The 55,845-nt window shown below is 59.2% G+C and carries 52 protein-coding genes and 1 tRNA gene (2 of these 53 cut by a window edge); 32 read left to right on the forward strand and 21 right to left on the reverse strand.

From position 1 onward, the window contains the following. Positions 1 to 207 carry the end of a TetR/AcrR family transcriptional regulator gene (locus FGZ14_RS10095; RefSeq protein WP_139923870.1) on the forward strand. The gene continues 327 nt to the left of window position 1, outside the view, so the window shows 207 of its 534 coding nt (coding positions 328-534); its start codon lies beyond the left edge, outside the window; the stop codon is at positions 205 to 207. 30 nt (positions 208 to 237) lie between these two features. Then, positions 238 to 900, forward strand: a complete 663-nt coding sequence (locus FGZ14_RS21740; RefSeq protein WP_180754323.1) for a hypothetical protein — start codon at positions 238 to 240, stop codon at positions 898 to 900. 58 nt (positions 901 to 958) lie between these two features. On the opposite strand, the gene lpdA is transcribed toward FGZ14_RS21740, so the two are convergent. Continuing rightward, on the reverse strand, positions 959 to 2,353 hold the full coding sequence (gene lpdA, locus FGZ14_RS10100) for a dihydrolipoyl dehydrogenase (protein ID WP_139923873.1): 1,395 nt from the start codon (positions 2,351 to 2,353) through the stop codon (positions 959 to 961). A 236-nt stretch (positions 2,354 to 2,589) separates the two neighbouring features. Here lpdA and FGZ14_RS10105 point away from each other — a divergent pair, with 236 nt between their 5' ends. Continuing rightward, complete coding sequence (locus FGZ14_RS10105) at positions 2,590 to 3,324, forward strand: tetratricopeptide repeat protein (RefSeq protein WP_139923874.1); 735 nt, start codon at positions 2,590 to 2,592, stop codon at positions 3,322 to 3,324. Positions 3,325 to 3,506: 182 nt separating this feature from the next. Here the strand turns inward: FGZ14_RS10105 and FGZ14_RS10110 are convergent, their stop codons facing one another. Beyond that, on the reverse strand, positions 3,507 to 4,748 hold the full coding sequence (locus FGZ14_RS10110; RefSeq protein WP_139923876.1) for an NAD(P)/FAD-dependent oxidoreductase: 1,242 nt from the start codon (positions 4,746 to 4,748) through the stop codon (positions 3,507 to 3,509). 223 nt (positions 4,749 to 4,971) lie between these two features. Between FGZ14_RS10110 and FGZ14_RS10115 the strand changes: the two genes are divergently transcribed. From FGZ14_RS10115 to FGZ14_RS10130, 4 genes are all read left to right on the forward strand, one after another. After that, a complete protein-coding gene (locus FGZ14_RS10115; protein WP_139923878.1) occupies positions 4,972 to 5,244 on the forward strand; it encodes a hypothetical protein in 273 nt (90 codons plus the stop codon). Between the two features lie 226 nt (positions 5,245 to 5,470). Continuing rightward, positions 5,471 to 6,220: a 3-oxoacyl-[acyl-carrier-protein] reductase gene (gene fabG, locus FGZ14_RS10120; protein ID WP_139923880.1), complete on the forward strand. Its 750-nt coding sequence runs from the start codon at positions 5,471 to 5,473 to the stop codon at positions 6,218 to 6,220. Positions 6,221 to 6,333: 113 nt separating this feature from the next. Beyond that, positions 6,334 to 7,518 (forward strand): MFS transporter, encoded by a 1,185-nt coding sequence (locus FGZ14_RS10125; protein ID WP_139923882.1) that lies wholly within the window; start codon positions 6,334 to 6,336, stop codon positions 7,516 to 7,518. A 226-nt stretch (positions 7,519 to 7,744) separates the two neighbouring features. Next, positions 7,745 to 8,416 carry a YiiX family permuted papain-like enzyme gene (locus tag FGZ14_RS10130; protein ID WP_139923884.1) on the forward strand — a complete coding sequence of 224 codons (672 nt, stop codon included), beginning with the start codon at positions 7,745 to 7,747 and terminating at the stop codon, positions 8,414 to 8,416. Between the two features lie 6 nt (positions 8,417 to 8,422). Here the strand turns inward: FGZ14_RS10130 and FGZ14_RS10135 are convergent, their stop codons facing one another. Continuing rightward, complete coding sequence (locus tag FGZ14_RS10135; protein ID WP_139923886.1) at positions 8,423 to 9,163, reverse strand: hypothetical protein; 741 nt, start codon at positions 9,161 to 9,163, stop codon at positions 8,423 to 8,425. 161 nt (positions 9,164 to 9,324) lie between these two features. Between FGZ14_RS10135 and FGZ14_RS10140 the strand changes: the two genes are divergently transcribed. The 4 genes from FGZ14_RS10140 to FGZ14_RS10155 all read left to right on the forward strand — a co-directional run bounded on the left by FGZ14_RS10140 (position 9,325) and on the right by FGZ14_RS10155 (position 13,916). Beyond that, positions 9,325 to 11,400: a VWA domain-containing protein gene (locus FGZ14_RS10140; protein WP_257883201.1), complete on the forward strand. Its 2,076-nt coding sequence runs from the start codon at positions 9,325 to 9,327 to the stop codon at positions 11,398 to 11,400. 148 nt (positions 11,401 to 11,548) lie between these two features. Then, the gene (locus FGZ14_RS10145) at positions 11,549 to 11,950 is read left to right on the forward strand and encodes a hypothetical protein (protein WP_139923888.1); all 402 of its coding nucleotides are present in this window, start codon (positions 11,549 to 11,551) and stop codon (positions 11,948 to 11,950) included. Between the two features lie 128 nt (positions 11,951 to 12,078). After that, positions 12,079 to 12,936 (forward strand): pseudouridine synthase, encoded by an 858-nt coding sequence (locus FGZ14_RS10150; protein WP_139923889.1) that lies wholly within the window; start codon positions 12,079 to 12,081, stop codon positions 12,934 to 12,936. A gap of 8 nt (positions 12,937 to 12,944) precedes the next feature. Further along, entirely contained in the window at positions 12,945 to 13,916 is a 972-nt protein-coding gene (locus tag FGZ14_RS10155) for an alpha/beta hydrolase (protein WP_139923892.1), read from the forward strand. Here the strand turns inward: FGZ14_RS10155 and FGZ14_RS10160 are convergent. Beyond that, on the reverse strand, positions 13,902 to 14,279 hold the full coding sequence (locus FGZ14_RS10160; RefSeq protein WP_139923893.1) for a hypothetical protein: 378 nt from the start codon (positions 14,277 to 14,279) through the stop codon (positions 13,902 to 13,904). The genes FGZ14_RS10155 and FGZ14_RS10160 overlap by 15 nt on opposite strands. 279 nt (positions 14,280 to 14,558) lie before the next feature. Here FGZ14_RS10160 and dnaK point away from each other — a divergent pair, with 279 nt between their 5' ends. Further along, on the forward strand, positions 14,559 to 16,499 hold the full coding sequence (dnaK, locus tag FGZ14_RS10165; protein ID WP_139923896.1) for a molecular chaperone DnaK: 1,941 nt from the start codon (positions 14,559 to 14,561) through the stop codon (positions 16,497 to 16,499). Positions 16,500 to 16,581: 82 nt separating this feature from the next. Here the strand turns inward: dnaK and FGZ14_RS10170 are convergent, their stop codons facing one another. Together FGZ14_RS10170 and FGZ14_RS10175 are read right to left on the reverse strand one after the other, a co-directional pair. Next, entirely contained in the window at positions 16,582 to 17,319 is a 738-nt protein-coding gene (locus tag FGZ14_RS10170; protein ID WP_139923898.1) for an SDR family oxidoreductase, read from the reverse strand. A 173-nt stretch (positions 17,320 to 17,492) separates the two neighbouring features. Next, a complete protein-coding gene (locus tag FGZ14_RS10175; protein WP_139923900.1) occupies positions 17,493 to 18,326 on the reverse strand; it encodes an AraC family transcriptional regulator in 834 nt (277 codons plus the stop codon). A 270-nt stretch (positions 18,327 to 18,596) separates the two neighbouring features. On the opposite strand from FGZ14_RS10175, the gene FGZ14_RS10180 reads away from it, so the two are divergent. Next, positions 18,597 to 19,745, forward strand: a complete 1,149-nt coding sequence (locus FGZ14_RS10180) for an FAD-dependent monooxygenase (RefSeq protein WP_139923902.1) — start codon at positions 18,597 to 18,599, stop codon at positions 19,743 to 19,745. Between the two features lie 38 nt (positions 19,746 to 19,783). On the opposite strand, the gene FGZ14_RS10185 is transcribed toward FGZ14_RS10180, so the two are convergent. Both FGZ14_RS10185 and purE read right to left on the reverse strand, forming a co-directional pair. Beyond that, complete coding sequence (locus tag FGZ14_RS10185) at positions 19,784 to 20,956, reverse strand: endonuclease/exonuclease/phosphatase family protein (protein WP_139923905.1); 1,173 nt, start codon at positions 20,954 to 20,956, stop codon at positions 19,784 to 19,786. 51 nt (positions 20,957 to 21,007) lie between these two features. Continuing rightward, the gene (purE, locus tag FGZ14_RS10190) at positions 21,008 to 21,565 is read right to left on the reverse strand and encodes a 5-(carboxyamino)imidazole ribonucleotide mutase (RefSeq protein WP_139923907.1); all 558 of its coding nucleotides are present in this window, start codon (positions 21,563 to 21,565) and stop codon (positions 21,008 to 21,010) included. Between the two features lie 150 nt (positions 21,566 to 21,715). On the opposite strand from purE, the gene FGZ14_RS10195 reads away from it, so the two are divergent. Beyond that, entirely contained in the window at positions 21,716 to 22,342 is a 627-nt protein-coding gene (locus FGZ14_RS10195; protein ID WP_139923909.1) for a MarC family protein, read from the forward strand. Positions 22,343 to 22,345: 3 nt separating this feature from the next. Here FGZ14_RS10195 and FGZ14_RS10200 read toward each other — a convergent pair whose 3' ends face one another. Further along, positions 22,346 to 22,591 carry a hypothetical protein gene (locus FGZ14_RS10200; RefSeq protein WP_139923911.1) on the reverse strand — a complete coding sequence of 82 codons (246 nt, stop codon included), beginning with the start codon at positions 22,589 to 22,591 and terminating at the stop codon, positions 22,346 to 22,348. A gap of 257 nt (positions 22,592 to 22,848) precedes the next feature. On the opposite strand from FGZ14_RS10200, the gene hemE reads away from it, so the two are divergent. Beyond that, a complete protein-coding gene (hemE, locus tag FGZ14_RS10205; protein WP_139923913.1) occupies positions 22,849 to 23,874 on the forward strand; it encodes a uroporphyrinogen decarboxylase in 1,026 nt (341 codons plus the stop codon). 116 nt (positions 23,875 to 23,990) lie between these two features. Here the strand turns inward: hemE and FGZ14_RS10210 are convergent, their stop codons facing one another. From FGZ14_RS10210 to FGZ14_RS10220, 3 genes are all read right to left on the reverse strand, one after another. Then, positions 23,991 to 25,007 (reverse strand): bifunctional heptose 7-phosphate kinase/heptose 1-phosphate adenyltransferase, encoded by a 1,017-nt coding sequence (locus FGZ14_RS10210; protein WP_139923915.1) that lies wholly within the window; start codon positions 25,005 to 25,007, stop codon positions 23,991 to 23,993. Positions 25,008 to 25,173: 166 nt separating this feature from the next. Then, the gene (locus FGZ14_RS10215) at positions 25,174 to 26,394 is read right to left on the reverse strand and encodes a pyridoxal phosphate-dependent aminotransferase (RefSeq protein ID WP_139923917.1); all 1,221 of its coding nucleotides are present in this window, start codon (positions 26,392 to 26,394) and stop codon (positions 25,174 to 25,176) included. A gap of 89 nt (positions 26,395 to 26,483) precedes the next feature. Beyond that, positions 26,484 to 28,475 carry a glycosyltransferase family 2 protein gene (locus FGZ14_RS10220; RefSeq protein ID WP_219601016.1) on the reverse strand — a complete coding sequence of 664 codons (1,992 nt, stop codon included), beginning with the start codon at positions 28,473 to 28,475 and terminating at the stop codon, positions 26,484 to 26,486. 363 nt (positions 28,476 to 28,838) lie between these two features. On the opposite strand from FGZ14_RS10220, the gene FGZ14_RS10225 reads away from it, so the two are divergent. Next, positions 28,839 to 29,966, forward strand: a complete 1,128-nt coding sequence (locus FGZ14_RS10225; protein ID WP_139923921.1) for a DUF563 domain-containing protein — start codon at positions 28,839 to 28,841, stop codon at positions 29,964 to 29,966. Positions 29,967 to 30,060: 94 nt separating this feature from the next. Here the strand turns inward: FGZ14_RS10225 and recR are convergent, their stop codons facing one another. Next, on the reverse strand, positions 30,061 to 30,675 hold the full coding sequence (gene recR / locus FGZ14_RS10230; RefSeq protein WP_139923923.1) for a recombination mediator RecR: 615 nt from the start codon (positions 30,673 to 30,675) through the stop codon (positions 30,061 to 30,063). Between the two features lie 137 nt (positions 30,676 to 30,812). Beyond that, on the reverse strand, positions 30,813 to 31,094 hold the full coding sequence (locus tag FGZ14_RS10235) for an ATP-dependent Clp protease adaptor ClpS (protein WP_139923925.1): 282 nt from the start codon (positions 31,092 to 31,094) through the stop codon (positions 30,813 to 30,815). A gap of 303 nt (positions 31,095 to 31,397) precedes the next feature. Here FGZ14_RS10235 and FGZ14_RS10240 point away from each other — a divergent pair, with 303 nt between their 5' ends. Beyond that, a complete protein-coding gene (locus FGZ14_RS10240) occupies positions 31,398 to 31,955 on the forward strand; it encodes a hypothetical protein (protein WP_139923927.1) in 558 nt (185 codons plus the stop codon). Positions 31,956 to 32,076: 121 nt separating this feature from the next. On the opposite strand, the gene FGZ14_RS10245 is transcribed toward FGZ14_RS10240, so the two are convergent. After that, complete coding sequence (locus tag FGZ14_RS10245; protein ID WP_139923929.1) at positions 32,077 to 32,724, reverse strand: YceI family protein; 648 nt, start codon at positions 32,722 to 32,724, stop codon at positions 32,077 to 32,079. 50 nt (positions 32,725 to 32,774) lie between these two features. Then, positions 32,775 to 33,224 (reverse strand): MarR family winged helix-turn-helix transcriptional regulator, encoded by a 450-nt coding sequence (locus tag FGZ14_RS10250; protein WP_139923931.1) that lies wholly within the window; start codon positions 33,222 to 33,224, stop codon positions 32,775 to 32,777. A 193-nt stretch (positions 33,225 to 33,417) separates the two neighbouring features. Here FGZ14_RS10250 and FGZ14_RS10255 point away from each other — a divergent pair, with 193 nt between their 5' ends. Further along, positions 33,418 to 34,005 (forward strand): DUF6799 domain-containing protein, encoded by a 588-nt coding sequence (locus tag FGZ14_RS10255; protein WP_139923933.1) that lies wholly within the window; start codon positions 33,418 to 33,420, stop codon positions 34,003 to 34,005. Between the two features lie 127 nt (positions 34,006 to 34,132). Here FGZ14_RS10255 and FGZ14_RS10260 read toward each other — a convergent pair whose 3' ends face one another. After that, positions 34,133 to 35,140, reverse strand: coding sequence for a dipeptide epimerase (locus FGZ14_RS10260; RefSeq protein ID WP_139923935.1), 1,008 nt, complete (start codon positions 35,138 to 35,140; stop codon positions 34,133 to 34,135). Positions 35,141 to 35,323: 183 nt separating this feature from the next. Between FGZ14_RS10260 and FGZ14_RS10265 the strand changes: the two genes are divergently transcribed. The 7 genes from FGZ14_RS10265 (at position 35,324) to FGZ14_RS10295 (ending at position 45,162) form a co-directional block, all read left to right on the forward strand. Then, positions 35,324 to 36,745, forward strand: a complete 1,422-nt coding sequence (locus FGZ14_RS10265) for a dicarboxylate/amino acid:cation symporter (RefSeq protein WP_139923938.1) — start codon at positions 35,324 to 35,326, stop codon at positions 36,743 to 36,745. 258 nt (positions 36,746 to 37,003) lie between these two features. After that, entirely contained in the window at positions 37,004 to 37,675 is a 672-nt protein-coding gene (locus tag FGZ14_RS10270) for a hypothetical protein (protein WP_139923939.1), read from the forward strand. Between the two features lie 183 nt (positions 37,676 to 37,858). Next, on the forward strand, positions 37,859 to 39,256 hold the full coding sequence (locus FGZ14_RS21745; protein WP_180754324.1) for a pitrilysin family protein: 1,398 nt from the start codon (positions 37,859 to 37,861) through the stop codon (positions 39,254 to 39,256). 33 nt (positions 39,257 to 39,289) lie between these two features. Next, complete coding sequence (locus FGZ14_RS10280) at positions 39,290 to 40,849, forward strand: pitrilysin family protein (RefSeq protein ID WP_139923941.1); 1,560 nt, start codon at positions 39,290 to 39,292, stop codon at positions 40,847 to 40,849. Between the two features lie 253 nt (positions 40,850 to 41,102). Beyond that, positions 41,103 to 41,975, forward strand: a complete 873-nt coding sequence (locus FGZ14_RS10285) for a T9SS type A sorting domain-containing protein (protein WP_139923943.1) — start codon at positions 41,103 to 41,105, stop codon at positions 41,973 to 41,975. Positions 41,976 to 42,124: 149 nt separating this feature from the next. Continuing rightward, positions 42,125 to 42,694 carry a hypothetical protein gene (locus tag FGZ14_RS10290; protein WP_139923945.1) on the forward strand — a complete coding sequence of 190 codons (570 nt, stop codon included), beginning with the start codon at positions 42,125 to 42,127 and terminating at the stop codon, positions 42,692 to 42,694. A gap of 143 nt (positions 42,695 to 42,837) precedes the next feature. Further along, positions 42,838 to 45,162 carry a GAF domain-containing protein gene (locus tag FGZ14_RS10295; protein WP_139923947.1) on the forward strand — a complete coding sequence of 775 codons (2,325 nt, stop codon included), beginning with the start codon at positions 42,838 to 42,840 and terminating at the stop codon, positions 45,160 to 45,162. Positions 45,163 to 45,249: 87 nt separating this feature from the next. Here the strand turns inward: FGZ14_RS10295 and FGZ14_RS10300 are convergent, their stop codons facing one another. From FGZ14_RS10300 to FGZ14_RS10310, 3 genes are all read right to left on the reverse strand, one after another. Then, positions 45,250 to 45,927 carry a phosphatase PAP2 family protein gene (locus FGZ14_RS10300; protein WP_139923949.1) on the reverse strand — a complete coding sequence of 226 codons (678 nt, stop codon included), beginning with the start codon at positions 45,925 to 45,927 and terminating at the stop codon, positions 45,250 to 45,252. 225 nt (positions 45,928 to 46,152) lie between these two features. Continuing rightward, positions 46,153 to 46,234, reverse strand: a tRNA-Leu gene (locus FGZ14_RS10305). 132 nt (positions 46,235 to 46,366) lie between these two features. Further along, positions 46,367 to 47,083: a phosphatase PAP2 family protein gene (locus FGZ14_RS10310; RefSeq protein WP_139923950.1), complete on the reverse strand. Its 717-nt coding sequence runs from the start codon at positions 47,081 to 47,083 to the stop codon at positions 46,367 to 46,369. Positions 47,084 to 47,271: 188 nt separating this feature from the next. Here FGZ14_RS10310 and FGZ14_RS10315 point away from each other — a divergent pair, with 188 nt between their 5' ends. Then, entirely contained in the window at positions 47,272 to 47,916 is a 645-nt protein-coding gene (locus FGZ14_RS10315) for a class I SAM-dependent methyltransferase (RefSeq protein WP_139923952.1), read from the forward strand. Between the two features lie 119 nt (positions 47,917 to 48,035). Next, complete coding sequence (locus FGZ14_RS10320; protein ID WP_139923954.1) at positions 48,036 to 49,892, forward strand: M61 family metallopeptidase; 1,857 nt, start codon at positions 48,036 to 48,038, stop codon at positions 49,890 to 49,892. A 92-nt stretch (positions 49,893 to 49,984) separates the two neighbouring features. Here the strand turns inward: FGZ14_RS10320 and FGZ14_RS10325 are convergent, their stop codons facing one another. Continuing rightward, positions 49,985 to 50,638 carry a hypothetical protein gene (locus FGZ14_RS10325; protein WP_139923956.1) on the reverse strand — a complete coding sequence of 218 codons (654 nt, stop codon included), beginning with the start codon at positions 50,636 to 50,638 and terminating at the stop codon, positions 49,985 to 49,987. A gap of 120 nt (positions 50,639 to 50,758) precedes the next feature. On the opposite strand from FGZ14_RS10325, the gene FGZ14_RS10330 reads away from it, so the two are divergent. From FGZ14_RS10330 to FGZ14_RS10350, 5 genes are all read left to right on the forward strand, one after another. Then, positions 50,759 to 51,328 (forward strand): hypothetical protein, encoded by a 570-nt coding sequence (locus tag FGZ14_RS10330; RefSeq protein WP_139923959.1) that lies wholly within the window; start codon positions 50,759 to 50,761, stop codon positions 51,326 to 51,328. 167 nt (positions 51,329 to 51,495) lie between these two features. After that, positions 51,496 to 52,512, forward strand: coding sequence for an MBL fold metallo-hydrolase (locus tag FGZ14_RS10335; protein ID WP_139923961.1), 1,017 nt, complete (start codon positions 51,496 to 51,498; stop codon positions 52,510 to 52,512). Positions 52,513 to 52,704: 192 nt separating this feature from the next. Continuing rightward, complete coding sequence (locus FGZ14_RS10340) at positions 52,705 to 54,186, forward strand: sodium:solute symporter (protein ID WP_180754325.1); 1,482 nt, start codon at positions 52,705 to 52,707, stop codon at positions 54,184 to 54,186. A 94-nt stretch (positions 54,187 to 54,280) separates the two neighbouring features. Beyond that, entirely contained in the window at positions 54,281 to 54,769 is a 489-nt protein-coding gene (locus FGZ14_RS10345) for an energy transducer TonB (RefSeq protein ID WP_139923963.1), read from the forward strand. Between the two features lie 105 nt (positions 54,770 to 54,874). Further along, positions 54,875 to 55,845: the 5' portion of an ABC transporter ATP-binding protein gene (locus FGZ14_RS10350; protein WP_139923964.1), read on the forward strand. Its footprint extends 856 nt past the window's final position; 971 of the gene's 1,827 nt are visible here — the first part of the coding sequence; it begins with the start codon at positions 54,875 to 54,877; its stop codon lies beyond the right edge, outside the window.

Here is a 55,845-nt window from a genome sequence, read left to right on the forward strand (position 1 = left end):
CGGCAGCAGCACGAGCGGTTTATGAAACCCGTGCCCTCCCTGCTGCGGCAGGCCTTTCAGAAACTGGGTTACGCCGACCCCGATAAGGAAACCGAGCTGCTGTTGCTGCTGGTAGAAGCGCTCTGGAAGCAGGAAGCTACCAAAGCCGACGCCGCGGGCGACCAGGGCATGCTCGATTTTATCAAGGGGAAGTACCAGGCGCAATAACTAGACATTTGTTTCTGATTGCGGGTCATTATGCGTTTGCTTTATTCTTTAGGTGTTATATGCGCTATTAGTCTAGTGAATGCTGCCCCGGTCCGGGCTCAGGCTCAAATACAGGTGCAGCTGGAGCAAGAGTTGGATTATGTAAGGTTGCTACCTGATTCGCTTGACCAAAACTCGGGGCCAGCGCTAGTGTTACCATCCGCCTCCTGGAGTAGTGCGCAAAAGCAGCTTCCTGTTGATAAAGGCGTAGTGTACGGAAGCTGCGTGCAGCGCCTTGGCGGCACACGTAGTGGCGGTTTGGGCCAGTACATTCGCTTGGTTAACTTGGATACGGGCAAATACTTTCGGCTTAGTATCAAGCCTATTCTCCGCTCCCGCCGCGAAAACACCTTCTGTTACGCACTGCCCCCAGGGCGCTACGCTCTCATTAACTACGAGTTTTCGGACAGCAAATGGTACGGGGCAGAATTGCACGTAGAGTCCGTACGAAAGCACCGCAATAGCCAAGTACTAGCGAATACCCGCTACGTGTTTGAAGTCAGGCCCAGCCAGCTACACTATGTGGGCACATGGGACTTAAGTCAGGAATTTGATCCGCGGTTTTTAGATGAGAAGTTTACGATTGACCTTGATTTTACAAAAGCATACCCCTTTCTACCGGTAGAATCGGCTCAAACCATTTTACCTAAATAATAAACGCCCCATCCGAAATCGGATGGGGCGTTTTTAGTCTAACTAAATTTACTCAGGCTTACAGGTGAATTACCTCGCCGTAGGCGGCGGCGGCGGCTTCCATTACGGCCTCGCTCATGGTGGGGTGCGGGTGCACAGCCTTAATGATTTCGTGGCCGGTGGTTTCGAGCTTGCGGGCTACCACCACTTCGGCAATCATTTCCGTCACGTTGGCCCCAATCATGTGGGCGCCCAGCCACTCGCCGTACTTCTTGTCGAAGATAACCTTCACGAAGCCGTCTTTCACGCCGCCAGCCGAGGCTTTGCCCGAGGCCGAGAAGGGAAATTTACCCACCAGCACGTCGTAGCCCTGCTTTTTGGCTTCGGCTTCGGTGAGGCCTACCGAGGCAATTTCCGGTGAGGCATAGGTGCAGCCGGGAATGTTCTGGTAGTTGAGCGGCTCGGGGTGATGACCGGCAATTTTCTCGACGCAGATGATGCCTTCGGCTGAAGCAACGTGGGCCAGCGCCGGGCCGGGTACGATGTCGCCGATGGCGTAGATGCCGGGCACGTTGGTCTGGTAGTAGTCGTCCACGATAACGCGGCCTTTCTCCACCTTAATACCCAGCTCTTCAAGGCCCAGGTTTTCGAGGTTAGTAACTACGCCGGCGGCGCTCAGCACCACGTCGCAGGCAATCTGCTGGTCGCCTTTGGCGGTTTTGATGGTTACGTTGCAGCCTTCGCCGCTGGTGTCCACCTTCGTTACCTCCGCCGAAGTCAGCACGTTGATGCCGATTTTCTTGAAGGATTTCTCCATCTGCCGCGATACTTCTTCGTCCTCCACGGGCACGATGCGGGGCAGGTATTCCACTACCGTTACCTCAGTGCCCATGGTGCGGTAGAAGTAGGCAAACTCAACGCCGATGGCGCCGGAGCCCACAACTACAAGGCGCTTGGGCAGCTCGGGCAGCACCATAGCCTGGCGGTAGCCAATGATTTTCTTGCCGTCGATGGGTAGGGCGGGCAGCTCGCGCGAGCGGGCGCCGGTAGCCAGGATGATGTGCTTGGCCTCCACGGTTTCTTTACCACCGTCGGGCTTGGTCACTTCTACCTTACCGGCAGCCAGCAGTTTACCGGTGCCCGATACCACGTCAATCTTGTTTTTCTTGAACAGGAAGTTGATGCCCTTGCTCATGCCATCGGCCACGCCGCGGCTGCGCTGAATTACGGCGCCAAAATCGTAGCCAATGCCCTCTGCCTTCAGACCGTAGTCGCCGGCGTGGTTGAGGTACTCAAATACCTGGGCGCTCTTGAGCAGGGCTTTGGTGGGAATGCAGCCCCAGTTGAGGCAGATGCCGCCGAGCGACTCGCGCTCCACCACGCCTACTTTCAAGCCCAGCTGCGAAGCCCGGATAGCCGCGACGTAGCCGCCGGGGCCGCTGCCGATAACGACCAGGTCGTATTGCAATGCCATGTTGTGTTCGGTTGAAGGTTTAGAAGGAAGGACCATCCGCCGCTTCGGGCGGGCAGGTGGCCCGGCAAAGATAGGCAGGCCGCGCTACTCTGCCACGCTGCCTGGTTACGCCCGCGCCTACTGACCCCCGACAAAATTTTGAGGCCCGGCTTAGCCTTTCCCTGAGGGTGCCCGTACAAGAGCCGTTACCCGATTACGGGCCGCTGCGCCCAGCCTTTTTCCACTCTGAACTCTCCATGAAAGCACCTATACTTTCGCTTTTCACTAGCCTGGCTTTACTTTCCTTGACCGACTGCGCCCGCAGTACTACGGAGGTGGAGCGCCCAACTTCGGCCTCGCGGAACGCAGCCCGGGAAATGGCTATTGCCCGCTCGGCCGACACGGCGGCCCGGGCCGCCGATGGCACGGCTACGGCCTCCGTGGCCCCTACCCCTGCCCTACCCGTTGAACCCGCCGCCCGCAAAACCAACGCCGACTACCGCACCGAAATCCGGGTGGCCGACGCGGCTTTGAAAGCCAAGCCCCGCGACTTTGATGCCCTGCTAACCCGGGCCAAAGCCAAAAGCCACCTGCGCGACTACCGCGAAGCCGTAGCCGACTATAATGCGGCCCTGCGCCTGAAGCCCACCAACGCGGAAGCCTACTACAACCGAGGCCTCAACCGTCTCAAGCTCAAGGAGTACAGCGCCGCCATTTCCGACTTTACCAAAGCCGTAAAGTATAACCCCCAGGATAAAGAAGCTTATTTTGGCCGGGGCGCCGCTAAAATGCAGCTGTTCAACTTCAAAAGCGCCATTCCGGACTTCACCAAAGCCATCAGCCTCGACTCTGACTACGCCGATGCCTACGAGTACCGGGGCATCAGCTACGCTTCCATCAACAAGCCCAACGAGGCCAAAGCCGACCTAGAAAAAGCCACTCTGCTCAACCCCGAGGCCGAAAAAAGCCTCCGCCGCTACGCGGGGAAGTAGTGACTGAATGAGTGAGGCGGTAGCTGAAGCCATCCTTCCTCACCAATACCCTACCCCTTGAAACATGACAAGCCCTTGGCGCTACCATACGTCAGGGACTTGTCTGTATAGTAGGCTTATCACAGAAGAGAAAACGGATGGCTTCGTGCCTCGCCATGACACGTCACTTACTCACTCAGTCACTACTTCCCGAGCAGCAGCTTTAGGTAGAAGCCAGGCTGGCGCAGCCGCTCGCGCAGGTCTAGGTCGAGGAACATGTTGCTGATGGTTTCGGCCAGGGTGGGGTTGTTGGCGGCGCGGTTGGCCACGAAGTTGAACAGCCAGGGGTAGCCCAGCAGACGCTGCATCACCCGGCTCAGGCGCAGCTCCTGCCAGAGGCGGTTGTACACGGCCTGGTCGTAGCCTTGCAGAAAACCGGGCGAAAAGTTTTGCGCGGCCACGGCCCGGCCGGCCCAGTCGGCGGCGTGGCGGCCCGATACCATGGCGTGGCTGATGCCTTCGCCCGAGAACGGGTCGATGAGGGAGCCCGCGTCGCCGAGCAGCAGGTAGCCGCTGCCGGAAAGCGGGCGGCGCCTGGAGCCCAGGGGCAGCCCAAAGCCGCGCACCGGCCCCAGACGCTCGGCGGTGGCAAACCGCTGCTTCAGGGCCGGGTGGGTTTGCAGAATTTCATCCAGTCGCTCCCGCAGCTTTACCTTCTTCTTGGAAACCGCTTCCGTGAGCATGCCTACCCCCACGTTGGCCTCACCGTTGGGCAGCGGAAACACCCAGAGGTAACCGGGCAGAAAATCGGGGATAAAGTGCAGCTCAATGAAGTTATCGGGGTGCAGACCCGTGACGCCCCGGTAGTAGGCCCGCAGGCCGGCGCAGTGGTGAGCGGGCTCCAGCGCGTGGCCGCCCACCTGCCGGGCAAAGCTGGATTGAGCCCCGTTAGCAACCAACAGCAGCCGGACAGTAGCTATTTCAGAGCCATCGGGAGCCAGTAGGCGCCAGCGGCCATCGGGCAGCTGCTCGTGGCGGGCTACCTCGGTGTTTTCCCGGAAGTCGATTTCCGGGCGTCGGCGCACTTCTTCAATCAGAAAGTTATCGAAGTGCAGGCGCTTGCTGATGTGGCCGGCACTGCGGTCGGTGGCGGGGTTGTAGTTGGGCTTGAAGGGCACGGCCAGGCGGCGGCCGTTGGGCGCGTAAAAATCAATACCCCAGCTGGGCAGCTGAATGGGCTCGGTGGCGAGGCGGGCGGGTAACTCCTCCCCAATGCGGCGCAACTCACTGAGCACTTTACCGCTGAGGGCATCGCCGCACACTTTGTCGCGGGGGAAGGTGGCGCGGTCGAGCAAGAGGCAGCGGTGGCCGGCCTGGGCCAGGTGCAAGGCGGCTGTGGCCCCGCCCGGGCCAGCGCCCAGAATGCAGATATCGGTGTCGGGCATAGGGGTAGCGAAGATACGAGCCGCAACCTTTGGGGCGCTATGTATGCCAGGCCCACGGCAGCTTATTTCCGGACCGGGCTGCTTTCTTCCCCGCCAGGGTGCCCGCCATGAGGCCTTCCCACCGGGCAGCGCTGAGGCTTTTCCAGCTCCGCTGCCGCCACCAGCATACTGGCTACTCCCTGACTTCTTGTAATTTCGCCGCCCTTTTTACGCTCCCTCGCCTATGGCTCTTCGACTTCTACACCAAGATTCCAGCATTACCATTTCCTACGACTACCAGCACGACTGGCTGTATGCCAACTGGACCGGCGACCAAAGCCTGGAATCGGTGCAGGCGGGCTGCTTGCGCCTGCTGGATCACCTGCGCTTTGAGCGCTGCAGCAAGGTGCTCAACGACAACCGGGAGGTAACCAGCATGTGGAGCGACGCCTCAGAGTGGGTGGGTGCCACCTGGTTTCCGATGATGGCCGACGCCGGACTGGAGTACTTTGCCTGAGTGTACTCGCCCAACGTTTATAGCCGCCTCTCCGCCGACCTCTCGATGCAGCAGCAACCTTCTACCCGCCCCATCGTGCTGGCCTTCGACAGCTAGGAGCTGGCCTCCAACTGGCTGCGGCTGATGTAACAGCTGCGCCTGAGGCGTAGTCGCCAGTACACGAGCTTCAGGATTTGGCGCAAACCGAGGGGTAGCAGGTTAGGCTTTCGTTGCTACCTTCGCTGACATGACGAAACAGCTTGACGGAAAAGTGGCCCTCATTACGGGTGCTTCCAAAGGAATTGGCCGCGCTATTGCGGTGTATTTCGCCCAGCAGGGCGCGCAGGTGGCCTTCACTTACCTCTCCAGCGTGGAGAAAGGCCAGCAGCTAGAGCAGGAGCTTTCCGCTTTCGGCACCAAGGTGAAGGGCTTCCGCTCCGACGCTTCTATCTACGCCGAGGCGGAAAAGCTGGTGGATGAGGTGGTAGCCGAGTTTGGCAAGCTGGATATTCTGGTCAACAACGCCGGCATCACCCAGGATGGCCTGCTCATGCGCATGAGCGAGCAGCAGTGGGACCAGGTATTGGCCGTGAACCTGAAATCAGTATTCAACCTGACCAAAGCCGCTACCAAGCCTATGATGCGCGCCAGAACCGGCAGCATCATCAACATGACCTCGGTAGTGGGCATTAAGGGCAACGCCGGCCAAGCCAACTACGCGGCTTCCAAGGCCGGCATTATCGGCTTCACGAAGTCGGTGGCCCTGGAGCTGGGCTCGCGCAACATCCGCTGCAACGCCATTGCCCCCGGCTTCATCGAAACAGAAATGACCGACGCCCTCGACCAGAAGCAGGTAGATGAGTGGCGCAAGGCCATTCCGCTGCGGCGCGGCGGCTCGCCCGAGGATGTGGCCAAAGCCACTGCCTTCCTGGCCTCCGAAGAATCGGCCTACATTACTGGCCAAGTGCTGCAGGTTGATGGCGGCATGCTGACCTAGGGCAGCCTTTTTGAACAAGAACAGTACGTGTCGGGTTGTACGGGCTTGCTAAGCGGGCCTGCCAGCCCGACACGTTTTTTGTTGCGCCCGTCGCAACGTTCCCTACCCCTGCTATGAAATCGAAGGTTGTATTGCTACCCCTCATGTTGGGCGGGTTCGGTATTGGCATGACGGAGTTCGTCATGATGGGCATTCTGCCGGACATTGCCCGCGCTATGCGCATCAGCATTCCGGATGCCGGCCACTTCATCTCGGCCTACGCCCTTGGGGTAGTGGTGGGTGCTCCGCTGCTGGTGGCCCTCACCGGCAAGCTGCCACCGCGTAAGATTCTGGCCTTGCTGATGGTACTGTTTGCCGTGGGCAACGGCCTGTCATTGCTGGCTTCCTCATACCACCTGATGCTGCTGACGCGGTTTATTTCGGGGCTGCCGCACGGGGCGTTTTTCGGGGTAGGCGCCGTGGTGGCAGGGCGCCTGGCCCAGCCGGGCAAGGAGGCCCAGGCCATTTCCATCATGTTTGCGGGACTTACGTTTGCCAACATCATTGGGGTGCCCATTGGCACCTATCTGGGCCACCATTTCAGTTGGCGGATACCGTTTGTGCTTATTGTGGTGGTAGCCCTGCTGACGGTGGCGAGCGTGCTGCGGCTGATGCCCAACCTGGCCGCCAAGGAAACCAACCTGCGCCAGGAGTTTCACGCTTTCACTAAGCTGGAACCCTGGCTGATTATCGGGATAACCGTGCTGGGCAACGGAGGCTTTTTCGCGTGGTTTAGCTACATCGTGCCTTTGTTCACGGAGGTAAGCGGGTTCGGCCCCAACACGGTTGCCTTCCTGATGGTACTGGCCGGCGTGGGCATGGCCCTGGGCAACCTGCTCGGCGGCTGGCTCACCGACCGTATTTCGCCCCTGCGGGCCACTACCCTCCTGCTGGCCGCCATGACGGCCTCTCTACTCCTGGTACCCGTGGCCGCGCCCTACCAACTGCCCACGGTGCTGATGACCATGCTCACGGGGGCGCTGGCATTTTCCACGGCCGCTCCCATCCAGATGCTGATGATTCGCTCGGCCAAGGGCTCGGAAATGTTAGCTTCTTCGCTAAGCCAATCGGGCTTTAACACGGGCAATGCGCTGGGCGCTTACCTGGGCGGTCTGCCCATTGCCGCCGGCCTGGGTTACACCTCCCCCGACTGGGTAGGAGCCGCGCTGGTGATAGGCGGCATACTATTCTGCGTGACCCTGGTTTTCCGCCGGCGCAGTCAGGCCGCCGCGCCGGAGCCAGTAGTAGTGGTTGGGTAAGAATGGAGGGGTAGGCGGTAAGAAATAAAATAGATGAACGTCATGTCGAGCTTGTCGAGACATCTCGCGTGCTGACGTTGAATTACCATTACAACGTCAGCACGCGAGATGTCTCGACAAGCTCGACATGACGTTTCTATAATTAGGTATTTTACCACCCGCGTAGTTTGTAGCACAGCCAATCTGCTACGCGCTTACCTTCGCTGCAACCCGTTTCTCGCCTCAAATGAAGCTCAAGATTTTGTTGCCGCTGCTGTTGCTACTTACTGTTTCGCTGGTGGCCTACCCTCGTTTGCACCGCCGACTCGTGCGCTATCAGCGGCAGCAGACTGCCTCCAAAGCTGCTGAGCAGATTTCTGGCCGCCTGCGCAACGGCGACCTGATCTTTCACACCTCCCAGTCGGCGCAAAGCCGGGCTATTCAGCTGGCCACCCGCTCGCCGTACAGCCACTGCGGCATTCTGTTCAAAAAAAATGGCGAGTGGCGCGTGTTCGAGGCCGTGCAGCCGGTCAGCGAAACGTCGTTGGCAGCTTGGGTGGCGCGCGGCAAAAACGGGCAATTTGTGGTTAAGCGCCTGCGCGATGCAGAAACCGTTCTGACACCCGCAGCCCTTCAGCGTCTGCAAAACGCCGGCGAACAGTACCGCGGCCGCAACTACGACCTTTACTTCGGCTGGTCCGATGAACGAATTTACTGCTCAGAGCTGCTCTGGAAGATGTACCGCCAGGCCACCGGCCGCGAAATTGGCAAGCTCCAGACCCTGCGCGAGTTCGACCTGAGCCACCCGGCCGTGCAGGCCAAGCTGCAGGAGCGCTACGGCAAACACATTCCGCTGGACGAAAAAGTTATTTCGCCGGTCCGGATGCTGGAAACCAAGGAGTTGGTGACGGTGCGGTAGGTAGCGTTAGTCTACGTTAGTTGCTTTATTGGTTGCTTCTAGCAGTTGAATAAGGCTTGATAATTGGGTAGCATATTCCGCTTCCGGATTTTGAAAAAAGATAGTTGTCAGCGTTTCAATTATTGTTTTGTTAGTAAGCCAGTGACTGAACAGAATTCCAGGTTCTGCGTCTTTATCAAAAACGGATAGCCGTTTACTTCCTATTACCATATCAGCATTACGATCTACAAAATCAATCAACCGTTTAATACTTACCGGACTCTTAAATTCGCTCCATATAGATAGCAATAATTTAACGTCAGGATACACATTCATAATAGCCGGAAAGTAGTCTGAGAAGGCGGCATCAGCTATTTCTAAATCTGTATAGAGCAATTTATTCCACAGCGCTAACAGATAGTCCTTTACAGCGTTTTGTTCAGATACTGGCCATGTTTGCCAATGACCATAACGCAGTTTATCCAATGCTACCCATTCTTCCCAACCAGTATCCAGCGTAGCAAGCAGTTCAGAAATTCGAGGAAGAAAATGCCGAAAATCATCCACATCACCCCAAGTAGTCATCACTTTGAAATAAAAGATACCCAGGTGGTCAACGGATAATTCTCGTAGTGGCCGAGTTGCCAAAGTGCGGTTCCAGATTAACAAATCACTATGCAAGGGGCTACCATCCATATGAGGGTTTAGTGGGTATTTGGCAAAGACACTGTATAGGTTTTCAATGGAGGTCTGCAGCTTGCTGTTCATAAATACAAAGATCCACTATTCGGCTCGTGTATATTGCCTGCTATAACGTCAGGCCTACTCCCCCGCAACTCCTTACCTTCGCTACCCGCCCCAACCCTACCCCGCGCAACTATGCGGGGCCGACCGGGGTTCTTTAGTGCGGTTGCTATATCGTTCTGCCTTTGCTACTATCTGCTTCTCCCTGGTTTATACTGCTGTGCCTGTTGGTAGGCGCGGGCTACGCGGCCCTGCTCTACTCGGCTAAGGCCCCCTGGAGCCGGACTATCAACTACGCGCTGGCTTTCGTGCGCTTTGCGGTGGTGAGCTTTCTGTGCTTTCTGCTGCTTTCCCCTTTCATCAAAACTACCACTACCACCACCGAGGCGCCTACCGTGGTGCTGGCCGTCGATAACTCGCAGTCGGTGGGGCTGTTCACGCCGCCGCAGGTGCTGACCCAGGCCACCCAAGGGCTGGCCCAGCTCACCGAAACCCTACGCGGCCGTGGCTTCAAAGTAGAAACCCGCACGCTTTCTGCTGGCAACAGCCCGGCGCGGCCCGATTCGCTGCAGTTCCAGACTCCGGCCACGGACCTCGACGGGCTGCTTACGGGCATCGGCGAAGGGTATCAGGGCCGTAATCTGGCGGGGGTAGTGCTGGTGTCGGATGGGGTAGTAAACCAGGGCCGCGCCCCCCAATACACCGACTACCGCTTCCCGATTTATGCCATTGGAGTGGGCGACACCGTGCCCAAGAAAGACGTCAGCCTTCCGGCCCTGAACTACAACCGCGTGGCGTTTAGTGGCAACCAGTTTCCCATTGAAGCCGAGCTGGCTTACGACGGCTACCCCGCCGGCACCACCGCTACCGTGCTCCTGCGCGAAAACGGCCGGGTGCTGCAAACCAAGCGCGTAAACCTGCCCGCCGGGCAGCGGCGCACCAAAACTACCTTTCTGGTAACGGCCCCTGCCCCCGGCAAACGCCGCTATGAAGTGGTGGTGGAGAAGCTGCCCGGCGAGTTCACCGCCCTCAACAACCAGAAGTTTGCCTACCTCGACATCGTGAAGGGCAAGCTGCGGGTGCTGCTGGCCGGTGCCGCCCCCCACCCCGACCTGAAGGCATTGCGGGCGGCTATTCTGCAGAACGACAACTTCGACCTGACTACCTACCTGCCCGGCATCAACCCGCTTCAACCCCAGGATTTCGATGTGGCCATTCTGCACCAGTTGCCGGCCCAGAGCGGGGTAGGCGCCGAGGTGCTGGCCCAGGTGAAGGCCCGCCGGGTGCCGGCCCTGTACATCTTAGGGTCGCAGTCGAACTACGGCGCCTACAACGCCCTGGGCACGGGCCTGACGGTGACGCCCCGCGGCAACCAAACCGACGAAGTGACGCCCGTACCCAATGCCACCTTCACCCGCTTTTCGTTTGAAGACGATGCTCTACGCCGGTTCGCGGCCTACCCCCCAGCCCCGGTGCCGTTCGGGGAGACGCGCCTGGGTAGTGGAGCCGAGGTGGCCCTGTGGCAGCAAGTGGGCCGGGTGAAAACCCAGAAGCCCCTGCTGGTATTCGGGGGGACGCCGGCCCAGCGCCAGGCTACTTTGCTCACGGAAGGCAGCTGGCAGTGGCGCCTGCAGGAAGCCGTGGACCACGACGACCGGCCCGAAGCCTACGACCGACTGGTGGTGCGGACCCTGCAGCTGCTCACCCAGAACGCCAACAAGAAGCGCCTCGACGTGTATCCCACCCAGGACGCCTTCAACACCCAGGATGACGTGACGTTCGGGGCCGAAACCTACAACGCCATCTTCGAGCGCATCTACGGCCAGCAAATCACCCTTACGCTCACCGACGAGCAGCGGAAAGCCCGCACCTTCACTTACACCAACTCCTCAGATGGCGCTCCCTTGCACCTGGGGGCGCTGCCGGCCGGCCTCTACCGCTATGTAGCGCGGGCTAGCCTGGGCGGGCAGGCCCAGCAGGACCAGGGCGAGGTGCTGGTGCAGGAGCAGCAGCTGGAAGCCCTTCAGTCGCGCGCCGACCACAACCTGCTTTATCAGGTGGCCAAGCGCAGCGGGCAGCGCCTCTACTACCCCGCCCAGTTCGCTCAACTCGCCCAGGACATTCAGAAAGCCAACTACAAGCCTGTGATTTATGAGCACGAAGACCTGAAGGACCTGATTAACCTGAAGTGGCTGTTTTTCCTGCTGCTGGGGTTGATGACGGTGGAGTGGGCGACCCGCAAGTATTCGGGCGGGATTTAAGCTTGCTGCTCACACGACTTCGGCCTTCTGCTTTTCGGTGGCAAGCCAGAAGTTCAGAACTTTATCCCGCGAAAAACACCTGTTGCGCTGAGTCCCCCTCCTTGGAAAGAGGGCCGGAGCGCAGGTTTACGTCTTCCATTCTTCTCCCATGAACCGTCTGCTTTTCCCTTTGCTCTCCGCAACTCTTCTGCTGACCGCCTGCGACAAAAACGCGGAACAGAAGGCCGAGCTGGCTGTGCAGGATTTTGTGCGCATGCGCGTTTCTGATCCTAAAAACTACTTCCCGGGCAAATTCCGGCACAAGCCCTACACCAAGCGCGACTCCCTGCAGTACCTGGCTCAGATGGCCCAGATTAACGGGCTGCCGGCCCCGCCCGCCCCTACCCCCGCCGACTCCGTGCGCATTGGTACGCTGGTGCTCCACGACTACCGCGACGAGATGCGCAACGGTGTTTCGGTGCGCGACAGTGGCGAGTACGTGGTGCGGCCCAACGGGGAAGTGCGCATTCTGATGGCGGAAAGCATCCGTCGCAAGCGCCTGCAGAAGTAACCCGTACCTTTGCGGCTCCGGATGGGGTAGGAAACGGGAGCAGGCCGTGTGGGTCGTGCCGGTTTCCCGCGCCGTCCGGAATCCTGTTTTTTATTGCTTTTACGTGAGCTGGAAGGCTCATGCCCCGCATGCGCTACATTCTCCTCAACAAGCCCTACGAAGTCCTGACCCAGTTTACCGACGAAACCGGCCGGAAAACGCTCAAGGATTTTGTCAACGTCCCGAACATTTACCCCGTTGGCCGCCTCGACTACGACTCCGAGGGTCTGGTGCTGCTCACCGACGATAAGCAACTGCAGCACCGCCTCTCCGAGCCGCGCTTTAAGGTACCAAAAACGTATTGGGTACAGGTAGAAGGCATACCGACGGAGGAGGCCCTGGAAAACCTGCGCCGGGGTGTGGACCTGAAAACCGGCTTTACCACCCCCGCCGAGGTAGCCTTGCTGCCCGAAACGCCGGAGCTGTGGGAGCGTAGCAAACCGGTACGCTTCCGGGCCAACATCCCCACCACGTGGGTGCAAATCCGGATTTCGCAGGGCATGAACCGGCAGGTGCGCAAGATGACGGCCGCCGTGGGCTACCCCACCCTACGCCTCGTGCGCGTCAGCATTGCCGATTTGCGGGTAGATCAGCTGCAACCCGGCGAGTGGCGCGACCTGACCAAAGCCGAAGTGCAGGCCCTAACTGAAGACATGGCCGCCCAGACGGCCGCCGCCGGCACCTTCAAAACGCCCGGTAAAGGCTCAGAATACTGGCCCGGTGGCGTGCGCCCCGCTGGTGAAAAGCCGCGCAGCACCAACCGTAGCGGCTTTACTACCCCTGGTGGTGGAAAACCTGCTGGCAACTCACGCGCTACGGGTACCCGGGGCGCCGTCCGCAATGCTACCCCCGGTAAAACCGGCAGCAAGCCCGGCCCTAAGTCGGCCGGACGGGGTAGCGCGCCCCGCAAACCAGGCGCGGCCGGTGGCCGCTCCGGGCGTAGCTAAGCAGGCGTATGCTCCGCGCCCGAAAACTGCGGCGGGTAGCCGCGCTGGCGGCCATAGCTTTCGTGCTGCTGAATGTAGTAGCTGCTTTCCACGCCTGGCAGTTCACCCATTTCACTACCGAAACCAGCCCTCACACTGGTAACCCCGAGCAGCTGACGCTGCCGCGGAAGCTGTGGGTGCTGCTCACGGGCATCAAGAACCCCAAGCCCGTCAACCAGGCTATTCCCAATTTTCCTTACGTCACTACCCACATCGAAAGCCCCAACGGGCGGCTGGAAGTGTGGCAGGGCGAGGTTTCGAACGCACGCGGCACGGTGGCCCTGTTTCACGGGTACACCAGCTCGAAAGCAAAACTGCTCACCGAAGCCCGCTACTTCCGCAGCCTGGGCTATAGCGTCGTGCTGACCGATTTTGCGGGTAACGGCGGCTCCGAGGGCAACACTTGCACCGTGGGCCACCACGAAGCTGAAGATGTGGCTTCCGTAGTCCGGTGGCTGCAGCGGCGGCCGGGGCCGGTGTTCATCTACGCCAACTCTATGGGCGCCGTAGCCACTTTGCGGGCCGAGGCCGAGCTGGGCCTGCGCCCCACGGCCAACCTGCTGGAGTGCCCCTACGGCTCCATGCTCGAAACGGCCCAGAGCCGCTTCCGCTCCATGCACGTTCCGCCCTTCCCGATGGCCAACCTGCTGGTGTTCTGGGGTGGGGTAGAGAACAACTTCTGGGCCTTCGACCTCGATGCTACCCGGTACGCCGCCCGCATATCTACCCCTACCCTACTGATGTGGGGCGAAGCCGACCCGCGCGTAACCCGCCCGGAAACCGATGCTATTTACGCCGCCCTTCGCGGCCCCAAGCAGCGGCAGGATTTCCCCGGCTCCGGCCACGAGCCGTATTGGTGGAAACATAAGCAGCTGTGGGAACAGACGATTCAGGGATTTACGGATAACTATACGAGCAGAGCCGCTTTAGTCCTCCGATAGCTTACCTCGCTCAGACAGAACTTCTGCTGCATTCAAAGCGGCCAGTACGAGCGCATGCCATTCTGGTGTAGTTAACGCAGCTAATTCATTCTCATACACCATTTCGGGGGTAGTATTAGTAGCGAAATCTGCCCATGCTCTATCAACATTCTCAAGCGCTACTTTCTCTATGGGTGCATATACGGGCTCTTGAAAGTGATGAGAAGTTAAAGGACGGAAGACATAATCTTCCCACATACAAATAACTTCAATCAGCCCTGGCATTTCCCCAGTTTTATACTGAGAAACCATCTGCACGTATTCTATAATCAGATTTCTTACCCGCTGTTCAACAACTTGAGGCGAAGGGTTATCTGCGGACATACATAGAGTACTGATCAATAATGGAAGCAAAATAGCCAAAGCATCGCTCACTACTATTTGTTGGGAGCTACGTCTTCTGCCCAGCTGTCAGCATATCCTACCCCTGGTTTTATCGTAGAAGTCAGACCGTCGCGAAACGATACCACGAGATATTCCAAAATGACAATCTGTCACGAAATAAAGGCATTTTCTTGGCTGGTACGCGTCTTGTAATTCCCCCGGTGCGAGTGATTCGCAACCAGTATCTGACACCTCAACTCCTAATATACAACCATTCACATGGGCAAAATAATCGGTATTGACCTCGGCACCACCAACTCGTGCGTGGCCGTAATGGAAGGCAACGAGCCGGTGGTAATTCCGAATAGCGAAGGCCGCCGCACGACTCCCTCGATCGTGGCGTTCCTCGATAACGGTAAAGGCGAACGGAAAGTCGGTGACCCCGCCAAACGTCAGGCCATTACCAACCCCAAGAATACGCTGCAGTCGATTAAGCGCTTCATGGGCCGCAGCTTCGGCGAAGTTTCGGAAGAGTCGAAGCACGTTTCCTACGAGCTAGTGCGCGGTTCTAACAACACGGTAGCTGTGCAAATCGGCGACCGTCAGTACACGCCCCAGGAAATTTCGGCCATGGTTCTGCAGAAAATGAAGCAGACCGCAGAAGACTACCTCGGCACCAGCGTAACCGAAGCCGTTATTACGGTTCCGGCTTACTTCAACGACGCCCAGCGCCAGGCTACCAAAGAAGCCGGTGCTATTGCTGGCCTCGATGTGAAGCGCATCATCAACGAGCCTACTGCTGCTGCCCTGGCTTACGGCCTCGACAAAAAGCACAAAGACCAGAAAATTGCCGTGTACGACCTCGGTGGTGGTACTTTCGACATCTCGATTCTGGAGCTGGGTGATGGTGTGTTCGAAGTACTGAGCACCAATGGTGACACCCACCTCGGTGGCGACGACTTCGACCAGGTAATCATCAACTTCCTGGCGGAAACCTTTGCCAGCGAAAACGAAGGCCTCGACCTGCGCAAAGACGCTATGGCCCTCCAGCGCTTGAAAGAAGCTGCTGAGAAAGCCAAAGTAGAGCTGTCGTCTTCCACCGAAACGGAAATCAACCTGCCCTACGTAACGGCTACCGCTTCGGGCCCGAAACACTTGGTAGTAAAGCTGAGCCGCGCGAAATTCGAGCAGCTGGCTGACTCGCTGGTGCGCCGCTCGATGGAGCCTTGCAAAAAGGCTCTGCAAGACGCTGGCCTGAGCACTTCCGATATCGACGAAGTAATCCTGGTAGGTGGCTCGACCCGTATCCCCCGCATTCAGGAGGAGGTAGAGAAGTTCTTCGGCAAGAAGCCTTCGAAGGGCGTTAACCCCGACGAAGTAGTAGCCGTAGGCGCTGCCATCCAGGGTGGTGTACTGACCGGTGAAGTAAAGGACGTGCTCCTGCTCGACGTAACCCCGCTCTCGCTGGGTATCGAAACCATGGGCGGTGTAATGACCAAGCTCATCGAGTCGAACACGACCATTCCGACCAAGAAGTCCGAGACCTTCTCGACGGCTTCCGACAACCAGCCTTCGGTAGAGATTCACGTACTGCAGGGCGAGCGTCCGCTGGCTTCGCAGAACCGCACCATTGGCCGCTTCCACCTCGACTCGATTCCGCCAGCACCCCGTGGTGTTCCGCAAATCGAAGTAACCTTTGACATTGACGCCAACGGCATTCTGCACGTTTCGGCTAAAGACAAAGGCACCGGCAAGGAGCAGAAAATCCGCATCGAAGCCTCGTCGGGCCTCACCGACGCCGATATCGAGCGTATGCGCAACGAAGCCGCTGCTAACGCTGAAGCTGACAAGCAGGAGAAGGAGCGCATTGAGAAAGTTAACCAGGCTGACTCGATGATCTTCCAGACCGAAAAGCAGCTGAACGAGTACGGCGACAAGCTGAGCGCCGGCAACAAAACGGCCGTTGAAAATGCCCTTGCTGACCTGAAGAAGGCCCACGAGAGCAAAGACCTCGGCCAGATTGACACCGCCATGGCCGCTATCAACGCTGCCTGGCAGGCTGCTTCGCAGGAAATGTACGCCGCTACCCAGGGTGGCGCCGACGGCCAGCCTGGTGCTGACGGTGGCAACCCCTTCGGTGGTCAGCCCGGCGGCAACGGCCAGCAAGGCCAGCCCCACGACAACGTGACGGACGTTGACTATGAAGAAGTAGGCAAGTAATCCGCAAGAGGATTAAATCATAAAAAGGCCCGGCGCAATTGCGCTGGGCCTTTTTATTTAGAGAGCTGCAAGCCTTATGCGCTTACCACGGGCAGGTTGCTGGGGCCGGGAAGTACTCCTCACTGAAGTACTTACCAGTTGGCCCATCTGAGCCGATCAGTGCGTACTTGACGATGCGTTGCCCGGCTTCCTCTACCGTACTGGTGCCCTGGTGGCCCGTGAAGTCGGTTTGGGTGTAGCCGGGGCACACTGCATTGACTTTAAATGGAGTGTCGCGCAGCTCGTGGGCCAGGTTGAGGGTGTACATATTCAAAGCTGCTTTCGACGCTTGGTACACCGGCAGCCGATAAGCAGAATTCGCGTTATCAAAGTCCGCGAACAGCGTCAGCGAGGCCATGGCCGTGCTCACATTTACGATGCGCGGCTCCGGCGACTTTTCCAGTAGGTCGAGAAATGCCTGCGTGACTCCAGCCACTCCGAATACGTTGGTGGCAAACACCTCCTGAAACTGACCTAGGGTAGTTTGCCGGGCCGACTGCGACATACCGCCGGAAATACCAGCGTTGTTAACCAGCACATCCAAAACTGGCGTTTTTGCCTCAATCGATTTCCGAGCGGCCTGGATAGAATCGGGATTAGTGACGTCTAACTGAACAGCTGCGAGGGTAGTAAGCCCGGTGGCTTTGAGCTGTTCTACGGCGGCTTCACCGCTCTTCAGATTACGGCTGCCGATATACACGAAGAATCCGTGCTGAGCAAGTAGTTTGGCGACTTCCAGGCCTATGCCTTTGTTAGCGCCCGTGACCAATGCTGACTTCATGTGGTTTACTTGGACTAGTTGAGGAAACGAACCGGCAGGACCATTCCTGCCGGACTACTGAGGTAAGGGCATAGCTTTATCCGTCGGGCATTTGCTGATGCCTTTCAATGGGTTTGTTAGGGGTTACAGTTGTCCTGCCAGAAGCAGCCCGCTACTTCCGATGGCTCACCATTTCAGCCGGTTGCGGGCTGCTTTCCCTCTGCCCTGACTATGGCAGTTGGGGAGTAGCCAAACTGCTTTTTGAAGGCGTAGGAGAAATGCGCCAGATTCTCAAAGCCTACCTCCAAATACAGCTCTATGGGCTTTCTTCTCTTTTCTGCGAGCTGGTAATGGGCCAGCGCCAATCTTTTTTGCGTGAGCCAGCGCTGGGGGCTCAGCTGAAAGGCCTTCTTAAAGTCTCGCTTGAAAGTAGTTAAGCTGCGGCCGGTCAGGTAGCTGAACTTGGCCAGAGAGATATTGAACATGTAGTTGGCTTCCATGAACTCCACCAGATTCACTTTCCCTGGCTCAGAGAAGTCGGCCAATATCCCGTCGCTGTTCTGGTCGAGGCTGCGCAGAATCTCTATCACCTCCGTAATCTTAACGGCCAGCAACTTCTCCGGCAGCGGATGCTGGAGTTCCAGATAAGGCAGCAGCGACGCAAAGAGGCTTTGCAGCAGCGGATTTTTGGGAAACACCAGAACATCACGGGAAGCTGGCCGCGCTGTTGCTGGGGCATTTTCGGCGTAGTACGCCCGCACCAGAGCCGTAGGCAGCTTCATAATGACGGCCTGATAAGCGGCCCCATCCTTAGGGCTCTTAATCAGCGTAGCGGGTTCCCGTCTAGGGGGCAGCAGCGTATCACCCGCTCCACATAAGAGTGTGCGGTTGGCTTGCACCACCTTCAATTCACCAGCCAGTACACTAACCAATATATGGTCCTCGAAGGCAGCCTCTCCCTGGTAGCGCCAGTTGCCGCCGCACACTACTACCATTTCTGCGAAGGGATTCAGTAGCTTGCTTGCCATGAGAGAATATCGTTAGAGGTCTCACAAAAGTAGGTAGCTCCACCTTCAGGTACTTTGCTCAAAAGGCCAAAGATGCTTTGCTCAGCGGTCCATTCAGTCTAAACAGGGTAGCCTGGCAGACGATAAGCTTCCTCATCTGAACGGGTCTTTTCCTGTTTTACAGGCCGGGACAGATGACTCAGGCCACTCTTTGCTAACAGGCTCCTTAGTACCCGGCCCGGCGGCGTACATTAGCGCAGATGTTGTGCACAAAGCAGCATTCTAAGCTCTATGGCACACTTTCTTGTTATCGGCGCCGGCATTGGAGGCCTCACTACGGCTCACGCGCTGCTCCGGCTGGGCCACTCGGTACGGGTGTATGAGGCGGCGCCAGAGCTGCGGGAGGTAGGCGCCGGCCTGGTGCTGGGGGCTAACGCCATGCGGGCCCTGCAGCAACTGGGCCTGCACGAAGCGGTGCTACCCCTTGGCTCCCCGGTTACGCGCCTCGACCTGCGCACGCAGCACGGCCAGATGCTCCAATCTGCCGATACCACCCCGTTTACTACCCGGCTGGGCTTTCCCAACCTAGGCATACATCGGGCGGCGCTGCAGCAGGTGCTGGTGCGTCTCCTGCCCCCGGGCATACTCCAGTTGGGGTGCCCGTTTGAGGGGGCTGAAACTACGGAAGCGGGCGTGGTAGCCCACTTTACCAACGGGCACACCGTGCGAGCCGATGCCCTGATTGGAGCCGATGGGCTTCGCTCCAGCGTGCGGCGGCAGCTACTACCTGGCTCCGAGCCGCGCTACGCAGGTTACACCTGCTGGCGAGCCGTGGTGGATGCGCGGCAGTTGGCCCTGCCCGCCGGCGAATCGTGCGAGGTATGGGGCGAGCGGGGCCGGCGCTTCGGCTACGTTCCGGTGGGCGGTGGCCAGGTATATTGGTTTGCCTGCCTGAACAGCCACGAGCCACAAAACCCGCAGTTCCGGGCGTACCGTACCGCAGATCTGCAGCGCGCCTTTGCCGGTTTCCACGCGCCTGTGCCCGAGTTGCTGGCTCTCACCCACGACGAGCACCTGCTCTGGAACGACATTCTCGACTTGAAGCCCCTGCCGCGGTTTGCCTTCGGGTGCATCCTGCTCCTCGGCGACGCCGCGCATGCCACTACCCCCAACCTGGGCCAGGGAGCGGGCATGGCCGTGGAAGATGCCGCCGTACTGGCCCAGTGTCTTACCGAATCGGCGGATATACCAGCGGCTTTTCGCCGCTTCGAGCAGCGGCGCCTGCGGCGCACCACCCGTATTATCACCACGTCCCGGCAGCTGGGCCGGGTGGGGCAGCTGGAAAGCCCACTGCTCACCAAGCTGCGCAACACGGTTATGCAGCTCCTACCCCCCGCCGTAAGCCGAAGCCAGATGGCCTGGCTCTACGATGAGCTTTAACGAAAAAGGCCGAAGCGGTAGCGCTTCGGCCTTTTTGCTTAGGTAGTCAGTTCTTTTTGGCGGCCGGGATTGGCGGCTTCTTCCTGCTCCTCCTCATCCTCTTCCTCAAAGCCCTCCTGAATTTTTTCTACCGCTTCCTGGTGGTCATCGGCGTTGGCCTCTTCGGCGTTTTCTTCCTGCTCCTCCTTATCGTGGGGCTCGTAGCTGAGCTTGATGTAGATGGGGAAGTGGTCGGAGCCGACGTAAGGCAGGCGCTCCATGTCATCGACCTTAAAATGGGGCGAAACGAATACGTGGTCCAGGGGCCAGCGCAGCAGCAGGTAATCGGCGTGGAAGGTGGGCAGCAGGCCACGCCCCACGCGCGGGTCAAGCAGGCCGCTGATGCGCCGGAACAGCTCGGAGGTATGCGACCAGGCCACGTCGTTCATGTCGCCAAACACAATCGTCGGCTCGTCTTTCTGGTCGATGGTTTTGCCCACCAACAGCAGTTCGGCGTCGCGCTTGGTGCTGGTTTTGGCCTCGGCGGGTGCCGGGGGCTTGGGGTGGAGGCCGTACACGCGCACCATGGTTTTGCTGTCGGGCAGCTCTACCAGCGTATGAATAGAGGGTACATCGTCATCGAGCAGATACTTCACTTCGCAGCCGTGCAGGGGTAGGCGCGAGAAGAACAGCAGGCCGTAGGTATTGTCCAGGGGCTCGTGGCAGGTGTAGGGGTGGGTTTCTTCCAGGGGCTTAAGCTGCTCCAGCCACCACAAGTCGGTTTCCACCGCCATAATCAGGTCCGAATCGGCCTCCTGAAGTACCCGCAAGGCCTTTTTGCCTTGCTTGTTGTACTGCAGCACGTTCATCATGGTCAGGCTCAAGTGCCGGCGACCATCCTTATGGGTGCTGTCCCCGACTTGCTTTGGCACCAGGCGGGTGTAGGGCATCACGCGCAGCAGCTGATAGATGATGGCGGCGGCCAGCGCCAGTAGCAGGCCGGGGCCCCAGTAGGTGGCGTCGGCGGGACGGTGCCAGCGCAGCAGCAGCCCGGCCACCACCACCACCACCAGCACACCCACAATCTGCAGGCGCGGAAAATCAAAAATGCGAATCCACCAGGCGGTCTGGCGCAGCAGGGGCAGCAGCGTGGCTACCAGCGTGGCTACGGCCAGCAGCAGCGTAAGGCCGTGTGCAAGCTGCAGCCAAAGTGGAACATGGAGGTCGGGCACGGAAGGGGAGAGAGTAGGCGTGGGAGAAAGGGGGGTAGGAAGTCGGGCAGCTTAATCGTCGTTGAAGCCGCCTTTGCGCAGCTCCTCAATGGTGCGCATCACCTTATCCTTCAGGGAGGTGCGGTACTTTTCCAGCACATCGGCCAGGCGGGCATTGTTCAGAGCCAGCATCTGGGTAGCCAGCACGGCGGCATTGGTAGCCCCATCCAGCGCCACGGTAGCCACGGGCACACCCGCCGGCATCTGCAGCATCGAGAGAATGGAGTCGAGGCCGTGGAAGGAGGTAGTGGAGTTAATGGGCACTCCAATAACGGGCAGAGTCGTAAACGAGGCAATCATGCCGGGCAGGTGGGCCGCCCCTCCCCCGCCGGCAATAATTACGCGCAGGCCGCGCTTGCGGGCAGTTTCGGCGTACTCCACCAATCGGTGCGGGGTGCGATGCGCCGATACCAGGGTGATTTCGTAGGTGATGCCGAACTGTTGCAGCAGCTCAGCCGCCGCCGACATAATTTTCAAATCAGATTGGGAGCCCATGATAATGCCCACCAGGGGCGTATCGTGGGGAGCCGGAATATCGGCCGCTGCGGCGGCGGGAAGCGTAGTAGGCATACGGAAGTACAGGAAAACAGGACAGCCCGGGTCGGGATAGGCTTTTACGACCTCCCAGCGGTGCGGTTGAGTCTATAAACATAGCATTTTCCCTGTTTGCTGATTCTCAAAGGCTCGTACCTTTACCCGCCGCCGTTGTGTTCCCTGCCTATGGAAATCCTGCTTGCCACGTTTACTACCCTCTTTTCGGTTGTGAACCCCTTCAGTGCCATGCCCGTGTTCCTGACCCTGACGGAGGAGGATACGCCGGCGCACCGGGCCGGCATAGCCCTGCGCGCCTGCATCTATATGATTGGGGTTCTGGCCGTTTCATTTTTCGCGGGCCAGTACGTGCTGAATTTCTTCGGCATCAACATTCATCACCTGCGCATTGCGGGCGGCATCCTGCTCATGCGCTCGGCCTTCGATTTGCTCACGCCTGGCGGCAACCGCAGCAAAGTTTCGGATGCTACCCTCGATGAAAGCCGCCACAAGGACGATATCAGCTTCACACCCCTGGCCATGCCCATGCTCTCGGGCCCCGGCTCCATGGCCGTGTGCATCGGCCTGTTCACCGAGAAGCTGAGCTTCCTGGATATGGCCCTGATTTTCCTGGGCTTCGTGCTGGTGGCCTTGGCCGCCTACCTCATCCTGATGTCTTCGCTCCGGCTCACCCGCTTTCTGGGCCGCCCCGGTATGGCCGCGCTGGCCCGTATTATGGGCTTTATCACCCTGGCCATCGGGGTGAATTTCCTGGCTACGGCCATTGGGGCCTTATTTCCGGGCCTGAGCCGGTAAGTACTATTGCTGGTGCATTGCAGCGTCGCTGTTCATGTAGTAGCTCCAATAAGCCAACATCAGTATAAAACTCACTACAAACAGAAGATTAGCTTTTGCGTTGAGTGTGCGCGGAGGGAATGTTGCCACTAGCATGCTCGGCAGATGTATCAGCAAGCCCAAAAAGGATAGCACCATCCCTAAAAAAATAGAATCATCATCGAAATAATACCGACTAATTTCCAGATACTGCTCTTTATAGGGCGACATGAAAACAAGCATCCAGCATAAGATAATGCTGGAAAACAGAAACCTCACAGAGCGTAGGACTCTTTCTATAAGTGAAGTAATAGTCATAATACAACGTGTTCAGGAGAGTCATAAAATACCTAACACCCGGTTAAATAATACGCTTGAAAGGCGGGAAAATTACTATTTGCTCCCTGCATCAGTAAGGAGGCCTGTCCTCAACAGAGTCGCTAGGCATGCAGTGCAACCAGTTTCCACGCGTTACCTTTGCGCTTCCTATGCTGAAGAACGACCTTATCCTCCGCGCCGCCCGTGGCGAAGAAACTGAGCGCACGCCCGTGTGGCTCATGCGCCAGGCCGGCCGCATCCTGCCCGAGTACCGCGCCCTGCGCGCCCGCCTCAGTGGCTTCAAGGAACTTGTAGAAACCCCCGAGCTGGCCGCTGAAGTCACCATTCAGCCGGTTGATGCGCTGGACGTGGACGCGGCTATCATCTTCTCCGATATTCTGGTGGTGCCCGAAGCCATGGGCCTGACCTACGAGATGGTGGAAGCCCGCGGCCCTCTGTTCCCCGAAACCATCAAAACCGCGCAGGATGTCGCCCGCATGCGTGTTGCTGACCCCGAGGAGCACCTGGGCTACGTGCTGGAAGCCATTCGGGTAACTAAGCGTGCGCTCAACGGCCGGGTGCCGCTTATCGGGTTTGCCGGGGCGCCCTGGACAATTCTGGCCTACATGGTGGAAGGCCACGGCTCGAAAACCTTCAGCAAAGCCCGCCGCATGCTCTACGCCGAGCCGGAGCTGGCCCATGAGCTGCTGCGCAAAATTACGGCTACTACCATTGCCTACCTCCGCGCCCAGGTGCAAGCCGGCGCCAACATTATTCAGGTGTTTGATTCCTGGGCTGGCATTCTCCCCCCTGCGCACTATAAGGAATTCAGCACCCGCTACATCGCCGAAATCTGCCAGGCTATTCCGGAGGTGCCCGTGACGGTGTTTGCCAAGGGTGCTTTCTGGGCCGTGGAGGACTTCGCCCAGCTGCCCTGCCGCACCATCGGCCTCGACTGGAACCAGGATGCCCGCGCCGTACGCCCCCTTGTCGGCGACAAAACCCTGCAGGGCAACCTCGACCCCTGCGCCCTCTACGGCACTCCGGATCAGGTGCGCGCCGCCACTATTCAGATGCTGGAGCAGTTCGGTAAGCAGCGCCACATTGCCAACCTGGGCCACGGCGTGTACCCCGACACCAACCCGGACAACGTGAAGGTGTTCATCGAAACCGTAAAAGAGCACAGCCGCCGCTAAGCAGCGCGCACTACTCTGTAATCTGTCATTCCGAGCGGAGTGAGGAATCTGGGTCAGCCTCTTGTAGGTTACCCCAGATTCCTCGCTCCGCTCGGAATGACCGTTTTACAAGTTGCTTACAGCGTCAGTCCTACCCCTTCGGCTTCGGCTAGGAGCTGTTGTTTCTCGATGGGCACTACCCCAACCTGCTCGCACACCAACCCGCCACCCAGGTTGGCCAGCGCAGCGGTTACGGGGGCAGGCAGGCCCAGGGCTACGCACAGCGCCGCAATGCTGATAACCGTGTCGCCGGCCCCCGATACGTCGGAGATAGTGCGCAGGTGGGCCGGGATGTAGGTGCGCGTGAGCGTGCCGTTTTCCACGAATACGCCGCGCTCGGATAGGGTTACCAGTACAATTTCGGGCGTGAGCAGCTCGCGCAGGCGGGCCACGGCGCTTTCGAAGTGTGGGCGGTCGGCATCGGTGTCACCGAACTCCAGCTTGAGGCCTTCGCGCAGCTCTTTCAGGTTAGGCTTAAACAGGGTGCAGTGCTGGTAAGCCAGGAAGTTTTTCTTCTTGGGGTCCACCACGGTAGGAATACCGCGCTGCCGGGCCAGGCTGATGAAGTGTTGAATGCTGGCTTCATTAAGCACGCCCTTGTCGTAATCCTCAAAGATTATCACGTCGGCGCGGTCGAGCAGCTGCTCGAAGCGCACGGCCAGATCCGCGTTTTCAGTAGAGTTCAGATCGGTTTCAACCTCGGAGTCGATGCGCAGCAGCTGCTGGCCGTGGGCCAGGATGCGCTGCTTCACGGTGGTAGGCCGGTACGACGAGCGCACAATGCCCTCGGCCGAAAGCCCAGTGGTATGCAGCAGCTCCAGCAGCTGGTCGCCGCCCTGGTCCTCCCCTATTACCGCGCACAGCAAGGGGGTAGCCCCCAGGGCCTGCACGTTCAGAGCCACGTTGGCGGCTCCGCCCAGGCGCTGCTCCGTGCGGCTCACGTTTACCACCGGTACCGGCGCTTCGGGCGAGAGGCGGGTTGCTTTGCCCCATACGTAAGCGTCCATCATCACGTCGCCTACAATCAGAACGGTAAGGTGGTTGAACGCGGCAAACAACTCGGGTAGCGAAGCGGGCAAAACGGCAGCAGGCATCAGGGCAAATCTAGGAAGTAAAGGCCGCAAAGGTAATCTACCTGCCGGAAAGAAGGCAGCAAGATGCGGTTGCCGGCTGCTATGGGGGTAGCAAAACAGAGCGTCGTGCTTGCACAAAGGGCAGCACGACGCTCTGTTTCAGATTATGCGTTGGCTTCGCCAGGCTTTACACCAGCTTAGCCAGGCTGTTTTTGATGCGGATAAAGGCCTCGCGCAGCTTTTCATCGGCGGCAGCGGTGCTGAAGCGGATGCAGTTGGGCGCCCCGAAGGCGGCCCCGTCCACGGCGGCTACGTGGCCGTCGTTGAGCATGTACAGCGCCAGATCCTGGGCGGAGCTGATAACCTCGCCGGTGGGCGTGGTTTTGCCGAAGTAACCGGTTACATCGGGGAAGATGTAGAAGGCCCCGCTGGGGGTAGGCGTCCGGAAGCCCGGAATATCTTTCACCAGCTCCAGCACCAGGTCGCGGCGGCGGCGGTAGGCTTCCACCATTTCATCGGCCGAGGAGCGCCCCCCCTGCAGGGCGGCTAGGGCCGCGCGCTGGGTCATGGCGCAGGTGCCGGACGTAATCTGGCTTTGCATTTTTTCGCAGGCGCCAGCAATTTTCTTGTCGGCCGCGAGGTAGCCCACGCGCCAGCCCGTCATGGCGTAGCCCTTGGAAAAGCCGTTCACGGTAATTACCCGGTCCTTGATTTCCTCAAACTGCGCGATGCTCACATGCTCGCCCACAAAGTTGATGTACTCATAAATCTCGTCGGCCAGCACGTACACCTGCGTGTGGCGGGCTACTACCTCGGCAATAGCACCCAGCTCCTCCCGCGAAAACACGGCCCCCGTGGGGTTGCAGGGCGAGGAGTACATGATAAGCTTGGTACGGGGCGTAATGGCCGCCTCCAGTTCCTGGGCCGTCACCTTAAAGTCGTTTTCCAGGGAGCCCACCAGCGGCACGGCCGTACCCTCGGCCAGCTTCACCATCTCCTCGTAGCTCACCCAGTACGGCGAAAACACAATCACCTCGTCGCCGGGGTTTATGAGGCTGAGCACGGCGTTGGCCAGCGACTGCTTGGCGCCGGTGCTGACCACAATGTTTTCGGGCTTGTAGTCGAGGTTATTGTCGCGCTTAAACTTGTCGCAGATGGCCTGGCGAAGATCGGGGTAGCCGGGCACGGGGGTGTAGAAAGTGAAGCCTTCATCAAGCGCCTTTTTGGCGGCGTCCTTGATATACTGCGGGGTCTGAAAATCCGGCTCACCAAAGCTCAAACTAATTACATCCACACCCTGGGCAGCCAGCTCGCGGGCCTTTTTGGCCATGGCAATCGTCTGGGACTCCTGCATGGCATTAATACGGTCAGAAAGAACGAGGGGCGCGAGGGCGGTAGCGTCGGACATGGTAAACGGGGTGGTTAGGGAAGGCCGCAAAGGTACGCCGAATGTACGGAGTGCGGGGCAAAACCCGGCGGGCTTTCGCTTGCCACGGCCTACTCTTCGCGCCCCAGCCAGCGGAAGCAGCGCAGCAGCAGGCGCACGTCGGTCCCGGGCTCGTAGTCCTTGGCGTAGAGCAGCTCCAGGCGGCGGCGGGTGGCTTCGGTCAGGGGCGTAGCGGTAGGCTGAGCCGCATCGGCGGCCGAAAGCACTGCCCGGGCCAACCGGCGCGGGGCCGTGGCGTACCGCAGCCCTACCCAGGTGCGCGAGCCCGCCAGTACCCGCAGGCAGTTGCGCAGAAAACCGCCCTTGTGCCGCTGCGCCCACACCACTACCGGCGCCGCCAGCAGCAGCACCAGGCTAATGGCAATATCGAGCAGGCGCTTGGTACGTACCTGGGCCGGCCGGAACAGGTTTAGCTGAATATCGAGGGCGTAGTAATCGCCGGGCGAGTCTTTACCCGAACTGCCGATGATGTACTCGCTGCCTTGGGGTAGGATTTTGTACGCTACCGGGGGCTGCCGGTGCAGCTCCACCATGAGCCCGATAATCTGGCTGGCCGACAGGTCGCGGCCGCAGAAAATCAGCTCATTCAGATCATAGATGCGGATAATGTCGTCGAGTTGGCGCACCTCGCCCAGCAGGTCGTCGGCGGGCGCGGTGGCCTTGCCCGGAGTCGTGCCGGGCTCGATGTAACCAATTACACGCGCCGGCACGGCCGCGTGCTCCAGCAGGTAGCGCACCCGCTGGGCTTCCTCCGCCGAGCCCACAATGGCCACATTTTTCTGGTACTCAGCCGTCAGGCTGAAGGTACGGTAGCGCAGGAAGTTGGCCGCGGCCCGCCGCAGGCTCAGGGCCGCCACGGCCCACGCCCCGCCCAGCACAATCAGGGCCTTGGAGAAGCGCCAGGCGTCCAGAAAGTTGCTGAAAGCCGAAATCAGGACCGTGCCCACAAAAATGCCCCGCACAATGCGGCTCACGCGGGTAGGCTGGTCGTAGGCCCCGCTGAAAAACGCCGACAACAGCCACACCGCCACGTACACGGGTACGGCCACGGCCATGTAGGGCTCGGGGTAGGGCTCGCGCACGTAGCGGTGGTTTTGCTCCCAGTACGTTTTCAGAAAGTACATGCCCCCGTAGAGCAGGCCCGCATCGAGCAGCACGGGCGCTGCCTGAACCACCAGGCGCTGGGCCACGGCCGCGCCGGCCCGCAGCCAGATGGCCAGGTTAATCAGGAAGCTGAAGGCCCCCGCCCGGCCCGGGGCAAAGTGCTTGCGGGCGAAAATCACCATGGCCCGGTAAAACACGAACACGTAGTTTACGCTCGTGCGCTTGGTGCTCTCGCCCTTGTAGTGAATGATGCGGGTACCGGCGAAATAGTAGTTTTTCCAGCCGCCCTGGGTTAAGCGGTACGAGAGGTCAATATCCTCGCCGTACATAAAGTAGTCTTCATCCAGCAGCCCTACCTGGTCCAGGGCGGCCTTGCGCATGAGCATAAAGGCCCCGCTGAGCACCTCAATTTCGTGGGTTTGCTCGGGGCTGAGGTAGCCCAGGTGGTAGCGCCCGAAGCGCCGCGACTTCGGAAACAGCTTTGCCAGCCCGAAAATCTTGTAAAAGGCCACCCAGGGGGTAGGCAGCCCGCGCTTGCTTTCCGGCAGAAAGGTACCTTGCCCGTCCAGCATCTTCACGCCCAGTCCGCCGGCCTGCGGGTGCTCGTCCATAAACTCGCAGCAGAGCCGGAAGGTGTCTTCTTCTACTACAGTATCGGGGTTGAGCAAGAGCACGTACTGGCCCCGGGCCTGGCGCAGGGCCTGGTTGTTGGCCCTGGAGAAGCCTGGGTTATCCTTGTTTTCAAGGAGGATGACTTCCGGAAACCGGCTGCGCACCATATGCACCGAGCCATCCACGGAATTGTTGTCCACCACGAATACTTCTACCGGCCGGCCCAGCTTTTCCACCGCCCGCCGCACCGAGAGCAGCGCCTGCTCCAGAAAGTAGCAGACGTTGTAGTTGACAATAACGACGGACAGCGTAATGGCAGGCGGCACAGGGAGCAGAGCAGGAAAGGCCGCGAAAGGTAAGCAGAGTCTATCTGTTCTAGAAACTTGCATGGCTTGCCGGCCGGGTTTCAAAATCAACCGACTGCCGTGCAATGCTATCCACGGGTTTAGTGCGCCGGAAGCAATTCGCTTCCTAAAGCAGCTTCTGAAACAGTGCAGCCGGGTAGTACAGCTGCCATCAGAGCTAAGTGAGGCACCATACTATTTAAGCTAAGCAAGTGCCTAATCCTTTATTTTATAATTTTATTAATATAAAATATCAACAAAATAATCCTTCCTTGCAAGCTCAATGGCTTTTCAAGCTTAACTGGTAAAGTGGCGAAGTTCTGTTCTTCTGCCTGACTTCATTCTATGGCATTCAAAAAAATGGCTGCTCAGGCCAAGAAGACGCTAAAAACCGCTGCCCTTTCCACTTCCAAAAAGCTCTGGCGTGTTCCGCTACGTCAGGCAGAGAGCCTGGCCCTGCTGCGGGGACAGGAAATATATGATCAGCAACATCCCTCCGTGCAGTTAGCCGGCACTAGAGCAGCCAACGGGGGCAGAGCACACCACCGCCCCGAAACGCGCACTTTTGCTCCGGACCGCGTGTGGCAGGTCAGCACTGGTCGCAACGGGGTCCGCTCCCTGGCGGTGTGCCGTACCGGGGGCCTGCTTCTTAACGGCCGCACCCTGCTCGACGTTGATTTTTCTGCTGCTGCCGGCTTAATTGATATGCCCTTCAAGCGGCGCCGGGTGCACTACCCGCTGGTGGTAGCCCCCTGGCCCCACCAGTGGGCCAGCTTCTATGACTATACCACGTTCGTGGTAGCCAAGCTCTGCCGCATAGAGCAGGCCTGTGGAGCCGATATCTGGCAGCAGGCCAAAGTATGCTATCCGCTGCTACACACTCCTTTTGAGAGCGACTTCTTACATCTGCTGGGCATTCCGGCGGCCAACATCATCGACACGGCCAGCCTGTGGCACACAGAGCTGCTCACCGACTGCGCCCTAGTGGCGAACAGCCAGCAAAGCTGGTCGTCGAGCCTGGGCGACCTCGCCCTGCTGCGGGCCCGCTTTCGGCCGCAAAAGCCAGCCGTGCAACCCTGGCGGCGCTTGTATCTCTCCCGCGCGGGGCGCCGACGCGTCCTGAACGAAGGCCCCGTCAGGGTCCTTATGCAGTCATATGGCTTCGAGATAGTGGAAGATGAGCCGCGCAGCATCAGTGACCAGATTAAGCTGTTTCAGGAAGCTGCGGTTGTGGTTGCCCCCCACGGAGCAGGACTAACTAATCTGCTGTGGTGCGAGCCCGGGACCAAGGTGCTGGAGTTCTATCGGCCTAACTATTTCTACTACCTGTGTACGGCGCTCAATCTGGAATACCAATTTTTGGTTGACTACAGCACCGGCCCGAGCAGCAACCACTGGAGCAACATGAGCCACGATATGGTAGCGCCTCTGGCGGAGCTTGAGCAGCAGCTTCAACAACTACTGCGCGACTAAACTTAACTGACCCTACCCTATCCCCTGGGCGTAAAAAAAAGCCTGTTGGGGTACAACAGGCTTTTTGATTAGATGAGGGGTAGCCCACTCTGGCTTAGCGCGCCTGGCGCTGGCGCTCTACAATGGAGCGGCCCAGGGTAATTTCGTCGGCGTACTCCAGCTCCCCACCCATCGGGATGCCACGGGCAATGGTGCTGACGTTCAGCTCGGGCAAGTCGCGGAGCTTGCGCGAGAGGTAGAAGGCCGTGGTGTCGCCCTCCATGGTAGGGCTGATGGCCAGAATCACCTCCCGGATTTCGGAGCCCTCCTTGGTCACGCGCTCCACCAGCGAGTCAATAGTGAGGTCAGAGGGACCGATGCCTTCAATGGGCGAAATGACGCCGCCCAGCACGTGGTACATGCCCTGATACTGGGCCGTATTCTCAATGGCAATTACGTCGCGGATGTCGGACACTACGCACACCGTGCTCTGGTCGCGGAGCTGGTTGGCGCAGATGCTGCACTCCGGCGTATCGGAAATGTTGTGGCAGGTGTCGCAGTAACGAATCTCGAAGCGCATCTTAGCCAGGGCCTCCGCCAGGGTAGCGGTGGTATCGGCCTCAGCCTTCAGCAGGTGCAGGGCCAGGCGCAGAGCGGTTTTCTTGCCTACCCCCGGCAGCTTCGACAACTCGCCAACGGCATTTTCTATCAGTTTGGAAGGGAATTCCATTCAGGTCAGGAAGAGGGTAAAAGAACTGTCATCCGGGGCTTGCACCTGGTTATCAGGGGGCCCGAATCTAAACAACGATTCCTACCTGATAGGTCCTTCGCAAGCGCAGGATGACAGATTTTTTCGGTGGCTACTGCCTACACTACGTCAGCCGAAATTCCCCGGTCGTGGATGGCGGTGCACATGCCGGCCAACTCGTCGTAGGCGCCGTGCTTTACGGTACACTGCCCTTTGTAATGAATAAGCAGCGTGCACTGCTCGGCTTGCTCAGGCTCGTGTCCGCACACGTCCATCAGGGTTTTGATGACGTGGTCGAAGGTATTGATGTCATCGTTGTACACGACCAGGTCGCGCACGTCAATGGTTTCCTCCAGGAGCAGAACGTCCTCGTCGTACTCGATTTGCGGTTTGCTGTTCATGGCACAAAAATACGGAGAAGCGGGCAAAAAGCCGGGTTCCATTGTCCGGACAGGTGTAGTATAACCCGTTGAGGGGCTGAATCGTTTCCGGATTTCAGGAAGATTACAACCGAAGGCGCCCTCTCCTACCCCCCTGCTCTGCCGTAAGGCCGGCGGGCAAAAGAACGGGCCGCCGTAATTTCGGCTTGCCAATGTATGCCGGCCGGAGCAGCCGCAACGCTGCCTTATCCAGGGGGCGGCCTGCGCCGTACTGGCTTAACGTCCGTTGCCGGGCTCCTCACTTACCCTCAGCACCCGCATTCAATGCCCGTTCCATCTGCCGAATTCAAGCGCGCCCTCAAACGTCTGTCGGATAAAGAAAAAGAAGCGCTGCTGCTGCGTGCCGCCCGCCGCGACGCCGAGCTCTACGACACCCTCAGCTTCGAGCTGCTTCCCGACGTAACAACGGAAACCATTTTTGAGCAGGCCTCCGACCAGATTCATGAGCTGTTCGCGGTGGGCGCTACTGGCCGCCTGCTCAACCGTAGCCTCACCAAAGCCCTGCAGAAAGCCACCAAGGAAGTAGCACGCGCCCGCCGCATCACCAAAGACAAGCGCCTGGAAGTGGACCTGAACCTGTACACCCTACGCCATATCTTCGAGAACTACACGGGGCAGTTTGAGAGCGTGTACGCGGGCTTCTACACCAGCACGGCCCGGCTGGCGGCCCGCACGGCCCAGCTGATTCTACAGAACCTGCACGAAGACCTGTGGCTGGAGTACAAGGCGGAAATAGATGATTTTCTGCAGCAGCTGCACGCCCGCACCAAAAGCCGCAGCCTCAAATTTGAACTGCCCCGCGAGTTGGAGCTGCCGGAGTAGGTAGGGGTAGTTGGATGAAGGAAGTGTAGCATGAAAAAGGCCCCGCCGCAGTTGCGACGGGGCCTTTTGATAGAATAGTGGGCATTCGGTGCTTTATGCCAACTACCCAAAATCAACTACATTACTTCTTGGCAATAACGTTGAAGCTCATCGTGAAGTCATCCATGATGGCTTTGTCGCCGATGCTCTCGAAGAACGACTTCGAGCCGTACTTGATGTCGAACTTGGTGCGGTCGATGGTAGCCGTGCCGCTGGCCGAAGCCACGCCGTTTTTCACGCCTACTTTGGCCGGGAAGGAAATAGACTTAGTGATACCCTTGATGGTCAGGTCGCCGGTTACGGTGGCGTTGTTGCCGTTGGCGTCGCCTTTCAGCGGAGCCAGGCTAGTGATTTTGAAGGTAGCCGTGGGATACTTATCAATGCTGAAGAAGTCGTCGGAGCGGAAGTGGCCTACCAGCTTGTCGTTGTATTCCTTCTCCTTGATGTCCTCTACTTTCAGTGAGTTCATGTCCACCAGGAAAGTGCCGCCCACAATCTGGTTGCCGCGCACCAGCACATCACCTTCCTTGAACTGAATGGTGCCGTTGTGCTGGCCGGTTACTTTTTTGCCTACCCAGCCCAGGGTGCTTAGCTGGGGCTGCACGGCGTAGCTGGCAGCGGCGGCCTTCTCAGTGCCGGGGTTGGTTTTCTTAACGGCAGGCTTTTGGGCGAAGGCCGGGGCCGCAAACAGGGAAGCAGCCAGCAGAGCCGGCAGAATCATTTTTTTCATGGCGTTATCAACAAAAAGAGAAAAGGGACAAGAGAAGGGGCCTGAATGCATCAGGCCCGAATTTTATCGAGCAGGTCGCTGAGCTGGGCGGCTTCCTGGGCACTGAGGTTCTGCAGGCTGGTACCCTGCGCCTCCATCACCGCATCCAGGCGCTGCAGCAGCTCCAGCCCCTCCTCGGTGATGCGGATATCCACAGCCCGACGGTTGCTGGGGCACACTTTGCGCGTTACCAGCGCCTTAGCTTCCAGCTTATCCACAATGCGCGAGGCATTGCTGGTTTTGTCGAGCATGCGCTCAATCAGCAGGTTTACGGTAGCCGGCTTAGGATGCTGCCCGCGCAGAATCCGCAGGATATTGAATTGGGGCAGCGTCAGGCCGTATTCCTTGAACATGGCACTCTGGCGCAGCTGCAGCCAGCCAGCCGTGAATACCAGGTTAATGTATGCTTTCTGGTAGTCGTCTTTGAAAGCCGACTGCTTGATTTCGTCTTCTATCTTCATGGGCCGTGGGAAAAAGCCGAATGGTGCTGCAAATATATGTACATACATTTAATGTTGCAACACCATTGCTTGTATCCCGTAAAATAATTTCTGCTACCCCATGTTTTGCCTCCATGGTGCGGGGCAGGGGTGTCAGAACGCGGCGGGGCGAATACCGTACACAGGCGGGTATTCAGCTCCTACCCTACGCCCCATGAAAAACCTCGTGCTTCTGCCCGCTCTGGCTTTTAGCTTACTTACCGCTTCCGCAGCCCTGGCCCAGGGCGGTGCTCCCTCCGGCGTGGCCGGGCCGGTGGCTACCAACCCCTCCGATAGGTTTATGCTGCAGAACGGCGAGGTAGTACTGGTTCAGGGCAAGCGCCCTACGCCGCTTACCAAAAACGTGCTACTTTCTAACGGCACGAAAATTAATTATAAGAGTGGTATTGTGGAGCTGCCAGGTGGCAAAATCACGACTTTGAAAGAAGGCGACTACGTGCGCCCCAACGGTGATATTGTGTTTGCTACCCCGGCCAGCGCCGCCCAGTCCCGCGGCGACAACTCGGTGCCGGCCACGGCCAAGTTCGAAACCTACCTCGATCCGCGCCCGTCCCCGGCTACCCCCGCCGCCATGGAAAGCCGCCTTTCAGAGATGAACAATAAAATCAGCCTCATGGCCGAAAAGATTCAGCTGCTGAATCAGAAAATCAGTGTACTCAGCAGCAACTCCCAGCGCCCCGCCGATACCGCCGCTCTGGATAAGCAGATTGAGGCCATTGACGCCAAGCTGAAAAGCAACTAAATAAGTGATTAAATGAGAGTATCTATGCCCCCGGTGTTTGCTCATCGGGGGCTTTGTGCTTGTATCGGGGGTAGGAAGCTGCCGCGGCGTAGCCTCATCCTCCCCCTCTTATTACTCAGCTACTCGGTTACTTCGTTACTCTCAGGTGCCCGTTTTCTTCCTGTACCAGGCCAAAAGGCTCGTTTTGCACGATCAGAAAGCCATCCAGGTCGCACACGTCGGCCAGGGCACTGACCTGCAGGGCCGAGCGGATGCCCAGCGAGGTTTCCACCATGCAGCCCAGCATGGTTTGCAGTCCGTGGGCACGGGTTTCACGCAGAATGCGCAGTCCGTTGAGGTAGCCGCCCGCCTTCATCAGCTTCATGTTTACGCCATCGAACTGCCGGGCGATATCCGTAAAGTCAGCCGCGTCGGTTACCGATTCATCGGCGAATACGGGCACGCCCAGGCGGCCTTTCAGGTAGCGGTAGTCGGGGGCACAGGCCGCGGGTAGGGGCTGCTCCAGCAGACGGGCGCGCAGGCCCGGCAGTTGCCGGATGCGCTCCCAGCTTCGCAGCAGGCTATCGGCATCAGGCCAGGCTTCGTTACCGTCGATGAGCAGCTGGTGGCCCGGCAGCAGGCGTGTTACTTCACGCAGCAGCTCCAGGGCGCCCTCCTGATTTACCTTTATTTTTAGCTGCGGAAATCGTTTCAGCCCCTGGGCCTGCACAAACTCAGCCACCGCTCCCGGCTCCATAATGGGTAGGGTGCAGGCCGTGGGCACCTGCCGGGCCGGTGCGGCAAGGCCCAGCCACTCGGATACCTGCTGCCCGGCCCGGACCGCCTCCCAGTGCACAAACGCCGACTCCAGCGCGAAGCGCAGCGCGTAGGTCGGGGGCTGGTTGGTGAGCAAACAAGTGAGTTCCGGCAGCGAGGTGCACTGCCCCAGTCCCGCCCGTTGCAGCCCTGCAAACTCGGCCTGCAGGCCCTCCGGGGTTTCGCCGTAGCGTACGTTGGGAGCGGCCTCGCCCAGGCCGTAGCTACCATTGCCCTCCACCCGCACCAGCAGGTTGGTTTTGGTGGTGGAAGCATTGCGCGAGATTTTCCAGGTGTAGCGCAGTGGCAGCACAAGCGGGGTGAGGGTCCAGGCGGGCATAAAACCAGAGGGAGTTTTGGCGAAAGATAACCCGAGAATACATGCCTGGGGCGTCGAGCCGGGCGGCAGGACAGTGCTTTTTACCGGGCGGCTGGGCCGCGGCGGCAGGGTAGTCCTTACTCCGCCGCAGAAGCCTATCTTTGCGGCATTCCCGCTACCCCCTTTTCCCCCGAATTGCCGCGCATGAAGTTTTCGCGACTCGCCCCCCTTGTTCTTATCCTGTTTCTGGTAGCCGCCGTACTCACGGCCGCTACGGCCCAGGGCTGGCTTACGCTGGACCCGGTTATTGCCATGGCCGCCCGTTGGCTGGCTATTCTGTCGGCCATAGCGCTGGCCGTGCAGCGCCGCTCCATCACGTTCTGGATTGTGGTGAGCATGCTGGTCGGTGCCGAAATCGGCCACGACTTTCCTACCCAGGCCGTGCAGTTGAAAGTGCTCAGCGACGTGTTCCTGCGGCTGGTGAAAACCATTATTGCCCCGCTGGTATTCGCCACCCTAGTAGTGGGCATTGCCGGCCACGCCGATCTGAAGCAGGTGGGCAAGATGGGCCTGAAGGCGCTGATTTACTTTGAAGTAGTTACTACGTTCGCACTCTTTATCGGGCTGGGGGCCATCAACCTGACCCGGGCCGGTGAGGGCGTGGACCGCAGCGGCATTGCCGCCGATACCGAGAAGCTGGAAACCGTTAAGCAAACCACCGCCGACATTATCCTGCACATCTTCCCCGAGAACATTGCTAAATCGGTGGCCGAAGGGCAGGTTCTGCAGGTGGTGGTGTTTGCCATCATCTTCGCCATTGGCCTGGCTATGGTGCACCAAAAGCACCGCCAGCCCCTGCTGCAGGTAACCGAGAGCCTCTCGGAGGTGATGTTCAAGTTCACTAACGTGGTGATGTTCTTCGCCCCATTCGGGGTAGGCGGCGCTCTGGCATACACGGTAGGCAAAATGGGCTTTGCCCCCTTGTTGAACGCCTTTAAGCTGCTGCTCACGCTGTATGGCGCCCTGGCCGCTTTCGTGCTGCTGGTGCTGGTGCCCATTGCCCTGATTGCCCGCATTCCGCTCAAGCGCTTCGTGCAGGCCATTACCGAACCCGTAAGCATTGCCTTTGCCACTACCTCCTCGGAGGCCGCCCTTCCCCGGGCCATGGAAGCCATGGAAAGTATTGGCGTACCGCGCCGCATCGTAGCCTTCGTAATGCCCACGGGCTACTCGTTCAACCTCGACGGCACCACGCTTTACCTCTCACTGGCGGCCGTATTTGTGGCCCAGGCAGCGGGTGTGGAGCTGTCGTTTGGGCAGCAGCTCGTGATGGTGTTCACCTTGATGCTGACATCGAAGGGGGTAGCCGGCGTGCCACGCGCCTCCCTGGTAATTCTGCTGGCTACGGTGGCTTCATTTAACCTGCCGGCATGGCCTGTGTTCATCATCCTGGGCATTGATGCCCTGATGGACATGGCCCGCACTGCCGTAAACGTGATGGGCAACTGCCTGGCTACGGCCGTGGTAGCCCGCTGGGAAGGCGAGTTCGTGGACAACTTCGTGGCCCCCGACCCGGTTTTGGACTTGGCCGAGGCCGACAGCAGCCTGAGCCAGCACGCCCACTAGGCCCGGTCTTTTTTAAGTCCAAAGCAGGCACTCCGCCCTGCACGGAATAACTGCCTGAATACCTTGCCCTTCTTTATGAGAGGCAAGGTATTTTGCATTTACTCAATACTGATTTACATCCTGCGCATAGGCCTAATAATTATAGAAGAAAAATCATATATTTTAATTGTAAATCATAAATCAAATTGTGCTTTTCTGGCGTTCCTGTGCTGTAATTTTGAAATTCCGCTGTGCGGCAGGACTCTGATTGTGTTACATATGCTTCGTTCTTACTCTTATGTATTTCTGGCGTTAGCCGGCCTGGGCCTGGCTAGCTGTAAATCCACGGAGAAGGCCGTGTTCCGGGCCATTCGCTCCAACAACTCGGTGGCGCTCGGTCGGCTGCCCCAGTTGGAAGCGGTAGTGGAGCCTGGTCCGCTGAACACCACCGAGGGCGCCTATCCCGACGACGCCAGCAAGGTGTTCCGGCAGGAGCTGTCATTCCACCTGGCCGAAGCCCAGCCCGACACCGTGAAGTACGGCTACGCCAAGCTGCTGGTAACCCAGGCCCAGGTGCAGCGCACCGGCCGCGCCCTGCAGGCCTTCCAGATGCTGACGCTGATGACGCCCAGCCTACTGGGCATGCCTCTGGAGTGGTACCGCACCAACGTGAAAGCCGAAGTGCAAATCATAGATTCCAAGGGCGAAGTGGTGCGTACCTACACCGGCGCCGGCCGCAGCAAGGTGCGCGTGGCCATGTACCACGGCTACAGCCAGACCAAAGCCGCCCGCCTCTCCGACGTGCAGGCCCTGCGCCTGGCCCTGGACCAGATCCGGCCCCAGCTGGACGCCGATGCTGATACCCTGCGTCAGCAGCTGGCTACTTCGGGGCCGCTGGAGGAAATCATTGGTCAATCGGCCCATTCCGCTGACTCCAGCGGCGTTAACTAACCCTATCTATTTCGAATTTCGCGCTTCCCCGCTTAGCTGGCTCCCGAGCCGCTTGAGCGGGGAAGCCTTTTTTAGGGGATTGTCGAAAGCAGACCAGGCGCAACCGTAGCGGCAGATTTGGTTACTTTGACGTGGGTCGCACTTTTCAGTACCGCAGCCCGCAGCTCACTTTTTCCATTTCTGATGAAACACGCAGTACAGGCGTTTCTGCTAGGTACGGCCCTGCTGACCGCCGCGCCAGCCGCCCAGGCCCAAAAGCAGAAAGCCGCGCCCAAAGCCGCCGCTACTCCCGCCGCGGCCACCAACGCCGCCTTCCCCTACCCCATCCAGCAAAAGCAACTCCCCAACGGTCTGAACGTGGTGACTGTGCCCTTCGACTCGCCGGGCCTGGCCTCATTCTTTCTGGTGGTGCGAGCCGGCTCCCGCGACGAGGTGGAGCCGGGCCACACGGGCTTCGCCCACTTCTTTGAACATGTGATGTTCCGGGGCACCGAGAAGTACTCCAAAGACCAGTACAACGACGTGCTGCAAAGCATCGGGGCCGCGGCCAACGCCAATACCTCCCTCGACCGCACCGTGTACCACATGACCGGCAACGCCCGCATGCTGGAGAAAATGTTTGAGGTAGAAGCCGACCGGTTTCAGAACCTGAAGTACCCCGAACACGACTTCAAGGCGGAAGCCGGGGCCGTGAAGGGTGAGTACACCAAGAACTCGGCCTCGCTTTACACCCAGCTCAACGAAAAGGTAGCCGACGCCGCCTTCGACCACCACACTTACGAGCACACCACCATGGGCTTCTTCAAGGACGTGGTGGACATGCCTAATCAGTACGACTACTCCCTGACCTTCTTCGACCGGTTCTACCGCCCCGAGTACACGACTCTGCTGGTGGTCGGCGATGTGAAGGCCGACGAGGTAAACAAGCTGGCCGACAAGTATTTCGCTAACTGGAAGCGCGGCACCTACAAGCCCGACATCAAGTCCGAGCCCGCCCAGACGGCCACGCGCTACGTGCACATCCAAAACCCTAGCTTCCCGCCCTTGGTAAGCCTGAGCTACCGTGCCCCGGCCTTCTCCGATCAGCAAAAAGACCTGCCGGCGCTGGACGTGCTGACTACCCTGCTCTTTGCCGAAAACTCGCCGCTCTACCAGCAGCTGGTGGTGAAAGAGCAGAAGGTTCGCTTCGTGGGTGGCTCGCCCAACTACACCCGTGACCCGTACTTGCTTACCATCCGGGCCTCGGTGGTGAAGGCCGAGGATATGCCCTACGTGAAAGAGCAAATTACCAAGGCCCTGAACGAGATGAAAACCAAGCCTGTGGACGCCAAGCGCCTCGCCGACACCAAATCGGCGCTGAAGTACGGCTTCCTGATGGGCCTCGACGCCCCCGACCAGATTGCCAACGCTCTGTCGCAGTTCATCTGGCTGACCGGCGACGTGAACTCCCTGAACCGCTTCTACGCCCTCTACGACCAGGTAACGCCCCAGGATATTCAGGCGGCGGCCCAGAAGTATTTCGTGCCCGAAGGCCTCACGGTGGGCACCATCGGCCCGAACGCTACCGGCGGCGTGCAGTAAGCTCTTTCTCTTTTCTTCCCTGATTTTCTTCTCATGCGTTATACATTCTTCCGCTTTCTGCTGGCCGCCGCCCTGCTCGGCCCAGTAGCTACTACGGCCACCCGCGCCGCTGAGGTAGTGGAGCTGCGCCAGCCCAACGCCGCCAAGGTGGTCGTGAAGCTGCAGTTCCGCAACGGCTCGGCCGCCGACCCCGTGGGCAAAGAAGGTCTCACCTACCTTACCAGCCAGCTTGTGACGGAAGGCGGCACCAAAGATCTGACCTCGGCTCAGCTAAAAGACTTGCTTTACCCCATGGCGGCGCGCTACTACGCCACCACCGACAAGGAAGTCACGACTTTCACCTTCGAGTTTCACAAGGACTTCATCGACAAGTTTTACCCGGTGCTGCGCGGGCTCATGCTCACGCCCAGCTTCACCCAGGAAGACTTCGACCGCCTGAAAAGCAACCAGCTCAACTACGTGGAGCAGGTTATTCGGGCCTCGTCGGATGAAGACTACAGCAAGTTTGCCCTGGAGGACCAACTGTTCCGCGGCTCCCGCTACCAGCACATGACGCGCGGTACGGCCGCTGGCGTCAAGAGCATCACCCTGGCCGACGTAAAGCAGTATTACGCTACCGCCTTCGGCACCGATAACCTGACCATCGGGCTGGCCGGCAACTACCCCGCTTCGTTTGCCAAACAGTTGGAAGCTGACCTGAAGAAGCTGCCCAAAAGCTCGGTAAAAACGCCCATTCCGGTGGCAGCCATGCCCAATGGCATCCACGTTGAAATCATCAGCAAGCCCGATGCGCTCGGCTCGGCCGTGTACGCGGGTTTCCCCATCAAAACCACCCGCGCCGACGATGATTTCGCGGCCCTGATGGTGGCCAATTCCTGGCTGGGTGAGCACCGCAAAAGCTACGGCAAGCTCTACGACAAAATCCGCACGACCCGCTCGATGAACTACGGCGACTACAGCTACATCGAGTGGTACGAGGCGGGCGGCTCCAACATGCTGCCGGTGCCGGGTGTGCCGCGCCACGCCAATTACGCCAGCCTCTGGCTGCGCCCCGTGCAGATTGCCGAAGGTCTGCGCAAGCAATACCCCAGCGAATTGGGCGACCTGAAAGTAGGCCACGCCCCGTTTGCCCTGCGCTTGGCCGTGCGCGAAATGGACAACGTGGTGAAGAATGGCCTGAGCAAGGAAGACTTCGAGCGGACCCGCACCTTCCTGCGTTCCTACGTGAAGCTGTATGGTACTACCCCCGCCAAGCAGCTGGGCTTCCTGCTCGATTCGCGCTTCTACGGCCGCAAGAACTGGCTGCAGGATGTGGATGCCCAGCTTGCCAAGCTCACCCTGGACGACGTGAACCGCGCCATGCGCAAGCACTGGCAGGTGCAGAACATGTTCGTGACCATCGTGACCGACGACAGCGAAGCCCAGCCCCTGGCCGACGTGCTCAAGAACAACACGCCCTCGCCCATGAGCTACGCCAACGTAGTAAAAGCCGGCCTGCCCAAGGAGGTGGTAGCCGAAGACGCTGAAGTAGCCAACTACAAGCTCAACGTGACGGAAGTCAAGGTGATTAACACCAACGACACGTTCCGGTAGCCTGTCATTCCGAGCGATGTAGAGACGCAGACTCGTGTCATGTCGTTGAACAATGGTGTCCACACGGCACGGACGATAAGACGCGAGTAGGCGTCTCTACACTGTTTAGGAAACCAATTCATATATAGCAAAACCGCTTTGGATAGCCTCCGAAGCGGTTTTTCTTTTTTATGAATTAAACCCTACCCCCACCCCGGCATCTATGCCAATGAATCCGGATACAACATCTCTTCCCACTAGCGTTTACGTCTTCATGAAAGCTATTACCCTCGCGCTGGCTCTGTCGCTGCTCCTCGGCGGCTCGGCCGTGCAAGCCCAGAACACCCAGGCCCGTCAGGGCGCCCCGGCCCGCAAGGAGCTCCTCGCCTACTACCAGCAGAACGTGCTGCCCGTGGTGCGCCAGCAGCGCCAGAAGCTGGAAACCCAGCTGACTACTTCCGACAAAGCCCAACTCACCCTATACCGGGCCCAACTCAAGGAAACCCGCCAGAAAGCCAAGGCCCTGCGCCAGAGCTTCCGCCTGGCCGGCACGCCCGCCGGTACCCGCCCCGAGCTGACCGAAACCCAGAAGCAACAGCTCCAGCAGCTCCGCACCGAAACCAAGGCCATTCTGCAGAACGTAAGCCAGCTGGCCCAGAAGTACGAAGGCGACATTGCCAAGCTGGCCCAGGAAGTGCAACCCCAGAAGGAAAAATGGCAGGCCGACACCAAAGCCATTCTGGCCCGCACCACTACCCCCGAGCAGCCAGCCAAAGCCGGTAAGGGCAAGCACCAGCGCCACGCGGGGGGCGTGCGGCGCTACTTCCAGCCTACCTCCTTCCTGCTGCTCAACCCCAACGCGCCCACTCAAAAGCCTACCCCCACGGAGCGCGGCAACGCGGGCGTGTACCCTAACCCTTCCGTGAGCACCAACCAGCTGGAGTATGAGGTGAAGAAAGCTGGCCCCCTGACGGTAGAGCTGCTCGATGGGCGCGGCAACACCCTGCGCACTGTAGCCCAGGAAGCCAAGGTGGAAAAAGGCCCCCACACGCTGCAGGTAAACGTGGCCGACCTGCCGGTGGGCACTTACTACTTCAAAGTCACCACCCGCTCAGGCGCCGAAACCAAGCGCTTCGTGAAAGAATAGCCAGCTGCCTCCTACCCCTCAATAACTAGGGAAACCCAGCGTTACACCAGCCGGACTGCTTTGGCAGTCCGGCTGGTGTTGTTTTGCGGCAACGCCATCTTTCGGCTTGGCGGCGGGAGCTGCTGAGCGGCGTGTTATCTTTACGACCTATGCTGCGCTCCTTCCTCTCCTGGCTTCTTGTTCTGACCTCCACTGTGCTGGTAGCGGCCTGCTGTGGCTCCGTTGCCTGCGAGTGCAACGACACCTACGCCGACGCCATCGGCCTGCAGTTCAGCGCCACTAATTCTCAGGACAGCCTGCGCGGCTTTTTTCCCTCTTACATCGATACGGTGTACCTGATCCGGAACCCGCTCGACACCACCCAGCGCCCGAGCGCCGATACCGTAACCTTTACCCGGAGCCGCGCGGCAGTGTTTACCCAGCCCATCATCATCAATAACGCTACCCCCTTTAGCCTGGCTACCGGCCGCAAGCTCGACGCCTACCGCTACACCCTGTACCTGGCCAAGCGGCGCAGCCGGGTTACCCCTACCTACACCTACAGAATAGACAGCATTCAACTCAGGACCCGCTACCAGGGCGACGGCTGCTGCACCTGCTACCAGAACTCCAGCAAAAAGGTGTTTGTTACCAACCAGAAGGGCACCGCCCAGCAGATCGACCTGACGGACACCAACGGCAATAATGAGCTGAAGCTCATTACGCTTGAACGGTTTTAGCCCAGCTGCGCCCTTAGCGGCCCCCGCCTCTTTTGCTCCCTAAGGCTGTTGCACGTCCGCGGGGGCGGCTGCTGCCGTATATAGTACCGTGCTACGTCTAGCAGGCCCCAGTCCCGCCCGCGACAGTAGCGCGCTTCTGGTTTATGCTGAAAGAACCCTCTGCGGCTGTTACGCCCACATTTCCCTTCCAGACCACGCTTAGCCTGGAGCCCCTGATTGCCTACTGGCAGAGGGGCGAAAATTCCCAAAATGTGGGGGTAGCCATGCTGGCCAAGGCCGTCAGCGAACAGGTAGCCACCGCCGATTGGTCGCGGGGTAATATTGAGGATCTGAAGCTGCTGGAATGCAACTGCGACCTGGTAGAAACCCTGATGCTGGCCGTATTTCCGCCCGCCTCCTTCGATACTGACATTGCCGGCGCCATTGCTCCGTTTCAGCGCCATAGCTTCTACCACACCCCGCGCTTTGCCGAGGTGCTGCTGAACCCGTCCAAGTCGATTAAGCAGCCGCTGAATATTGACATGCGGACGCTGGAGGTCTATACCACCCGCATGGCCTACCAGCTGATTCTGGAGAAAGTGTACGGGGTGCACCTGCCCCTGCAGGGCACCATTATCTTCACCGTGCCCGACTACAGCATTGGCCTCTACCGTCACTATGGGGTAGAGTTCAACTCAACGTTCGTGGAAATCAGGGTGCACGGCAACAAGCCGGAGCTGACGCCGGAACAGCTCGACCACCTGGCCCGCAACCCCCACCGTGCCGACTTGTGGCAGCAGATGCTCCCGCCTCACCACTTCGAGCTGGTGGGCTTCAACATTCTGCACCTGGTAGATGTAACGGAGCAGGAAATTCTTTCGGAGCTGAAGTACGATTTGCTGGAGCGCGACGTGCTGCAGGCCTCCGACCGCCTGGAGCAGATACAGGAAAAGCTGCGGGTGCTGTTCGGGCGGCCGTTTCTGCAGCTGGGCATTGCCGCCTACGACGGCAAAAAGCGGGCTTTTGTGGATTTCGGCCGCAAAATAAACCACAGCTTCCTGACCAAGCAGCTCCACAGCCCCGATGCCGGCTCCGGCTTCCGCCAGATTTACAGCCGGCTGTGGGCCGACCGCCAGCCGCTGGTGCTGGAAAACGTGGAGCAGGCCGATATTCCCGAGGACCTGCGCCAGCAGATTCTTAGTCTGGGCATCCGCTCGGCCATTCTGGCCCTGCTGCCCTACGGCGACGACACGGTGGGCCTGCTGGAGCTGGGCTCACCCAACGTGGGCGACCTGAATGAGTTCAGTTTGGAAAACGTAAACCAGTTTGTGCCCTTGTTCGCGGTAGCCGTGAAGCGCAACGCCGAGGATATCCAGACGCGCGTGCAGGCCATCATCAAGGAGAAATTCACGGCCATTCATCCCACCATGGAATGGCGCTTTACCGATGCCGCTCAAAACCTGCTGCAAAAGCTGGAAGACGGTAACAAGAGCGCCGAAATGGAGGACATCGTGTTTCACGACGTGTACCCGTTGCACGGCTCCAGCGACATCAGGGGTAGCAGCACAGCCCGCAACGAAGCCATCCAGGGCGACCTGGTGGAGCACCTGACCCTGGCCGGGAAAGTCCTCAAGAAAGCCTCCGAGTTTCAGCAACTCCCCATCCTGGATGAGCTGAAGTTCTACGTCCACAAAAACCTACGCCGCCTGCGCGAGGGAATTTTGTCGGGTGATGAGGTCAGCATTTTCGAGTCGCTGCGCACGGAAGTTGAGCCTCTGTTCGAGTATCTGAGTCAGAATACGCCTGATCTGCGGCCCATTATTCGTCAGTACTGGTCCAACATCGACCCCGAGCTGGGCATCCTGTACAAGCGCCGCAAGGCCTTCGAGGAAACCACCACGCTGCTTAATGATGCCGTCAGCAGCTACCTTGATGAGGAAGACGCCAAGGCGCAGGCCATGTTTCCGCACTACTTCCAGCGCTTCAAGACCGATGGCGTAGAGCACAACATCTATGTGGGCGCCTCATTGGTGGAAAACAAGCCGTTCGACCTGGTTTTCCTGAAAAACCTGCGCCTGTGGCAACTGCTGGTGATGGTGGAAATTACCCGCCGCACAGCCGCTTTGAGCCCTACCCTGCCCATGCCGCTGGAAACCACCCAGCTGATTCTGATTCATAGCCAACCCCTGAGCATCCGCTTCCGGCAGGATGAGCGCCAGTTTGACGTGGACGGGGCCTACAACATCCGCTACGAAATCATTAAGAAGCGCATCGACAAGGCCACCGTGCAGGGCACCGGTGAGCGGCTTACCCAACCCGGCAAAATTGCCCTGGTGTACTCCCAGCAGCGCGAGGCCGATGAGTACGAGGAATACATCGACTACCTCCAGGACCGCGACCTGCTGGAGCCCGGGCTGGAATACCTGGAACTGGAAGAACTCCAGGGCGTAAAGGGCCTCCTGGCTCTACGCGTGACGGTGAAACTGTGATTTAAGGTGATGAGGTAAATGGTAACAGGTAACAGGTAAAATCCGACGTCAGTCCCCCTTCACACTTTACCTGTCACTTGTTACTTATCACCTCATCACCCCACCACTTTCCCGCCACCAGAGCCGCAAGGCCGTGCGCAGCAGAATCAGCCAGAACAAGCCCGCTGCGAAACCGGCCAGCACATCGGTAGCGTAGTGCACATGCAGGTACACCCGCGTGAGGCCAATGAGCAGGGCAAATAGCAGCAGCAGCGCGGCCCAGATGGGGTGCCGCCGGTGCCGCCAAAGCAACCAGGCCAAACAGCCGTAAAGAGCCAGCCCGATCATGGCGTGGCCGCTGGGAAAGCTCAGGCCCTGCTGAAAGACAAGCGCCGAAGACGGCCTTACGCGCTGGAAGTGAGTTTTGAGAAGTTGGTTCAGCAGAGCAGCTCCGGCTACGGCCAGAAACACCTCCAGCCCCTCGCGCCGGTGCCCACGCACCCGCAGCAGCACCGGTATGCCTACCCCCGCTCCCACCAGAAAGGGCAGGGAAGCAAAAAACGTCAGGCCATAGACCAGAGTAGTCAGGCTGGGCCAGGCGGCGCGCAGCACGTCTATCTGCCCAAAGGCCCACTCATCAAAGCTCACGGAATGCTCCACGAACACGACCCGCGTGAGGTAGAAGAACAGCAGTGCTGAGAGCAGGAATACGCCTCCTACCAGCGCCACTTCCAGGGTCAGCAGGCTAAACAGGGCCAGTAAGCGGCCGGCGAAAGACTTCAGCATAGGAGGCAGCAGACGGATGGGGTTGCTGGCGGAACAGGGGGTAGGAAAGCAGCTAAGGTAACTGCTGCCGCCACGCCTGGCTAACCCGTCGAAACCAATTTGTAGCAAAGCCTTATCAAGCTTCCGGCTCGGCAAAGCCGCTTTACGCAAATCAACGACATGAGCCCAAATAGCGCGAATCCGGGATAAAACAAAAAAGCCGACCCATTTCTGGATCGGCTTTCGTGCGCTCGGAGAGACTCGAACTCTCACACCTTTCGGAACTGCCGCCTGAAGACAGCGCGTCTACCAATTTCGCCACAAGCGCAGCTCTTTTTATCATCTGACCGCCGTGGTGGTTGTCATTTGATGCTGCAAAGATAGGGGCCTTTTTCGACCCGTGTCAAGCTTTTGCTCAAAAAAACCTGATAAATTTTTTCAAAAAAACCTTGATTTAACGCTATATAGGCTGTTTTTCAGCTGATTGCAGTTGCTTTTTAAATCGTTTTTTTACTGCAATTTCCAGGTGCTTCAGCAGCGGAATGGCTATAATCAGCCAGCCGGCTCCTGCCGTGAAGCCCGCCAGCACGTCGGTGGCGTAGTGCACCCGCAGGTACACCCGCGTCAGGCCGATGAGCAGAATCAGCAGCAGCAGCGCGGCTACCAGGGGGTAGCGCACGGCCGGCCGCCGCACATGCGTCCAGACCAGGTAAATAAGCAGCCCGTAGAATGAAGCCGATATCATGGCGTGTCCGCTGGGGAAGCTCAGGCCCGAGGCTGAGGTAAGCGGCAGCAAGGGGCGCGGCCGGTGGTAGAGCTGCTTGAGCACCAAGTTCAGGGTGATGCTACCCAGGGCTACCACCGGTATCAGCAGGGAGTACCAGCGGTGACGCTTGGCTACCAGAAACCAGCCAATCAGTAGCAAAGCCGCCGCGGAAATAAAGTTGCGCGAAGCCAGAAACGTAATGCCTTCCACCCACTGCTGCCGGTCGGGGCCCAGCAGCTGCCGCGACCACCGAAACGCGGCGGCATCAAATGTGGCCGCATCCTGGTCGAACACTTCCCGGCTCAGGGCCAGAAAAAGCACCACGCCCAGCGTGCCCAGCATAAGGGTAATAGCAAATTCGGTTACGAAAAGGGTAATTCCGGCCAGCAGCCGGCGCAACGTCGTCGTCATAGCTTCTGATACGATGCGGCCGGTAATTTGTCGATGCGCCCTCCTACCCCGCTAAAATCTGCAGTAGCGCGAAAATCCGTTTCGCGACGAGCGCGGCGAGTATTTGGAACTGCGCAAAACCGGATACTCGCCGGCGGCTCGTCGCGAAACAGATTTTCGCGCTAGTGTTTACAGCTCTAGCTTTGCGTATGCCTCGTCTTCCTGATTCCGGCTTCGATGCTGTGGCCTCCTTTTATGACCCACTGGCCCGGCTGGTGTACGGGCGCAGCCTGCGGCAGGCGCAGCAGGCCGCGCTGGAAGCGGGTTTGCCCACAAGTGAGGGCCGCGTGCTCATTATTGGGGGCGGCACGGGCTGGGTGCTGGGCGCGGTGCTGCGGCGCCGACCCAACGCCCAGGTACTGTACCTGGAAGCCTCGCCCCAAATGCTGAACCGCAGTCAGGCCTGGCTAGCGAAAACCCTACCCCAGCACATAAGCCAAGTGGAATTCAGGCTGGGAACGGAGGCTGCTTTGGGAACTGATGAACAGTTTGCGACGGTGGTGGCCTTTTTCTTCTTGGACCTGTTCGAGCCCCATCGGCTGCAGCGGCTGGTGCAGAGGCTGCACGCGGCGCTGGCCCCGGGCGGGGCCTGGCTTCTGGCCGATTTTGCCGCGCCCCAGCGCTGGTGGCACGCGCTGCTGCTAGGGCTAATGTATTGGTTTTTCGGCCTTACTACCGGCATCAGCGCGCGGCGGCGCCCGCCCATAGAAGCGGAGCTGAGGCGGCTGGGCTTATCGGGAGTACCGGCCGGCCGGTTTTTCGGGGAGATGATAGAGGCCAGCGTGTGGCGGTAGGCAGCTGCGTCTGCCCGAAACCACGCACCCTTCTCGAGTTTCTGACCTCAATGCTGTCAGCTCTGCCGCAGACGTGTTAGGTTAGCGTTTCCTTTCTATTCCTTTTCATTTCTCTGCGTATGACCCTGCGGAAAACCGCCGCGCTGCTGCTGCTGGCCCTACCCCTCACGCTGGCCCGAACCACGCAGGCCCAGGCCCCGGTTCAGTACAATCTTTCCTTCCCGAATGCGGTACACCACGAGGCGCGCATTACGGCCACGTTCCGGGAGCTGCCGGCCGGGCCGCTGCAGGTGCGCATGGCCCGCTCCTCGCCCGGCCGCTACGCCCTCCACGAATTCGCCAAGAACGTGTATGACGTGCAGGCCACGGACTCCAAAGGCAAGAGTCTGTCTGTAGTGAAGTCGGACCCTTATGGGTGGACGGTAGCCGGCCACGATGGCACCGTGACGTTTACATACACCCTGTTCGGCGACCGGACCGATGGCACCTATGCTGGCATCGACAGCCGCCACGCCCACCTGAACGCTCCCGCTACCCTGGCGTACGCTCAGGGCCTGGAGCAGCGCCCGGCGGAGGTGAAGTTTGCCCTACCCCAGGGCTGGACGGTAGCCTCCCAGCTGCGGCCCGACGCGGGTGGCGCCACCTGGTACGCCCCCAACCTGCAGTACCTCATGGATTCGCCTACCTCCCTGGGCCCGCAGCAAGTGCGCACCTGGCAGGAACAAGGCAAAACCATTGAGCTGCAGGTGCTGCACGATGGTACGCCGGCCGAGCTGGATGCCTACACCGAGCAAACCAAGAAGATTGTGAAGGAGGCCGCCGCCATTTTCGGAGGCCTGCCCGACTACGACTTCGGGCGCTACACCTTCGTGGCCAACTACCTGCCCCAGACCAGCTCCGACGGCATGGAGCACCGCAACTCCACCAGCCTCACCAGCAGCCGCCCCCTGCGCGGCTCCGGCGCCATTGATAACCTGGGTACCGTCTCGCACGAGTTTTTCCATAGCTGGAATGTGGAGCGCCTGCGCCCCCAGGACCTGGAGCCCTTTGACTTCCAGCGCGCCAACATGAGCAGCAACCTGTGGTTTGCCGAGGGCTTCACGCAGTACTACGGCGAGCTGCTCCTGCGCCGGGCGGGCATCTACACCGATGAGCAATATTGCCAGGAAGCCCTCAGCGGCATTGTAGATGCCATGCTGACCATGCCCGGCCCGAAGCGCTACTCGCCGGTGTACATGAGCCAGCAGGCGCCCTTCGTGGATGCCGCCGCGGCCATCGACCCCAGCAACCGCTCGAACACCTACCTGAGCTACTACTATATTGGGGCGGGCAATGCCCTGGCCCTGGATCTGCAGCTGCGGCAGCGCTTCAAAACCGACCTCGACACGTATATGCGCGCCCTCTGGAAAGAGCACGGCCAGCAGCAGAACTATGCCCCCGCCAAGCCCTACACCCTCCGCGACCTGCAGCGGGTGCTGGGCCTGGTAACCAAGGATACCACCTTTGCCGGTCAGTTTTTCCGCCAGCACATTACCGGCCACGAGGCGCATAACTACGAGCAACTCCTGGCACCGGCTGGGTTGCTAGTGCGCCGGGCCCAGGCGGGCCAGGCCACCCTGGAAGCCCGGATGCAATTTAACCCCGACAGCAGCGCCACCCTGGGTACTACTCTGCTGGGCAGCCCCTTCTACCTCGCTGGCCTCGACCGGGAAGATGTAGTACTGAGGCTGAATGGCCGCAAGCCCACCAATGCCAAGGAGGTGCAGAAGCTCCTAGCGGCTCATAAACCCGGCGACGTAATTCAGGTGGAAGCCCGCGCCCGCGACGGGGTACGCACCGTGCCGGTTACCCTCCAGGAAAACTCCGACCTAGAAGTCGTGCCCTACGAACAGGCTAGCCGCCCTCTGACCAAAGCCCAAAAGAAATTCCGGGACGAGTGGCTGGGCAGCAAAGCTCCGGTAAAGTCGAAGCGGTAATTTCCTACCCCTTCAAAAACCACAAACCCCTGCCTTGCAGTTGCGAGGCAGGGGTTTGTGCATGTAGCCCGGACCAATAGGCCAGAATACTATTACTGACCCGCGTAAAAGCGCCAGGCCAGCACCAGCAGGAAGCCCACCGCGCCCAGCGCCAGAATGCGCAGGCCGTGGGCACGGTCCTGAGGGAGGAAGCCGTACACTTGCCGGCCATCAGGCAATTGCTTTTTGTGCGAGTACAGGTGCCAGCCAATAAACAGGGCGATAATGCCGCCCAGCAGTGCCGTTACGTAGCCAAATATCACCCAGGCTTTTTGGCGGGGCTCGGGCTGGGCCAAATCCTGAATGCGTTGCTGCCGCAGGCGCTCCGTCAGGGCCGGACTAACGTCGTGGCCGCGCTGGCGCAGAATACGGCGGGCCAGGGCCACATCAAAGCTGTTCCACTCGTCGGGCTTGAGCAGGATGTCGAGTAGCTCGTCGTCGGTGAAGTTGAACAGGTAGTGGTCGGCGGGGGCGCTGGCGGTTAGCTCGTCGCTGGCGGCCAGCTCCAGGGCGTGGGCCCGCTCAAAGTCCTCGGGGCGCAGCTGCACCACGAAGTAGGTGCTGGTGGGGTTGAAGGCAAACGAAGGGTCGATGCGCGGCTGATCGAAGACGGTTTCGTAGGGAATGTCGTGCTCGTGCAGCAGCTGGAGCAGAGGCTGGGCCGCTTCCACGGAGGCAAACCGCTGATAGGATTGATAGTCAGACATAGGGTAGCAAGGTAAACGGCAGTGAAGGTGGCAGTTTTTTCCGGGCCGGGCACGGTAACGGGCCGCCCAGCGTTTCGTACCTTAGATGCCGGTTCACCCAACGGTTCCGGCCGCCTCCTTATGCTCCGATGCCTTTCCCTTCTCACCTTCGGCCTGCTGCTGGCCGGCGCGGCTCAGGCCCAGGCGCCTGAACAGCCCGCCCCTACCCCCCGGCTGGGCCTGAAGCCTTCGTACAGCCTCAACGCCGGGGCTATGTTTGCGGGCCGCTACGGCTCGGCTACCTACCTCAGCCCTACGGTTTCCGTGCCGGTTACCAACCGCTTCTCGGTGTTTGGCGGCGTTACCTATATGCGCGTGATGCCGGGCGCGGCGTACATGCCTTTTGGCGAGGCTGGCCGCTTCGGGGCTACGGCCCAGAACCGCTACCTCATTCAGGGCGGTGGCCAATACGCGTTATCGCCGCGCGTAACCCTAACGGGCTCGGCGTGGAAAGACCTGACGCCTACCTCCGGTTTTCAGGTGAACCCTTACGCCGGTTTTGGGGGTAACCTGGGTTCCGGCGTGAACCTGCGCGCCGACTACCACATCACGGAGAACTTCTCGGTGTCGGGTGGCGTGCGGGTGAGCAACGGCGCTACGGCTTACCCTGGTGCCTATTCGCCGCTCTACGGGCCGGGCGGGTACTGGTAACTGTATATCCCCTCGTGTCATCCTGAGCACAGCGAAGGACCTCTACCGCTGACTAACTTAGAAATGAGTTACTCACAGTAGAGGTCCTTCGCTGTGCTCAGGATGACACGAGGATTTATTGTGTTTCTTTTGTCCCATTCCGTCTTTTCTATCATGTTCCGCCGCGCATGGCCCCTACCCCTCGCTTCGTCCGCAACCCGCAACTGGCCACCATCAAGCCCAATTATCCCGGCAACAAAATGATAGGGGCCGAATACTGCAACGGCGAGGATCTGTACGAGCCCAATTTCGGCACCGTTATTAAGTGGCAGCTGAGCGAAAACCCGCAGAAGGAAGAAAAAAAGGCCGATACCTGGGTACCAGAGGTGGTGGACTGCACGTCGTTTCTGCAAAGCCAGGAAGATGGCTTGGTGTGGCTGGGGCACGCCTCGTTTCTGCTGCGCATCGGTGGCAAAACCATTGTTTTTGATCCAGTGCTGTTTTCGTCCATAGGGTTGCGCCACCGTCACCCGCTGCCCTGCCGCCCCGAGGACCTGACCAACCTCGACTACCTGCTGCTCAGCCACGGCCACCGCGACCATCTGGACGAAAAATCCATCAAGCTGCTGGCCCGCCAGAATCCGCAGCTGCGGGCGTTCGGGCCTCTAGGTATGGCCGGACTGGTGCGCGGCATGGCCCGCACCTTGCCCGTACAGGAAGCCGGCTGGTGGCAGCAGTTCGATTTAGGCCCCGATGCGCCCTTCGAGCTGTTCTACCTCCCGGCCTCGCACTGGCACCGTCGCGGCCTCTTCGACCTGAACACGGTGCTATGGGGTTCCTTCCTGCTGCGCCTGCCCGATGGCCGCACCCTATACTTTATGGGCGACACCTCCATGGCCGACCATTTCGAGGCCATTGAAAAGCAGTTTGGCCCCCTGGATGTGGTGCTGCTTCCCATCGGGGCCTACAAGCCGCCCTACATGATGCAGATGAGCCACGTAAACCCGCACGAAGCGGCCAAAGCGGCCAACCTGCTGCGGGCCGGCCACTTGGTACCCATGCACTACGGCACCTTCGACCTGAGCGACGAACCGGCTTCTGAACCCATTCGGGAGCTGCAACTAGTCGCCAACGGCAAAATGCTGCGCGGGGAGCTACACGTACCGGCCGTGGGCGAGGTGCTGCGCTGGCAGGAGTGGGAGTAAGCTCAGTTGTTGGTTGAGGGTTGCCAGATGTCAGTTGGGGCATTGCGCACGAGTATGCGCTTGAGTATGCGCTATTGTTGATTGGTTGTTGGTAGCTTTGAAACCTGTTTTCAACTGATGCGGCTGCTACCGGTCGGTTTGCTCTGAAGCATACTGACAACCGGCAACTGACAACCGGCAACTGAATCCCCCATGTCTCCTACCCTCGTGCTGAGCCTGATTGCGGGCTACTTCGTTGTTCTCATCATCATTGCCTACCTCACCTCCCGGAAGGCAACCAGCGAATCGTTCTTTATTGCCAACCGCAACGCGCCCTGGTACATGGTGGCGTTTGCTATGATTGGCACGTCGCTCTCGGGGGTGACGTTTATTTCGATTCCGGGCATGGTGGCGGGGCAAAGCTGGAGCTACATGGCCGTGGTGCTGGGCTACATAGTGGGCTACCTCGTAATTGGCACCGTGCTCATGCCGCTGTACTACCGCCTGCGTTTAGTGAGCATCTATACTTACTTAGAGCAGCGCTTTGGCTTCTGGAGCTACAAAACCGGGGCCCTGTTCTTCCTTATTTCCCGGGCTGTGGGGGCGGCATTCCGGCTGTTTCTGGTGGCCGGCGTGCTGCAGTTTGCCGTGTTTGATCAGTTGGGGGTGCCGTTTGCGGTTACCGTAACGGTCAGCATCTTCCTGATTTATCTCTACACGTTCCGCGGAGGCCTCAAAACCATTCTCTGGACCGATACCTTCCAGACCCTGGCCATGCTGGTGTGCGTGGGCGTGAGCATTTACCTGATGGCCGATGAGCTGAACCTGGGCTTTGCCGGGCTGGTGAAAACGGTCAAGGAAAGCTCCATGTCGCAGATTTACTTCTCGGACCCCAAGGACGATAAGTTTTTCTGGAAGCAATTCGCCTCCGGGGCCTTCATTACCATCGTCATGACCGGCCTCGATCAGGATTTGATGCAGAAGAACCTGAGCTGCCGCAACCTGCAGGACGCCCAGAAAAACATGTTTTGGTTTACCATTGCCATTGTGCTGGTGAACGTGTTCTTCCTGTCGCTGGGCGTGCTGCTCTACCAGTTCGCGGCGGCCAAAGGTATCAGCCTGCCTACCAACCCGGCCACCGGCAAAGTCATCGGCGACAATGTGTTTCCGCTGCTGGCCACCAACCACTTCTCCCTGTTTGCGGGCATTGTGTTTATCCTGGGCATCATTGCCGTAACCTACGCCTCCGCCGACTCGGCCCTGACGGCGCTTACTACCTCCTTCTGCGTGGACATGCTGGTAATTAGCCGCTACCCCGAGGCCCAGCAGAAGCGCATCCGCCAGGCCACCCACTTCGGTTTCTCACTGGTGCTCATTGTTATCATCCTGATTTTCCGGGCCATTAACGACCAGAGCGTGATTACCTCGGTGTTTAAGGCGGCGGGCTACACCTACGGACCGCTGCTGGGGCTTTACTCCTTCGGTATCTTCACCAGCCGCGGCCTGCACGATAAGCTGGTGCTGCCCGTGTGCGTGGCGGCCCCGCTGCTGACCTGGTTTATCAATGCTAATTCAAAAGACTGGTGGGGCTACGAGTTCGGGTTTGAGATTCTGATTCTGAATGGGTTACTTACTTTCCTTGGGCTGCTGGCAATTTCGCGTCCGCGCAACCTGGAATTGAACCCTGTTGCGTAGGGGTTGTTTAGGGGAGCGTACCTTTGCATTCCGCTCGGAATGACAAGGCCAAAGATTACTTACTAGTCGCTCAGCTCCCTGTCCTACCTATCCTATGAAACATCTTTTCTTCATCTTCCTGCTCGTAGCTTTGGCCGCGGGCGGGGCCCAGGCCCAAACTACCGCTGGTAACGTGCCGGCTAAGCAGCCCATTGAGCTGAAGCCCGGCCGCATGCAGCCCCAGGCCAAGCCCGCGCCCAACCGGCCCGACGCCCCGCCCCAGTTTCCGGGCGGTGCCCAGGGTTTGAACACGTTTTTTCAGCAAAATCTAAAGTATCCGGAAGCGGCCAGCGTCAAGCAAATCAGCGGCAACGTGGTGATGACCTTTACGGTGGAAGCCGACGGGCACCTGACTAACCCCTCGGTGGTGCAGCCTCTTTCGCCGGAGTGCGACACGGAGGCGCTGCGGGTGCTGGGCCAGATGCCGGCCTGGAAACCCGCCACCCGCAAAGGCCAGCCCGTTGCTACCCAGGTGCGCCTGCCCATCCCCTTCGGCAACTCCGAGGGGCTACAGGTGGAGCAGGGAAAGCCTAAATTTGAATAACTGAACTCCAGACATGAGAAAAGAGAAGTGAGAACCCAAAGAGCGTTCAGCTAGTCCTGAGCCCTCTTCTGGTTCTCACTTCGCTGTTCTCACTTCTAACACACAATGGCCCGAAGTGGACTGAATACCAGCGGCGCTGACGCGGAGAATGCGCCCGAAAAAAAGAAGCTTACCAAACAGAGTTTTCAGCAGGGGCTGCGCATCTTTCGTTTCACCCTGCCTTACCGTGCTAAATTTATTGTAGGCACGGTGCTCCTGACGCTTTCCAGCGCCACCACCATTGCCTTCCCCTGGATTATCGGCAAGCTGGCCGACACGGCCAGCGGCAAGCCCGTCATTCTACCCAATGGCGCGGCCCTAACCATCAACCAGCTGGCCCTAGGCTTTGCCCTGCTGATTCTGCTGCAGGGCCTTTTCTCGTTTGGCCGGATCTGGTTTTTCACGCAGGTTTCGGAGTTTACCGTCCGGGATATCCGGCAGGCCCTGTATCAGAAGTTTGTGAGCCTGCCGGTGCCTTACTTCGAGAAGAACCGGGTAGGCGCCATCACCTCGCGCATTACTTCTGATGTAGGCATCATTCAGGATTCCTTTTCCCTAACACTGGCCGAGCTGTTCCGGCAGGTGACGACGCTGGTCGCGGGCATCGTGTTCATCATGGTGGTATCCGTGAAGCTGTCGATGTTTATGCTGCTCACGTTTCCGCCCATTGTGGTGCTGGCCATGGTGTTCGGCAAGAAGATCCGGGTGCTGTCTAAAACCACTCAGGATGAGTTGGCCAAAACCAACGTCATCGTAGAAGAAACGCTGCAGAGCATCAATACGGTAAAGGCGTTTACCAACGAGCAGTTTGAAACCGGCCGCTACAACGCCTCGCTCAGCAAAACGGTGCGGGCGGCTCTCAAAAGCAACCTCTACCGCGGCGGCTTTGTGTCCTTCGTGATTATTGGGTTGTTTGGAGGTATTGTGCTGGTGCTCTGGCGGGCCGCTACCCTGGTGCAGGCCGGCCAGATGACCATCGGCGACCTGACCCAGTTTGCCTTGTACACCATGTTCATTGGGGCTTCGGTAGCGGGCCT

It is taken from the genome of Hymenobacter sp. DG01 (genome assembly GCF_006352025.1).
GTDB lineage: Bacteria > Bacteroidota > Bacteroidia > Cytophagales > Hymenobacteraceae > Hymenobacter.

What these genes read in the sequence shown, in the direction of transcription:
- FGZ14_RS10265 (WP_139923938.1), top strand. Translation starts at nt 35,324, where the DNA reads ATGAAGTTTTCGCGACTCGCCCCCCTTGTTCTTATCCTGTTTCTGGTA.
- FGZ14_RS10250 (WP_139923931.1), bottom strand. Translation starts at nt 33,224, where the DNA reads ATGAAGATAGAAGACGAAATCAAGCAGTCGGCTTTCAAAGACGACTAC.
- dnaK (WP_139923896.1), top strand. Translation starts at nt 14,559, where the DNA reads ATGGGCAAAATAATCGGTATTGACCTCGGCACCACCAACTCGTGCGTG.
- FGZ14_RS10285 (WP_139923943.1), top strand. Translation starts at nt 41,103, where the DNA reads ATGAAAGCTATTACCCTCGCGCTGGCTCTGTCGCTGCTCCTCGGCGGC.
- FGZ14_RS10345 (WP_139923963.1), top strand. Translation starts at nt 54,281, where the DNA reads ATGAAACATCTTTTCTTCATCTTCCTGCTCGTAGCTTTGGCCGCGGGC.
- FGZ14_RS10200 (WP_139923911.1), bottom strand. Translation starts at nt 22,591, where the DNA reads ATGTCGCCCTATAAAGAGCAGTATCTGGAAATTAGTCGGTATTATTTC.
- FGZ14_RS10315 (WP_139923952.1), top strand. Translation starts at nt 47,272, where the DNA reads ATGCCTCGTCTTCCTGATTCCGGCTTCGATGCTGTGGCCTCCTTTTAT.
- FGZ14_RS21745 (WP_180754324.1), top strand. Translation starts at nt 37,859, where the DNA reads ATGAAACACGCAGTACAGGCGTTTCTGCTAGGTACGGCCCTGCTGACC.
- FGZ14_RS10225 (WP_139923921.1), top strand. Translation starts at nt 28,839, where the DNA reads ATGGCATTCAAAAAAATGGCTGCTCAGGCCAAGAAGACGCTAAAAACC.
- FGZ14_RS10340 (WP_180754325.1), top strand. Translation starts at nt 52,705, where the DNA reads ATGTCTCCTACCCTCGTGCTGAGCCTGATTGCGGGCTACTTCGTTGTT.
- FGZ14_RS10195 (WP_139923909.1), top strand. Translation starts at nt 21,716, where the DNA reads ATGGAAATCCTGCTTGCCACGTTTACTACCCTCTTTTCGGTTGTGAAC.
- fabG (WP_139923880.1), top strand. Translation starts at nt 5,471, where the DNA reads ATGACGAAACAGCTTGACGGAAAAGTGGCCCTCATTACGGGTGCTTCC.
- recR (WP_139923923.1), bottom strand. Translation starts at nt 30,675, where the DNA reads ATGGAATTCCCTTCCAAACTGATAGAAAATGCCGTTGGCGAGTTGTCG.
- FGZ14_RS10145 (WP_139923888.1), top strand. Translation starts at nt 11,549, where the DNA reads ATGAACCGTCTGCTTTTCCCTTTGCTCTCCGCAACTCTTCTGCTGACC.
- FGZ14_RS21740 (WP_180754323.1), top strand. Translation starts at nt 238, where the DNA reads ATGCGTTTGCTTTATTCTTTAGGTGTTATATGCGCTATTAGTCTAGTG.
- FGZ14_RS10280 (WP_139923941.1), top strand. Translation starts at nt 39,290, where the DNA reads ATGCGTTATACATTCTTCCGCTTTCTGCTGGCCGCCGCCCTGCTCGGC.
- FGZ14_RS10310 (WP_139923950.1), bottom strand. Translation starts at nt 47,083, where the DNA reads ATGACGACGACGTTGCGCCGGCTGCTGGCCGGAATTACCCTTTTCGTA.
- hemE (WP_139923913.1), top strand. Translation starts at nt 22,849, where the DNA reads ATGCTGAAGAACGACCTTATCCTCCGCGCCGCCCGTGGCGAAGAAACT.
- FGZ14_RS10325 (WP_139923956.1), bottom strand. Translation starts at nt 50,638, where the DNA reads ATGTCTGACTATCAATCCTATCAGCGGTTTGCCTCCGTGGAAGCGGCC.
- FGZ14_RS10125 (WP_139923882.1), top strand. Translation starts at nt 6,334, where the DNA reads ATGAAATCGAAGGTTGTATTGCTACCCCTCATGTTGGGCGGGTTCGGT.
- FGZ14_RS10155 (WP_139923892.1), top strand. Translation starts at nt 12,945, where the DNA reads ATGCTCCGCGCCCGAAAACTGCGGCGGGTAGCCGCGCTGGCGGCCATA.
- FGZ14_RS10215 (WP_139923917.1), bottom strand. Translation starts at nt 26,394, where the DNA reads ATGTCCGACGCTACCGCCCTCGCGCCCCTCGTTCTTTCTGACCGTATT.
- FGZ14_RS10320 (WP_139923954.1), top strand. Translation starts at nt 48,036, where the DNA reads ATGACCCTGCGGAAAACCGCCGCGCTGCTGCTGCTGGCCCTACCCCTC.
- FGZ14_RS10105 (WP_139923874.1), top strand. Translation starts at nt 2,590, where the DNA reads ATGAAAGCACCTATACTTTCGCTTTTCACTAGCCTGGCTTTACTTTCC.
- FGZ14_RS10170 (WP_139923898.1), bottom strand. Translation starts at nt 17,319, where the DNA reads ATGAAGTCAGCATTGGTCACGGGCGCTAACAAAGGCATAGGCCTGGAA.
- FGZ14_RS10135 (WP_139923886.1), bottom strand. Translation starts at nt 9,163, where the DNA reads ATGAACAGCAAGCTGCAGACCTCCATTGAAAACCTATACAGTGTCTTT.
- FGZ14_RS10150 (WP_139923889.1), top strand. Translation starts at nt 12,079, where the DNA reads ATGCGCTACATTCTCCTCAACAAGCCCTACGAAGTCCTGACCCAGTTT.
- FGZ14_RS10335 (WP_139923961.1), top strand. Translation starts at nt 51,496, where the DNA reads ATGGCCCCTACCCCTCGCTTCGTCCGCAACCCGCAACTGGCCACCATC.
- FGZ14_RS10160 (WP_139923893.1), bottom strand. Translation starts at nt 14,279, where the DNA reads ATGTCCGCAGATAACCCTTCGCCTCAAGTTGTTGAACAGCGGGTAAGA.
- FGZ14_RS10175 (WP_139923900.1), bottom strand. Translation starts at nt 18,326, where the DNA reads ATGGCAAGCAAGCTACTGAATCCCTTCGCAGAAATGGTAGTAGTGTGC.
- FGZ14_RS10110 (WP_139923876.1), bottom strand. Translation starts at nt 4,748, where the DNA reads ATGCCCGACACCGATATCTGCATTCTGGGCGCTGGCCCGGGCGGGGCC.
- FGZ14_RS10290 (WP_139923945.1), top strand. Translation starts at nt 42,125, where the DNA reads ATGCTGCGCTCCTTCCTCTCCTGGCTTCTTGTTCTGACCTCCACTGTG.
- FGZ14_RS10330 (WP_139923959.1), top strand. Translation starts at nt 50,759, where the DNA reads ATGCTCCGATGCCTTTCCCTTCTCACCTTCGGCCTGCTGCTGGCCGGC.
- FGZ14_RS10270 (WP_139923939.1), top strand. Translation starts at nt 37,004, where the DNA reads ATGCTTCGTTCTTACTCTTATGTATTTCTGGCGTTAGCCGGCCTGGGC.
- FGZ14_RS10245 (WP_139923929.1), bottom strand. Translation starts at nt 32,724, where the DNA reads ATGAAAAAAATGATTCTGCCGGCTCTGCTGGCTGCTTCCCTGTTTGCG.
- FGZ14_RS10255 (WP_139923933.1), top strand. Translation starts at nt 33,418, where the DNA reads ATGAAAAACCTCGTGCTTCTGCCCGCTCTGGCTTTTAGCTTACTTACC.
- FGZ14_RS10295 (WP_139923947.1), top strand. Translation starts at nt 42,838, where the DNA reads ATGCTGAAAGAACCCTCTGCGGCTGTTACGCCCACATTTCCCTTCCAG.
- FGZ14_RS10115 (WP_139923878.1), top strand. Translation starts at nt 4,972, where the DNA reads ATGGCTCTTCGACTTCTACACCAAGATTCCAGCATTACCATTTCCTAC.
- purE (WP_139923907.1), bottom strand. Translation starts at nt 21,565, where the DNA reads ATGCCTACTACGCTTCCCGCCGCCGCAGCGGCCGATATTCCGGCTCCC.
- lpdA (WP_139923873.1), bottom strand. Translation starts at nt 2,353, where the DNA reads ATGGCATTGCAATACGACCTGGTCGTTATCGGCAGCGGCCCCGGCGGC.
- FGZ14_RS10260 (WP_139923935.1), bottom strand. Translation starts at nt 35,140, where the DNA reads ATGCCCGCCTGGACCCTCACCCCGCTTGTGCTGCCACTGCGCTACACC.
- FGZ14_RS10130 (WP_139923884.1), top strand. Translation starts at nt 7,745, where the DNA reads ATGAAGCTCAAGATTTTGTTGCCGCTGCTGTTGCTACTTACTGTTTCG.
- FGZ14_RS10240 (WP_139923927.1), top strand. Translation starts at nt 31,398, where the DNA reads ATGCCCGTTCCATCTGCCGAATTCAAGCGCGCCCTCAAACGTCTGTCG.
- FGZ14_RS10235 (WP_139923925.1), bottom strand. Translation starts at nt 31,094, where the DNA reads ATGAACAGCAAACCGCAAATCGAGTACGACGAGGACGTTCTGCTCCTG.
- FGZ14_RS10210 (WP_139923915.1), bottom strand. Translation starts at nt 25,007, where the DNA reads ATGCCTGCTGCCGTTTTGCCCGCTTCGCTACCCGAGTTGTTTGCCGCG.
- FGZ14_RS10180 (WP_139923902.1), top strand. Translation starts at nt 18,597, where the DNA reads ATGGCACACTTTCTTGTTATCGGCGCCGGCATTGGAGGCCTCACTACG.
- FGZ14_RS10300 (WP_139923949.1), bottom strand. Translation starts at nt 45,927, where the DNA reads ATGCTGAAGTCTTTCGCCGGCCGCTTACTGGCCCTGTTTAGCCTGCTG.